The organism is Pigmentiphaga kullae (genome assembly GCF_004216695.1).
In the GTDB taxonomy this organism is placed as follows: Bacteria; Pseudomonadota; Gammaproteobacteria; order Burkholderiales; family Burkholderiaceae_B; genus Pigmentiphaga; species Pigmentiphaga kullae.
In genome coordinates this window covers 778,757-832,899 of record NZ_SGXC01000001.1, presented here as the reverse complement: position 1 = coordinate 832,899, position 54,143 = coordinate 778,757, and the positions used below count along the sequence as shown (strand labels likewise).

The 54,143-nt window shown below is 68.4% G+C and carries 54 protein-coding genes (2 of these 54 running past the window's edge); 18 read left to right on the top strand and 36 right to left on the bottom strand.

Annotated elements, in window-relative coordinates; all coding sequences use genetic code 11:
• The 8 genes from EV675_RS04090 to EV675_RS04055 form a co-directional block, all read right to left on the bottom strand.
• Positions 1–478 carry the 5' portion of a flavin reductase family protein gene (locus EV675_RS04090; protein WP_130356124.1) on the bottom strand. Its footprint begins 173 nt before the window's first position, so only the first 478 of its 651 coding nucleotides appear in the window; its start codon is at positions 476–478; the stop codon falls past the left edge of the window.
• A gap of 35 nt (positions 479–513) precedes the next feature.
• Positions 514–1,224 (bottom strand): ABC transporter ATP-binding protein, encoded by a 711-nt coding sequence (locus EV675_RS04085; protein ID WP_130356123.1) that lies wholly within the window; start codon positions 1,222–1,224, stop codon positions 514–516.
• Between the two features lie 37 nt (positions 1,225–1,261).
• Positions 1,262–2,020: an ABC transporter ATP-binding protein gene (locus EV675_RS04080; protein WP_130356122.1), complete on the bottom strand. Its 759-nt coding sequence runs from the start codon at positions 2,018–2,020 to the stop codon at positions 1,262–1,264.
• A complete protein-coding gene (locus EV675_RS04075) occupies positions 2,013–2,963 on the bottom strand; it encodes a branched-chain amino acid ABC transporter permease (RefSeq protein WP_130356121.1) in 951 nt (316 codons plus the stop codon). The genes EV675_RS04080 and EV675_RS04075 overlap by 8 nt, the downstream gene beginning before the upstream one ends.
• Before the next feature lie 2 nt (positions 2,964–2,965).
• Positions 2,966–3,880, bottom strand: a complete 915-nt coding sequence (locus EV675_RS04070; RefSeq protein WP_130356120.1) for a branched-chain amino acid ABC transporter permease — start codon at positions 3,878–3,880, stop codon at positions 2,966–2,968.
• Positions 3,877–4,455 carry an NADPH-dependent FMN reductase gene (locus tag EV675_RS04065; RefSeq protein ID WP_130356119.1) on the bottom strand — a complete coding sequence of 193 codons (579 nt, stop codon included), beginning with the start codon at positions 4,453–4,455 and terminating at the stop codon, positions 3,877–3,879. The genes EV675_RS04070 and EV675_RS04065 overlap by 4 nt, the downstream gene beginning before the upstream one ends.
• Before the next feature lie 20 nt (positions 4,456–4,475).
• Positions 4,476–5,603: an ABC transporter substrate-binding protein gene (locus EV675_RS04060; RefSeq protein WP_242621329.1), complete on the bottom strand. Its 1,128-nt coding sequence runs from the start codon at positions 5,601–5,603 to the stop codon at positions 4,476–4,478.
• Positions 5,604–5,711: 108 nt separating this feature from the next.
• On the bottom strand, positions 5,712–6,227 hold the full coding sequence (locus tag EV675_RS04055) for a 4-hydroxylaminobenzoate lyase (protein ID WP_242621328.1): 516 nt from the start codon (positions 6,225–6,227) through the stop codon (positions 5,712–5,714).
• 150 nt (positions 6,228–6,377) lie between these two features.
• On the opposite strand from EV675_RS04055, the gene EV675_RS04050 reads away from it, so the two are divergent.
• Positions 6,378–7,358 (top strand): LysR family transcriptional regulator, encoded by a 981-nt coding sequence (locus EV675_RS04050; protein ID WP_130356116.1) that lies wholly within the window; start codon positions 6,378–6,380, stop codon positions 7,356–7,358.
• A 3-nt stretch (positions 7,359–7,361) separates the two neighbouring features.
• Here the strand turns inward: EV675_RS04050 and EV675_RS04045 are convergent, their stop codons facing one another.
• From EV675_RS04045 to EV675_RS04025, 5 genes are all read right to left on the bottom strand, one after another.
• Positions 7,362–7,799: a hypothetical protein gene (locus EV675_RS04045; protein WP_130356115.1), complete on the bottom strand. Its 438-nt coding sequence runs from the start codon at positions 7,797–7,799 to the stop codon at positions 7,362–7,364.
• 70 nt (positions 7,800–7,869) lie between these two features.
• Positions 7,870–8,631, bottom strand: a complete 762-nt coding sequence (locus EV675_RS04040) for an SDR family NAD(P)-dependent oxidoreductase (RefSeq protein ID WP_130356114.1) — start codon at positions 8,629–8,631, stop codon at positions 7,870–7,872.
• Positions 8,632–8,665: 34 nt separating this feature from the next.
• A complete protein-coding gene (locus tag EV675_RS04035; protein WP_165404417.1) occupies positions 8,666–9,676 on the bottom strand; it encodes an acetamidase/formamidase family protein in 1,011 nt (336 codons plus the stop codon).
• Between the two features lie 11 nt (positions 9,677–9,687).
• Positions 9,688–10,899, bottom strand: coding sequence for an amino acid ABC transporter substrate-binding protein (locus tag EV675_RS04030; protein WP_130356112.1), 1,212 nt, complete (start codon positions 10,897–10,899; stop codon positions 9,688–9,690).
• Positions 10,900–10,950: 51 nt separating this feature from the next.
• Positions 10,951–11,484, bottom strand: a complete 534-nt coding sequence (locus EV675_RS04025; protein WP_124691932.1) for a 2,4'-dihydroxyacetophenone dioxygenase family protein — start codon at positions 11,482–11,484, stop codon at positions 10,951–10,953.
• 246 nt (positions 11,485–11,730) lie between these two features.
• Here EV675_RS04025 and EV675_RS04020 point away from each other — a divergent pair, with 246 nt between their 5' ends.
• On the top strand, positions 11,731–12,696 hold the full coding sequence (locus EV675_RS04020; RefSeq protein WP_130356111.1) for a helix-turn-helix domain-containing protein: 966 nt from the start codon (positions 11,731–11,733) through the stop codon (positions 12,694–12,696).
• Between the two features lie 9 nt (positions 12,697–12,705).
• Here EV675_RS04020 and EV675_RS04015 read toward each other — a convergent pair whose 3' ends face one another.
• Positions 12,706–13,614: an AEC family transporter gene (locus EV675_RS04015; RefSeq protein ID WP_423213208.1), complete on the bottom strand. Its 909-nt coding sequence runs from the start codon at positions 13,612–13,614 to the stop codon at positions 12,706–12,708.
• Between the two features lie 331 nt (positions 13,615–13,945).
• Here EV675_RS04015 and EV675_RS04010 point away from each other — a divergent pair, with 331 nt between their 5' ends.
• The 5 genes from EV675_RS04010 to EV675_RS03990 all read left to right on the top strand — a co-directional run bounded on the left by EV675_RS04010 (position 13,946) and on the right by EV675_RS03990 (position 22,304).
• The gene (locus EV675_RS04010) at positions 13,946–15,988 is read left to right on the top strand and encodes a TonB-dependent receptor (protein ID WP_130356109.1); all 2,043 of its coding nucleotides are present in this window, start codon (positions 13,946–13,948) and stop codon (positions 15,986–15,988) included.
• A 27-nt stretch (positions 15,989–16,015) separates the two neighbouring features.
• On the top strand, positions 16,016–16,552 hold the full coding sequence (locus tag EV675_RS04005; protein WP_130356108.1) for a MotA/TolQ/ExbB proton channel family protein: 537 nt from the start codon (positions 16,016–16,018) through the stop codon (positions 16,550–16,552).
• Positions 16,549–16,899 carry a DUF2149 domain-containing protein gene (locus tag EV675_RS04000; RefSeq protein ID WP_130356107.1) on the top strand — a complete coding sequence of 117 codons (351 nt, stop codon included), beginning with the start codon at positions 16,549–16,551 and terminating at the stop codon, positions 16,897–16,899. Before EV675_RS04005 ends, EV675_RS04000 begins: the two co-directional genes overlap by 4 nt.
• Entirely contained in the window at positions 16,896–20,792 is a 3,897-nt protein-coding gene (locus EV675_RS03995; protein WP_130356106.1) for a cobaltochelatase subunit CobN, read from the top strand. The genes EV675_RS04000 and EV675_RS03995 overlap by 4 nt, the downstream gene beginning before the upstream one ends.
• Positions 20,793–20,912: 120 nt before the next feature.
• On the top strand, positions 20,913–22,304 hold the full coding sequence (locus EV675_RS03990; RefSeq protein ID WP_242621327.1) for an APC family permease: 1,392 nt from the start codon (positions 20,913–20,915) through the stop codon (positions 22,302–22,304).
• A 4-nt stretch (positions 22,305–22,308) separates the two neighbouring features.
• Here EV675_RS03990 and kdgD read toward each other — a convergent pair whose 3' ends face one another.
• From kdgD to EV675_RS03955, 7 genes are all read right to left on the bottom strand, one after another.
• Positions 22,309–23,220 (bottom strand): 5-dehydro-4-deoxyglucarate dehydratase, encoded by a 912-nt coding sequence (gene kdgD, locus EV675_RS03985; protein ID WP_130356104.1) that lies wholly within the window; start codon positions 23,218–23,220, stop codon positions 22,309–22,311.
• A 112-nt stretch (positions 23,221–23,332) separates the two neighbouring features.
• On the bottom strand, positions 23,333–24,067 hold the full coding sequence (locus EV675_RS03980) for a FadR/GntR family transcriptional regulator (RefSeq protein WP_130356103.1): 735 nt from the start codon (positions 24,065–24,067) through the stop codon (positions 23,333–23,335).
• 160 nt (positions 24,068–24,227) lie between these two features.
• Positions 24,228–25,355: a GGDEF domain-containing protein gene (locus EV675_RS03975; protein ID WP_130356102.1), complete on the bottom strand. Its 1,128-nt coding sequence runs from the start codon at positions 25,353–25,355 to the stop codon at positions 24,228–24,230.
• Between the two features lie 170 nt (positions 25,356–25,525).
• A complete protein-coding gene (locus EV675_RS03970) occupies positions 25,526–27,061 on the bottom strand; it encodes a YifB family Mg chelatase-like AAA ATPase (RefSeq protein ID WP_130356101.1) in 1,536 nt (511 codons plus the stop codon).
• Positions 27,062–27,170: 109 nt separating this feature from the next.
• Complete coding sequence (gene fdhA, locus EV675_RS03965; RefSeq protein ID WP_130356100.1) at positions 27,171–28,370, bottom strand: formaldehyde dehydrogenase, glutathione-independent; 1,200 nt, start codon at positions 28,368–28,370, stop codon at positions 27,171–27,173.
• 28 nt (positions 28,371–28,398) lie between these two features.
• Positions 28,399–29,448 (bottom strand): aromatic ring-hydroxylating dioxygenase subunit alpha, encoded by a 1,050-nt coding sequence (locus EV675_RS03960; protein WP_130356099.1) that lies wholly within the window; start codon positions 29,446–29,448, stop codon positions 28,399–28,401.
• Positions 29,449–29,458: 10 nt separating this feature from the next.
• Positions 29,459–30,523 (bottom strand): aromatic ring-hydroxylating oxygenase subunit alpha, encoded by a 1,065-nt coding sequence (locus tag EV675_RS03955; protein WP_130356098.1) that lies wholly within the window; start codon positions 30,521–30,523, stop codon positions 29,459–29,461.
• A 200-nt stretch (positions 30,524–30,723) separates the two neighbouring features.
• Here EV675_RS03955 and EV675_RS03950 point away from each other — a divergent pair, with 200 nt between their 5' ends.
• From EV675_RS03950 to EV675_RS03940, 3 genes are read left to right on the top strand one after another with little or no spacing between them, the layout of a single operon-like run.
• Positions 30,724–31,536 (top strand): class II aldolase/adducin family protein, encoded by an 813-nt coding sequence (locus EV675_RS03950; protein ID WP_341273597.1) that lies wholly within the window; start codon positions 30,724–30,726, stop codon positions 31,534–31,536.
• Positions 31,537–31,549: 13 nt separating this feature from the next.
• Positions 31,550–32,473, top strand: coding sequence for a ketopantoate reductase family protein (locus EV675_RS03945; RefSeq protein WP_165404416.1), 924 nt, complete (start codon positions 31,550–31,552; stop codon positions 32,471–32,473).
• Positions 32,474–32,498: 25 nt separating this feature from the next.
• Positions 32,499–33,491, top strand: coding sequence for a Bug family tripartite tricarboxylate transporter substrate binding protein (locus EV675_RS03940; RefSeq protein WP_165404415.1), 993 nt, complete (start codon positions 32,499–32,501; stop codon positions 33,489–33,491).
• A 12-nt stretch (positions 33,492–33,503) separates the two neighbouring features.
• Here the strand turns inward: EV675_RS03940 and EV675_RS03935 are convergent, their stop codons facing one another.
• The gene (locus tag EV675_RS03935) at positions 33,504–34,064 is read right to left on the bottom strand and encodes a MarR family winged helix-turn-helix transcriptional regulator (protein ID WP_130356095.1); all 561 of its coding nucleotides are present in this window, start codon (positions 34,062–34,064) and stop codon (positions 33,504–33,506) included.
• A gap of 114 nt (positions 34,065–34,178) precedes the next feature.
• Between EV675_RS03935 and EV675_RS03930 the strand changes: the two genes are divergently transcribed.
• Together EV675_RS03930 and EV675_RS03925 are read left to right on the top strand one after the other, a co-directional pair.
• Complete coding sequence (locus EV675_RS03930) at positions 34,179–35,117, top strand: dioxygenase family protein (RefSeq protein ID WP_130356094.1); 939 nt, start codon at positions 34,179–34,181, stop codon at positions 35,115–35,117.
• 46 nt (positions 35,118–35,163) lie between these two features.
• Positions 35,164–35,817, top strand: coding sequence for an alpha/beta hydrolase (locus EV675_RS03925; protein ID WP_130356093.1), 654 nt, complete (start codon positions 35,164–35,166; stop codon positions 35,815–35,817).
• 4 nt (positions 35,818–35,821) lie between these two features.
• On the opposite strand, the gene EV675_RS03920 is transcribed toward EV675_RS03925, so the two are convergent.
• The 3 genes from EV675_RS03920 to EV675_RS03910 are packed head-to-tail and all read right to left on the bottom strand — an operon-like array spanning position 35,822 to position 38,457.
• The gene (locus EV675_RS03920) at positions 35,822–36,667 is read right to left on the bottom strand and encodes a DMT family transporter (protein ID WP_130356092.1); all 846 of its coding nucleotides are present in this window, start codon (positions 36,665–36,667) and stop codon (positions 35,822–35,824) included.
• Positions 36,668–36,676: 9 nt separating this feature from the next.
• Positions 36,677–37,447, bottom strand: a complete 771-nt coding sequence (locus tag EV675_RS03915) for an SDR family NAD(P)-dependent oxidoreductase (protein ID WP_242621325.1) — start codon at positions 37,445–37,447, stop codon at positions 36,677–36,679.
• Between the two features lie 32 nt (positions 37,448–37,479).
• Positions 37,480–38,457 (bottom strand): Bug family tripartite tricarboxylate transporter substrate binding protein, encoded by a 978-nt coding sequence (locus EV675_RS03910; protein WP_130356091.1) that lies wholly within the window; start codon positions 38,455–38,457, stop codon positions 37,480–37,482.
• Between the two features lie 98 nt (positions 38,458–38,555).
• Between EV675_RS03910 and EV675_RS03905 the strand changes: the two genes are divergently transcribed.
• Complete coding sequence (locus EV675_RS03905) at positions 38,556–39,509, top strand: LysR family transcriptional regulator (RefSeq protein WP_130356090.1); 954 nt, start codon at positions 38,556–38,558, stop codon at positions 39,507–39,509.
• On the opposite strand, the gene EV675_RS03900 is transcribed toward EV675_RS03905, so the two are convergent.
• Positions 39,506–40,444, bottom strand: coding sequence for a LysR family transcriptional regulator (locus EV675_RS03900; protein WP_130356089.1), 939 nt, complete (start codon positions 40,442–40,444; stop codon positions 39,506–39,508). The two genes, EV675_RS03905 and EV675_RS03900, sit on opposite strands and share 4 nt — an antisense overlap.
• Before the next feature lie 98 nt (positions 40,445–40,542).
• Between EV675_RS03900 and EV675_RS03895 the strand changes: the two genes are divergently transcribed.
• Both EV675_RS03895 and EV675_RS03890 read left to right on the top strand, forming a co-directional pair.
• The gene (locus EV675_RS03895) at positions 40,543–41,505 is read left to right on the top strand and encodes a Bug family tripartite tricarboxylate transporter substrate binding protein (RefSeq protein WP_165404414.1); all 963 of its coding nucleotides are present in this window, start codon (positions 40,543–40,545) and stop codon (positions 41,503–41,505) included.
• A 13-nt stretch (positions 41,506–41,518) separates the two neighbouring features.
• Positions 41,519–42,550, top strand: a complete 1,032-nt coding sequence (locus EV675_RS03890) for an aromatic ring-hydroxylating oxygenase subunit alpha (protein ID WP_130356087.1) — start codon at positions 41,519–41,521, stop codon at positions 42,548–42,550.
• Between the two features lie 37 nt (positions 42,551–42,587).
• Here the strand turns inward: EV675_RS03890 and EV675_RS03885 are convergent, their stop codons facing one another.
• Both EV675_RS03885 and EV675_RS03880 read right to left on the bottom strand, forming a co-directional pair.
• Positions 42,588–44,201, bottom strand: a complete 1,614-nt coding sequence (locus tag EV675_RS03885; RefSeq protein ID WP_130356086.1) for a sulfatase family protein — start codon at positions 44,199–44,201, stop codon at positions 42,588–42,590.
• 2 nt (positions 44,202–44,203) lie between these two features.
• Complete coding sequence (locus EV675_RS03880) at positions 44,204–45,172, bottom strand: Bug family tripartite tricarboxylate transporter substrate binding protein (protein ID WP_130356085.1); 969 nt, start codon at positions 45,170–45,172, stop codon at positions 44,204–44,206.
• A 110-nt stretch (positions 45,173–45,282) separates the two neighbouring features.
• Here EV675_RS03880 and EV675_RS03875 point away from each other — a divergent pair, with 110 nt between their 5' ends.
• Positions 45,283–46,185 carry a LysR family transcriptional regulator gene (locus EV675_RS03875; RefSeq protein ID WP_130356084.1) on the top strand — a complete coding sequence of 301 codons (903 nt, stop codon included), beginning with the start codon at positions 45,283–45,285 and terminating at the stop codon, positions 46,183–46,185.
• Between the two features lie 50 nt (positions 46,186–46,235).
• Positions 46,236–46,667 (top strand): MarR family winged helix-turn-helix transcriptional regulator, encoded by a 432-nt coding sequence (locus tag EV675_RS03870; protein ID WP_130356083.1) that lies wholly within the window; start codon positions 46,236–46,238, stop codon positions 46,665–46,667.
• Positions 46,668–46,701: 34 nt separating this feature from the next.
• Here the strand turns inward: EV675_RS03870 and EV675_RS03865 are convergent, their stop codons facing one another.
• From EV675_RS03865 to EV675_RS03845, 5 genes are all read right to left on the bottom strand, one after another.
• Complete coding sequence (locus EV675_RS03865) at positions 46,702–47,688, bottom strand: Bug family tripartite tricarboxylate transporter substrate binding protein (RefSeq protein WP_130356082.1); 987 nt, start codon at positions 47,686–47,688, stop codon at positions 46,702–46,704.
• Positions 47,689–47,720: 32 nt separating this feature from the next.
• On the bottom strand, positions 47,721–48,857 hold the full coding sequence (locus EV675_RS03860) for an LLM class flavin-dependent oxidoreductase (protein ID WP_130356081.1): 1,137 nt from the start codon (positions 48,855–48,857) through the stop codon (positions 47,721–47,723).
• Entirely contained in the window at positions 48,854–49,645 is a 792-nt protein-coding gene (locus EV675_RS03855; protein WP_207221909.1) for an alpha/beta fold hydrolase, read from the bottom strand. Before EV675_RS03855 ends, EV675_RS03860 begins: the two co-directional genes overlap by 4 nt.
• A 30-nt stretch (positions 49,646–49,675) precedes the next feature.
• Entirely contained in the window at positions 49,676–50,278 is a 603-nt protein-coding gene (locus EV675_RS03850; RefSeq protein WP_130356080.1) for an NADPH-dependent FMN reductase, read from the bottom strand.
• A gap of 68 nt (positions 50,279–50,346) precedes the next feature.
• Positions 50,347–51,267, bottom strand: a complete 921-nt coding sequence (locus EV675_RS03845) for a LysR family transcriptional regulator (RefSeq protein ID WP_130356079.1) — start codon at positions 51,265–51,267, stop codon at positions 50,347–50,349.
• A 131-nt stretch (positions 51,268–51,398) separates the two neighbouring features.
• Between EV675_RS03845 and EV675_RS03840 the strand changes: the two genes are divergently transcribed.
• On the top strand, positions 51,399–52,397 hold the full coding sequence (locus EV675_RS03840; RefSeq protein WP_130356078.1) for a Bug family tripartite tricarboxylate transporter substrate binding protein: 999 nt from the start codon (positions 51,399–51,401) through the stop codon (positions 52,395–52,397).
• Positions 52,398–52,399: 2 nt separating this feature from the next.
• On the opposite strand, the gene EV675_RS03835 is transcribed toward EV675_RS03840, so the two are convergent.
• The 3 genes in view from EV675_RS03835 to EV675_RS03825 are tightly spaced (at most 4 nt apart) and all read right to left on the bottom strand, a layout consistent with a single transcriptional unit that may run on beyond the window.
• Positions 52,400–52,828, bottom strand: a complete 429-nt coding sequence (locus EV675_RS03835) for a nuclear transport factor 2 family protein (RefSeq protein WP_165404413.1) — start codon at positions 52,826–52,828, stop codon at positions 52,400–52,402.
• Positions 52,829–52,832: 4 nt separating this feature from the next.
• Entirely contained in the window at positions 52,833–53,609 is a 777-nt protein-coding gene (locus EV675_RS03830) for a fumarylacetoacetate hydrolase family protein (protein WP_130356076.1), read from the bottom strand.
• Positions 53,597–54,143, bottom strand: the 3' portion of a protein-coding gene (locus EV675_RS03825) for an alpha-hydroxy acid oxidase (RefSeq protein ID WP_130356075.1). 653 nt of this gene lie beyond the right edge of the window; the window shows 547 of its 1,200 coding nt (coding positions 654–1,200); its start codon lies off the right edge, out of view; the stop codon is at positions 53,597–53,599. Before EV675_RS03825 ends, EV675_RS03830 begins: the two co-directional genes overlap by 13 nt.

Here is a 54,143-nt window from a genome sequence, read left to right as displayed (position 1 = left end):
TCTCGCCGAAGACGATGGCCCGCTGGGTCGAGATGTCCAGGATACGGAACAGCCGGCATTCCCACGAGATCGGCGCCTCGGCGATGCGCGGCACCCGCACGGCGGTACAGGGCGCCAGCGTGAAGCCCACCGCCTCGGCCTCCGAGACGTGCGCGGGAAAATCGCTGCCGCACTGCACCGCCTGGTCGACGATGGACTCGTCCACCATGTTCACCACGAACTCCTCGTGCTCGCGGATGTTGCGCAGCGTGTCCTTGGCCTCGCCCGGCCGGTGGCTTTCCTGCCCGTAGGCGACCACGGCGATGGCGAACAGCGGCGGATCCTCGCCCATGTAGTTGAACGCGCTGAACGGCGCGGCGTTGCACAGGCCGTCCGCATCCAGGCTGGTGACCAGCGCGATGGGGCGGGGCCCGACGCTGCCGGTGATCAGCCAGTAGCGCTGCATCTCGCTCAGTCCGGCCATCGATACGTGTTTCATGCGATTGCTCCAGGTGCCATGTGCGAAGCGCGGGGTCAGAGACCCACGTAGCGTTGCCAGATGGCCGGGTCGGCATCGAGTTCCGCCGAACTGCCCTCCCACGCCACGCGTCCGCGTTCGATGATAGTGTGCCGGTCCGCGATGCCGATCAGGCGCTCGACATATTTGTCGATCACCAGCAGCGTCTGCCCGGCGCGCCGCAGCGCGGCCAGGCAGTCCCAGATTTCCTGTCGGATCAGCGGCGCCAGGCCCTCGGTGGCCTCGTCCAGGATCAGCAGGTGCGGGTTGGTCATCAGGGCGCGGCCGATGGCCAGCATCTGCTGCTCGCCGCCCGACAACTGGTTGCCCATGTTCCGCTCGCGTTCCCGCAGGCGGGGGAACAGGGCGTAGATGCGCTCCAGCGTCCAGGGCTCGGCCTGGCGGCTGCGGTTGGCGGCGAAGGCCGTCAGATTCTCGCGCACGCTCAGGTTGGGGAATATCTGCCGGCCCTCGGGAACGACCGCGATGCCCAGGCGGCCGATGCGGTGCGGCGACAGGCGGTCGATGCGCTGGCCCAGAAAGCGCACCTCGCCGCCGCGCGACGGCGTCAGGCCCAGCAGCGTCCGTACCGTGGTGGTCTTGCCCATGCCGTTGCGGCCCAGCAGGGTGCGCATCGCGCCCGCCCCGATGTCCAGCGAGACGTCGAACAGGACCTGGCTGCTGCCGTAGGCGGCCTGCAAGCCCTTCACTTCCAGTACCGGTTCCATGGCGCTTCTCCATTTTCCATGCGGTTCGTCATGCCGCTCATACGATGGCCTCGTCGCCCAGGTAGGCCCGGCACACGTCGGCGTTGCGGCGGATCGCCTCGGGCGATCCGGTGGCGATCACGCGTCCGTAGACCAGGACCGAGAGGCGGTCGGCCAGGCGGAACACGGCGTGCATGTCATGCTCGACCAGCAGCATGGTGACCTCGCCGCGCAGGCCCAGCAGCAGTTCCACCATCGCCTCGGATTCCTCGGGCCCCATCCCCGCCATGGGTTCGTCCAGCAGCAGCAGGCTGGGGGACGTGGCCAGCGCCAGGGCCACCTCCAGCTTGCGCTGCTCGCCATGGGACAGGCTGTGGGTCGGGGCGTCCAAGCGGGCGGCCAGGCCGACCCGGTCCAGCGCGTGCCGGGCCTGCGCATACACGTCCGCCTCGCGCCGCGCCGGGCGCCAGCAGCCGGCGGCCCCGCCCGTGCGGGCCTGCACCGCCAGCGCCACGTTGTCCAGGACGCTGAAGGCCTTGAACACGCTGGTGATCTGGTACGAGCGCGCCAGCCCCAGGCGCACGCGCCGGTGCATGGGCAACTGGGTGATGTCGGCGCCGTCCATCGAGATCCGGCCCGCGTCCGGCCGCAGCGCGCCCGAGATCTGGTGGATCAGCGTGGTCTTGCCCGCGCCGTTGGGGCCGATCAGGGCGTGCATCTCGCCGGTCCTGACCTCGAAACTGGCCTGGTCGGTGGCGGTCAGCCCGCCGAACCGCTTGACCAGTCCGGAGACTTGCAGCTTGCAGGAATCAGCCATGGCGCCACCTCGCGGCCAGGCTCAAGGCGCCGTTGCGGGCGTACAGCACGGCGGCCAGCAGCAGGATGCCCAGCGGCAACTGCCAGTACAGCGTCAGGCCCGACAGGTATTCTTCCGCCACCAGCAGCAGCGCGGCGCCCACGACGCCGCCGTACAGATAGCCCACCCCGCCCAGGATGACCATGATCATCAGCGAGCCCGACTGGGTCCAGTACATCAGGCCGGGGCTGACCATGCCGGCCTGGTTCGCGATCAGCGCGCCCGCCAGGCCGGCCGCGCCGCCGGCGATGACGAAGGCCGCGAGCTTGATGCGGAACACCGGATAGCCGATGGCCTCCATGCGCGTCTCGTTCTCGCGGATGGCCTGCAAGGCGCGGCCGAAGCGGGCGTTGACCAGGCGCTGCATCAGCCACATGGCCAGGGCCAGGATGGCCAGCACGACGTAGTAGAAGGTCAGGTCGGACGAGGCGTCCAGGCCGAAGGGCAGGGCCGAGCGGGCCGCCAGCGGCATGCCGTCGTCGCCGCCGTAGGCGTTCAGCGAGACGAACACGTAGTACAGCATCTGCGCGAAGGCCAGGGTGATCATGATGAAGTACACCCCGCGCGTGCGCAGGCAGATCACGCCGATCAGCCAGGCCGCCAGCGCGGCCACCGCCGTGGCCGCGGGCCAGGCGATCCAGGCCGCGTCCACGCCGGCGTCCATCAGGATGGCCACCGTGTAGGCGCCTATGCCCAGGAATGCCGCGTGGCCGAAACAGACCATGCCGCCGAAGCCCATGACCAGGTTCAGGCTGGATGCCGCCAGCGCGAAGATCATGATGCGCGCGGCCAGGTCGACGTAGAAGCCCTGGCCCAGCCAGTCGGCGCCCAGCGGAAAGGCCACGGCCAGCGCCAGCAGGACGGCGCCGGTACGGCGGCCCAGGATTTGGTCCAGTGGTGCCATGTCTACCCTCGTGCAGGAAACAGGCCCTGCGGCTTCCAGAACAGCACGGCCGCCATCAGGACGTAGATCAGGATCGAGGCCAGCGTCGGCCCCAGGTTCGAGGCCACCGATGGCGAGAACACCGTGCCCAGCGCGTCGGGCACCAGCGTGCGGCCGACGGTATCGACCATGCCCACCATGAGCGAGCCGGCCAGCGCGCCGCGGATCGAGCCGATGCCGCCGATCACGACCACCACGAAGGCCAGGATCAGGATGCTCTCGCCCATGCCCACCTGCACCGACAGCAGCGGCCCCAGCAACGCGCCGGCCACGGCGCACAGCAGCGCGCCCAGGCCGAACACCAGCGTGAACAGGCGCTTGATGTCCACGCCCATGACGGTCGCCATCTCGCGGTTGGAGGCACCCGCCCGCACCCACATGCCGACGCGCGTGCGCGCCACCACCAGGTACAGCAGCAGGGCCACCGCCAGGCCCACGGCTATCACCAGCAGGCGATAGGACGGATACTGGATGCCGGCCCCCAGGTCGACCGGGCCCGAGAACAGTTCGGGCAGCGCCAGCCGGCGCGGCTGCGGGCCCCAGATCATGCGCACGGCTTCGTTGCCGATCAGGATCAGCGCGAACGTCGCCAGCACCTGCGACAGGTGATCGCGCTGGTACAGCGTGCGCAGCACGGTCATCTCCAGCAGCATGCCGATGGCCGCCGTGGCCAGCATCGCCACCAGCATCGCCAGCAGGAACGACCCGGTGGGCTCGACCAGCGCGGCGGTCAGGTAGGCGCCGAACATGTACAGCGAACCGTGGGCCAGGTTGATCATGTCCATGATGCCGAACACCAGCGTCAGGCCGGCGGCCAGCAGGAACAGCATCAGGCCGAACTGGATGCCGTTCAGCGCGGACTCGATGACCGCGCTCATGAGCCGCCTCGCCCCGCCTTCGCGGCCAGCGCCGCCCCCAGTTGACGGGCAAGCTGGCGCGCGGTTTCGTTCAGCAGGTTGCCGCCGGCGTCGAAGGCATGCTGGGCCTGCGGCAGCAGCACTTCGTCGGGCAGCACGATCGCGCCCATCTTGTTGAAGATGCCGCGCGTGTGGGTAACCGCGCGGATGCCGCCGAACGGGCTCATCGAGGCCGCCAGCAGCGCGACCATCTTGCCCCGGTAGGGCAGCAGGCCGTCCTCGCCGTTGATCGGGCGCGAGCACCAGTCCAGCGCGTTCTTGAGCAGGGCGGTGACCGATCCGTTGTACTCGGGCGTGGCGACCAGCAGGGCGTCGTGCTCGGCGATCAGGCCGCGCAGGACCAGCGCGTTGTCGGGCACGCCGGACTGCATCTCGTCGTCGCCGTCGTAGATCGGCATGGGATAGTCGCGCAGGTCGATCTGCGTGACGTCGGCACCGGCCGCGCGGGCGCCGTCGGCCGCCACCGCCAGCAGCAGCTTGTTCAGCGACGCGCCGCGCGAGCTGCCGGCGAAAGCAAGTATCTTGGGAGCTGCCATGATTGATCCTCGTGATTCTGTCAGGGGTTCTTCATCTTGCAGGCGCCGGCATAGCTGTCGGTATGCGCCGTCATGATCTTGCCGATCGTCTTGTTGGTGACGCGGCCGGACTCGTCCTTCTGCACCACGCGCAGATAGAAGTCGTTGATCGGGAACTGGTTGGTGTTGAATTTGAAGGCGCCCCGCACGGACTCGAACCGGGCCGCGGCGATGGCGTCGTGCAGCGCGCGCTTGTCCTCGATCTTTCCCTTCACGTCGGCCACCGCGCGATCCAAGAGGCGCACCACGTCGTAGCCCTGGAAGGCGTACATCGACGGCAGCCGGCCGTAGCGCTGCTGGAAGCGCGCGACGAAGTTGCGGTTGGCGGCGTTGTCCAGGTCCCAGGCCCAGTGCGACGAGTTCTGCAGGCCGACCATCGCCTCGCCCAGCGCCTGGATGGTGTCCTCGTCGGCGGAATAGCCCGGCACGAAGTAAGGCACCTCGCGCGCCAGCCCCGCGGCCTGGAACTGCTTGATGAAGTTGATGCCCATGCCGCCGGGCAGGAAGAAGAACAGCGCATCCGGTTTCTGGGCGCGGATCCTGGCGATCTCGGACGCGAAGTCCAGTTCGCCCAGCTTGACGTAGATCTCGTCGGCCACGCTGCCCTTGAAGGTGCGCTTGAAGCCTTCCAGGTTTTCCTTGCCGCCCGTGTAGTTGGGCGCCATGATGACCACGCGCCGGTAGCCCTTGTCGCTCATGTGGCGGCCCATGGCCTCGCTCTGGCCGTCGTTCTGCCAGGCCAGCCCGAAGAAGTACGGGTTGCACTGCGCGCCGGCCAGCGAGGCGGGCCCCGCCGCGGCGCTGATGTAGAACGTCCGGGCCGCGAAGGTCGGCGCGCCCACCGCCATCATCACGTTCGAATACACCACGCCGGTCATGAAATCGACCTTGTCGCGCTTGATGAACTTGTCGGCCAGTTGCTTGCCGACGCCGGGGTTGGCCTGGTCGTCGCCTTCCACCACCTCGACGGGCAGGCCGCCGATCCGGTTGCCGGTCTCGTCCAGGCCGAGCCGGAACCCGTCGCGGATTTCCGTCCCCAGCGCCGCCAGCGGTCCCGACAACGTGCTGATGAAACCTATCTTCACCTTGTCCGCGGCCTGGGCGGACATTCCCAATAGCATTGCGAGCGGCAATGCGAGCCATTTGACGTGCATGATGGATACCCCTGGATGTAGAAGGTTGAGATGGGAACCGGGGTGCTGCAGGAGAAGCGCCGCTCAGGGCGCCGAAGGCGGGTTCCTGTATTCGATCTGGCCGTCGGGCAGGAAGAACAGCATGGTGACCATGCCGCCCGTAACGGTCGGGAAGTGCGAGCTGTCGGGGGGAAAGACCTTCCAGCCCGCGCCGGCGCCGCAGAAGCGGCCGGTCTCGTCCACCGGGCCGATCATGTTGATCTCGCCCAGCGGGTGCCGGTGGTAGTGGCCCGGCACGTTGCGCAGGCAGCCGCTTTCCACCGTGAATCCATCCGTCTCGGGCGAGGCGTGCGCGATCCGGCCCCGCCGGTAGTCCGGGCCGTCTATCTCCGCGTAACAGGACCAGCCCTCGCCCATGCCGCGGCGCAGCAGCGCCAGCAGGCGGGCATAGCCCTCGGTGTGCGCGCCGTAGCGCTCGTTCAATGCGGCCTCCAGTTCGGGGCCGAGCGGACGGCCGCCGATGAAGTCCAGCAGTTCCCTGACCGCCTGCATCATCTCGGCCTTGCTGGGGCCGGTGGGCAATTCCGATTGCGTGTTCATCGATGCTACCTGTACGTGTGGGTCTACCTGCATGTCGAGCGAATGCTAGGCACTATCGACCCGGGGCACTAGGAGCGCCGACCGTATAATCGTTCGTAGAAAAAGTATGGAAGCGCGGCCTGCCCGCGGGCGTATCCTGGGAAGCTCGCCATGGACCTGATTTCCTCGCTCCTCGCTTTCCTGCGCGTCGCGGAAACCGGCTCGTTCTCGGTGGTCGCCAACGAACGCGGCGTCACCCAGCCCGCCGTTTCCCGGCAGGTTCGCGCGCTGGAAGAACACGTCGGCATGCGGCTGGTCCAGCGCAGCACGACCGGCGTGGTCCTGACCGAGGAAGGACGCAACCTGCTGCCCGCCGCCCGCAGCCTGGTCGAGGCCGCCGAAAGCCTGAGCGTGTCCGCCAGCCCGGAGCAGGCCCGGCCCACCGGCAAGGTCCGCCTCAGCCTGCCCGCGCCGCTGGCCCTGCACATCTGCAACCACGTGCGCGACCTGCTCGACAGCCATCCCGGCCTGAGCCTGGACATGGTGGTGCGCGACAGCACCAGCAACCTGATCGAGGACGGCCTGGACCTGGAAGTGCGCCTGGGGCCCATCGACGACAGTTCGCTGATCTCGCGGCGGGTGGGCATGACTTCGGCCTTCCTGGTGGCCGCGCCGTCCTACCTGGCCGGCCGGACCGCGCCCCGGTCGCCCCAGGACCTGCGCCACCACGAGTGCGTGGTCTACAGCCGCTGGGGCAAGGACGATACCTGGTGGTTCGAGGCCGCCGAGGGGCAGTTCTCGGTGAACGTGCCGTGCCGGCTGCGGGCGAACAATGCATCGGCCGTGCACCAGGCCGTGCTGGGCGGCAACGGCATCGCCATCCTGTCGCACCTGATGGTGGCCGACGACCTGGACGCGGGGCGGCTGGTCTCGCTATTGCCGGAGTTCCCGCCGGCTCGCCTGCCGCTCTACATCGTCTATCCGTCGCGCCGCAACCTGCCGCTGCGCACGCGCGCCGTCATCGAATTCATCGCCGACCTGCTCAAGGCCGATCCGGCCATGCGCGACAAGACGCCCTGGCCTCGCCCGGCCGCTGCGGGCGCGGCCATGGTGTCGGTGGACGCGGCCGGGCAGGGGGCCGACCGCGGATAGCCTTCAGGCCCGCGTATCCACCAGCGATCCGGCGGCGCCCGACCCCGACCGATCGAGTTCCTTGGCCAACTCGGACATCGCCGTTTGCAGCGCGCCGGCCAGGCTGTTGATGCGCGACTGCGCGGACGCCACGGCGCGCGCCTTGGCTTCGGCCGACATCGAACTGGCGCGCACGCGCTCCAGTTCCGCCTGGGCCTGCGCCAGTTGCTTCTGCAGCTCCTTGATGCGCTTCTTCAGCGCTTTCACCGCGAACGAGTCGTTGCTGTCGCCGCTGTCCGCCTCGGCGGCCTTGGCCGTGGACTTTTCGCTGGCCGGAGCGCCCAGCCCCCGCAGAATGGCCGAGGCGTCCGCGGCAGGGGCGTTCGCCTGGCCATCGGTCTCGTTCGACAGCCTCAGGTGCGAGATCGACAACGAAGCGGAAATGGGTGTGACGGGCGGCATGGCATCGGGTCCGGGTGAGGCATGGCGGGATTAACGGCCCCGTTGCCCGGGACTTGAGGCGGACACCGCATCAGACGTGCATGCCGCCGTCGGCCATGAACACGCTGCCGGTCGAGAAGCTGCCCTGTTTCGAGGCCAGGAACAGTATCGTCTGGGCGATTTCCTCGACGCGGGCATGGCGGCCCAGCGGGATGGCCTGGTCCAGCATGCGGGTGGCGTCCAGGCCCAGCGCCTCGCCCAGCCGGCGTTCGATGTCGGCCTGGAAGTCGTTGGCGATGGGGCCGGGGGCGACGACATTGACGCGTATGCCGCGGCCGGCGGCTTCCTTGGCGGCCACGCGCATCAGGCCGATCAGCGCGTGTTTGGAGGTGGCGTAGGCGCACACCCCCGGGTCGGCCGTCACGCCCATGACGCTGGAGACGATGACGATGCTGCCGCCGTCGGCCATGCGCGGCAGGGCGTGTTTGCAGGCCAGGAAGCTACCCTTGACGTTGACGGCCATGACGGCGTCGAACACCTCGTCGGGATAGTCGGCGATGGGCTGGATGGCGCCGTTGATGCCGGCATTGCAGACCAGCACGTCCAGCCGCCCCCAGCGCCGCAGGGCGTCATCGACGTAGGCGCGGGCCTGCCCGGGGTCGGCGACGTCGGCGGCGAAGACCGCCACCCGGTCGCCGTGGCCGGCCGCACGGGCGCGCGCGGCTTCCAGCGCGTCGGCGCGCAGGTCCACCAGCAGGACGCGCGCGCCCTGTTCCAGCATGGCCAGCGCGCTGTGCAGCCCGAGGCTGCCGGCACCGCCGGTAACGATGCAGACCTGGTCTTTCATGTTCATGAGTCGTGTCCTGGAAAGAGTCGGGAAGTCCCGTTCAGGGAAGCGGGCCCCACCGGCGGCCCGCCGCGCGCGGGCAGGCGGCCAGCAGCCGCTTGGGGATGCGGCCATGCACGCCCTTGACGCCGTCGACCATCTGCGTGATCTCGAAATCCACGGCCAGGCTGGACAGCGCGTAGGCATCGGCCTCGGACAGTTCTCCGAAATGCCGCAGCACGGCCACCGCCTGCGAGACGGCCAGTTCGGCGGCGGCATCCAGGTCTTCGTCCAGGCCCATGGCGATGTAGTGCTCGCCGGTCTCGGCCATGGGCCAGCGCAGGCTGCGGGCCTTGTGCAGCGCGAAGCGGAATACGCCGGTCATCGAGGTTTCGAGTCCGGTCAGGTTCACCTCGCCATGGCCCTGGGCCGCGTGCCCGTCGCCGACGAAGAAGTCCGCGCCCGCCACCTGCACCGGCAGGTACAGCACCGCCCCCGGCCGCAGGTCTTTCAGGTCCAGGTTGCCGCCGAAAGGGCCGGGCGGGATCGAGGACACCTTGCGGGTGGGCGCCACGCCCATGGTGCCCATGAACGGCGCCAGCGGGATGGCGATGCGTTCGTCGAAGCGGGCCACGCCGCCCGCCAGGTCATGGCGCATCAGCTTGAGCCGGGGTTCCTTCAGCAGCTCCGGCAGCGCGCCCGCGCCGGGGCGGGCGAAGTTGACGCCGTAGGCCGGCTCGCGCGGCGCCACGGCCAGGATTTCCACCGCCAGCACGTCGCCGGGCTCGGCGCCTTCCACCTGGACCGGGCCGGTCAGGATGTGCGGGCCGACGTCCTTGGGCACGGTACGCATGATTTCCAAAATCTCGGCCACCGGTCCTTCCAGGGGCAGGCCGTGATGCCCGAAGAAGGCCAGCGCCTCGTCGGGCGGCAGCGGTACGCCCACGGCGTTCACCGTGTCGATGCGCACCGTGTCGCCCGGCCGTATGCGCAGCGCGGGCGGCACGTCCGGGCCCAGGAAGCCCCACACCACCGTGCCGGGGCCGCAGCGCAGGACGTGATCCGCCGTCATGTCTCCCGTCGTCATTTCCATGCGGGCTTGGGGAAGAACGCGGGTTTGACGCCGATGGCGGTCTTGGGCGAGATGGGCTGGAACACGCCGTCCTGCCACTGCCCCACGCTGGAGGCTTCGGCCCACAGGCGGTTGGTCAGCTTGACGGGACCCAGCACGGTTTCGAAGCTGCCGGTGCGGATCTGCTCGGACACGGCCTTGCGGTCGATGGAACCCGCGCGCGTGATGGCCTGCTCCAGGATCTGCAGGGTGGCGTAGGTGACGGCGCTGCCGTTGTAGTCCGCCTCCTGCTTGAACATGGCGCGGTGCCGCTCGCGGTAGTCGCGCGTGACGGGCAGCTCGGCGCTGACGCCGCCCAGGCCCATGACGCCGTCGGCATTGGCGCCGAAGCGGTTCTTGAACATGGGAAACACCGTGCCGATCGCGGTGTAGAAGACCTTGGGGTTGAAACCCACGACCTTGGCCTGGTCGTTCAGCGACATGGTGTCGGGCGGATAGCTGAAGGCCAGGAAGGCCTCGGGCTCGCGTCGGCGTACCTCGTTCAGGATGGTCTGCAACTCCTGCGAGCCCAGCGGATAGCTCTGGTCGTAGACGATGTCGAACTTCGCCTTCTTCAGGCCCTCGCGCGCGGCCTTGGACAGCTCCAGTCCGAACTGGTCGGCCACGTTGACGATGGCGACCCTGCCCTTGATCTTGCCTTCCTCGCGCAGCCGCGTCAGCACGTCCACCACGCCGTTGGCATAGTCCGTGGACGTAAGCGTGAAGAAGAACAGATTGGACCAGCGTTCGCGCAGCTGCGGGATGCGGTCCGAGATCATCGTGGTGGCGAGGTGGGGGTAGTCGTGCTTGTGCAGGATGGGCGCCACGGCCAGGTTCATGGCCGTGCCCCAGGGCGGCAGGATGAAGTCCACCTTGTCCTGGTTGATGAGCCGTTCCACCGCGCGCACGGCCTCTTCCGAATTGCTGCGGTCGTCGTACTCGAAGAACTTCACCGGCACGCGCTTGCCGCCGATCTCGATGCCGCCGGCCTTCTGCACGTCGGCCGCCCACATCTGGTAGTTGGGCAGCACCGTGGTGCTGGCTCCGCCGGCGTAGGCGCCGGTCTTGGAAATGGCGTAGCCGATGCGGATCTCGGCCGGGGCGCCGGACTGGCCCAGCGCCGGCGCCGCCATCGCGGTGGCGGCGGCCGCCGCGAGCAAGGTCGCGAATTGCCTGCGTTGCATGATGTCGTCTCCTGGTTTTCGTTATGTCGCATCGGCCACGGAGGGCCTGGTTCAGCGGAACAGCGTGTCAACGTAGGCGGCGCCCATGCCGATCTTCTCGTAGTGCGCGCGGCACATCGCGATGTAGTCGTGCACGTCGAAGTGGCCGGTGGACTGGCCCTTCTCGTCCAGCCAGATCAGCGGCCCCTTCACGATGAAGAACACCTTCATCGGCTGTTCGTGCTCGAAGGCCACCAGCGTATGGCCCTCGCCCGGGGTCTCGTAGACGAAGTCGCCGGCGGTGGCGATCCAGTCGTGCTCCAGATAGCCCCACTTGCCCGAGATCGTGTAGGCGAACACCTCGTGCGGATGGTAGTGGCGGTTGACCAGCCCGGCGGCGTCGGCGCGCAGGATGTCGCACCAGCGGTTCTCGGAAGGCGAGATCCACAGCGGCCGCGAGGCCACCGTATCGGTGAACGGGACATACCATTTCCTGTCGTCGGTGGGCGCGTTGCCGATGTGGACCTCGGGCCTGGCATCGGGCTTGAACACGTCGGCGATGGGAGCGATGTCGCGCCAGAACTCGTTGCCGGCGGTCTTGAGCATGGGGGCCTCCTGATCTTCCATGGATCGTGCCAATGTAGCCAGCGCGCCGTCCGGCCGCTTGTCCCGGCGGGACGGGGAATTTGACTGTGCGCGACATGGCTGCCGGCGGCAGGGGGGAGACCCCCTAGGGTCAACCCGGGCCGGGACCCCGGGTGGGCCGTGCTAGCATCGGCGTAAGCTGCGGCGCCGCCGCCATGTTGGACGCCATCCGCCCCGCTGCCGGGCGGTTCTCCCACGGGCACGACCATGAGCACGACCCTGTCCCCTCGCGCGCAGGCCTCCACCGATCAGGTGCCGTCTTCCCAGCGGCTGGCATTCTGGGAGTCGTACAACGCCTCGCAGCTGATCGGCCTGACCTGTTCGACCTACGATCCGCACGGGCTGCGCGCCCAGGGCCGCGTGTTCGACGCGGACGACGTCGCCTTTACCGAGATCCGCGGCAACCAGCACGTCATCGAGCGGACCCGCTCGCTGCTCAAGACCCACCCCAAGGATTCCGTCTTCGCCTGCATCCTGCTCGAAGGCGACGCCTTCCTGTTCCAGTCGGGCCAGTGCTACACCGTGCGCGCCGGCGACGTCATCGTCTATTCCAATGCGATTCCCTACCTGTACGGTTTCACCGGCGACATGCGCCAGATCATCGTCGAGGTCGAGGCCGAACGGCTGTTCCGGGGCCGGCGCGAGATGCGGCCCGCGGCGCCCATCCAGGTGGACAACCGGCTGCGCACCGGCCGGCTGCTGGCCAACACGCTGCGTACCATGGCGATGGATTTCGTCGAGCGGCCGCGCGCCGACGCCGTGTCCGGCGTGGCCGAGCAGGCCCGCCACCTGCTGCGCGCGGCAGTCGATCCCGGCGCGGCGCGCGAACTGAACGACATGGCCGCGTGGCGGCTGCTGCGCGCCGAGGCCTTCATTGCCGAGCACCTGCACGATCCCGCGCTGGATGCCGAGCAGGTGGCGCGCGCCCTGGGGCTGTCCGTGCGCCAGTTGCACCGCCTGTTCGCCCACCGGGACCGCAGCGTCAGCCAGTGGATCTGGGACAAGCGGCTCGAGCGGGCCCACCAGGAACTCGCGGGCGAAGGCACCCGCAGGCTGTCCATCGGCGACATCGCCTACCGCTGGGGCTTTGCCAGCCAGGCGCATTTCTCGCGCGCCTTCCGCGGCCGCTACGGCATGACGCCCAGGCAGCACCGGCGCGCCGGCCAGGACTGAACGCCGGGCCTAGCCCGCCACCGGCGAGCCCAGCAGCCACAACAGGAAAGGCGCCAGCACCAGGAACACCACGGTCGAGATCAGCACCGCGCCCGCCGCCGTGTCGCCCATGTCGGTATAGCGGCGCGCGTACATGTAGCTGACCACCGCGCAGGGCATGCCCATCTGCAGGGCCACGTTGCCGATCATGTCGGCCGGCAGCCCCACCAGCCACGCCGCCGCCGCGCCCGTGGCCAGTCCCGCCACGAGCCGGATGGCGCCGACGATGCCGCCCAGCCGCAGGCCGGCCGCGGGAATCAGCGCCAGCGCGTGGCCCAGCCCCAGCAGCATCAGCGGCACGGTCATGCTGCCCAGCAACTGGGCCGACTCCATGATCCACTGCGGCGGCGTGTAGCTGAAGACCCGGCAGGCCACGGCCAGTACCGAGGCGATCAGAATGGGGCTTTTCCACGCCGCCGGCATGCCGTTCGCGCTGGGCAGCGTGCGCACGCCCACGGTGTGCTGGATGAACGAGCAGACGGCGAAGAACGCGATCGAGGTCGACAGGCCGGCATCGCCGAAAGCCAGGTGCGTGATCGGCAGCCCCAGGTTGCCGGCGTTGGGGAAGGTCGTGGTCTGGAGCAGCTTGCGCACCGGCAGCTTGCACAGCTTGAGCGCCAGCGCCGAAACGCCCATGCACAGGGCCAGCGCCAGCACCGTGGCGCCGGCCACGGTGGCCATGATCTCGTTGCTGAGCTGGGTCGTGACCAGGGTGTTGAACACCAGCGCCGGGGTGGTGACGGTGGTGGCCAGCACCGTGACGAACTGGGCGGGGAAGGCGTGTCCCAGCTTGCCCCAGGTGGTGCCGACGCCGATGACCACCAGGAGCGGGGCCAGCAGACTGAGGATGGAGAAATAGATGTGGAAGACGCCCATCACGGCTTCCCTTGCGGGCAAGCCGGAGAAGCGGGACGGTGCGTGGGCAGCGTGGGAATGATGGCGGCGGAGCCGGCCGGACCGGACGGGGACATGAAAACGGAATCGAGAGCCAGGGCGGCGACCGCACCGCCCGAGTGGCAAGGATAGCGCGAAACGCGATCGCGCTGGCAGTTCGCCATGGGCACTCCCGTGTCCGGATGGGTTGCCCGCGCTTTCCGTCTCGAGGCGGCCAAGTTCTATGCCTGCACGTCTTTAATGACACTAAGTTGCATAAGATACAGAGTTGCATTAAGGTGCGCGATTCGGGAATCGCATCGTGGGGCAGGGAAGCATGAAAACCGGGGTGGGCGGCTTGGCTGCCTTGATCGCGTCGTCGTTGGCGTACGCGCAGAGTTCCGGGGAGGCATCGCCTTCCCAGGCGCTGGACACGGTGGTCGTAACGGCCACCCGCAGCGAGCAATCGGCCAGCGATGTGGCGTCGTCGATGGAGGTGATCGATGCCGACGCGCTCGATACGACCGTCGGCACGACCTTCCTGGACCTGGTCAAGAAGAACGCCAGCGTCGACGTCATCCAGTATCCCAATGGCCTTGCGGGCATCGGGTTGCGCGGCCTGCGTCCCAATTTCGAGTTCACCATCAACCCGCGCACGCTGGTGCTGGTGGACGGCCGCCCGTCGGGATCGACCAGTTTCACGACGCTCGCGCGGGACAGCATCGAGCGCGTGGAGGTGCTCAAGGGGCCGGCCTCGTCGCTCTACGGCGCGTCGGCCATGGGCGGCGTGGTCAACATCATCACCCGGCACTCGAAGGGACCGCTGCGGGGAAGCGCCAGCGTCGGCTACGGTTCGTTCGAGACGTACCGGGGCGAGGTTGCGATAGGCGGTTCGCTGTCCGAGCGCGCCGATTTCGACCTGGCCGCGGGCTATGTGGAGCAGGCCGGCGATTTCCGTACCGGCGCGGGCGACCGCCGGCCCAATAGCGATTCGCGGCGCACTTCCGGGCGGCTGCGCCTGGGGATGGATCTTCATGAGATCGTGCGCGTCGACGCTTCCGTGGACGCGGCGGATCTGTCCAACAATGCGCCGGGCCCGCTGAGCTACGATCCGCCCAACGCTTCGGGCAACGAGACCCGCCGCGTCAGCGGCGACCTGCGGCTGCGGATCACGCCGGAGCGCCACCAGATCAGCCTTGTCACCTACGCCTCGCGTGAGGACTACAACTACCTGACCGTTCCGGCCGCCGCGCCGCGCTATCGGTCCAGCCGCACGGTGTCCCGCTACAAGGGCTTGCAGGCCCAGGACACCTGGACGCTTAACGAGACGTTCGCGCTGACCTATGGCTTCGATTGGCAACGGGTCGAGGCCGAGCGTTTTTCGTATCTGTCGTCCGGAGCGCAAACGGCGCCGTACAGTCCCAACGAGCGTCGCGACAGCAAGGGCTTGTTCGCCGAGCTGGCCAGCCATCTGCTGGATGATCGCCTGGTGCTGACGCTGGGCGCGCGCAATGACTGGATCGATGCGAGCACGTTGGCCACGCCCTACAAGGCTCGTTTCACGCCGGCCTCGTCGAGCTTCACCAGTTTCAACCCCCGCGGCGGGGTGGTCTACAAGCTGGCGCCGGCATGGCGCGTGCATGCGTCCGCGGGCACGGCCTTCGCGCCGCCGCAGGGCAGCGAGCTGGCGGGCCAGAACGAGGAATTCGCAGGCAGCCAGCGGCGGCTGAGCGTGGGCAATCCCGGCCTGAAGCCGGAACGCAGCACCAGCTACGACCTGGGCGTGGGCTATGCCACGCGCGAGGTCGATGCCGACCTGACATATTTCGACGCGCGCATCCGCGACCGCATACGCTCTGTCATCGTCAGCGAAACGCCGGCCGAGCGTATCAGCAGCTACGAGAACGCCGATACCTCGCGCATGCGCGGCCTGGAGGGACGGCTGGCCTTCGACGCCGGCGTCCTGTTCGGCCTGCCGGCCGGCCGCCTGGGCGTGGCGAGCAGCGTCACCCGGCTGCTGCAGGCCGAGGACTTCGACGTCACCGGCGCCGCGCCGATACGCAACGCCTCCAAGTGGAAGGCCAATGTCTCGCTGACGGTGAGCAACGGCAGCGACCTGTCGGCCACCATGACCGTGCGCCACAACGGCACCCGCTACGACTCCGACAACAGCCAGGGCCGCATCTACACCGGCGGCCGCGGCGGCGTGTTCGCCAATGCATCGTTCACCGTGATCGATCTGAGCGCGCGCTGGAAGCTGACGGCGCGCGACACCTTGCGCGTGGACATCGCCAACCTGTTCGACCGCGACTACTACGAAAAGGCCGACTACATCATGCCGGGCCGCGCCTTCTACCTGCGCTACACGCGCGCGCTGTGACCCGGTCCTGGCGAAAGAGAGACTCTCATGGAATTGAAACTGCTTCTCGAACAGATCTCGAACCTGCTGTTCTATCCGGCGCTCGTGCTGCTGGTGGCCTTGCTGGCGTGGATACTGGTCGCGCTCGGCATGTTCGCGCGCGGGGGATGGCAACGGCTGCGCGGCCGGCGGCCGGCGCAGGCGCGCTACCTGGCCATGATCGAAGCGGTGGCGCGGGAAGGGGGGGAAGCGCCGGACCTGCGGCTCGAAGCGATCCTGATGCAGGCGGAGAACGCGGCCCAGCGCAGCCTCGATACGGTGCGCTTCGCCGTCCGGGCCGGACCGTCGCTGGGGTTGATGGGCACCCTGATACCCATGGCGGCCGCGCTCAACGGATTGGCCCGGGGCGATCTCCCGGACCTGGCAGGCAACATGGTGGTCGCGTTCTCCAGCACGGTGGTGGGAATCGCGGTGGGCGTAGTGGCCTATGTGATCGCCATGGTGCGCGAAGGCTGGAGCCATGAAGACCTCGATGCGATCCGCCTGCGCGCCGAGCAGGTGCTCAGGGACGGGAGCGATCGATGAGGCGTGGTCTGCGCTTTGCCCGTCCACGCCGCGTCCGTACGCGGGCGGACGATCCGCTGGCCGGCGTGGCCAACCTGTTCGATGCCAGCCTGGCGTTCATCGTGGCCATGGCCGTGGCGCTGTTCTCAGTGCTGGGAGCGCAAGACCTGTTCAGCGAGGACGCGTCATGGACGCTCACGCGCACCACGCGCGAGGGGCAGCTCGAAGTCGTGCGCAAGGACAAGAAGCAGATCAAGGTCGAGCGCGTCAGCGACCGCGAGTTGTCGGGAGAGGGGCAGCGCCTGGGCGTGGCGTACCAACTGCCCGATGGACAGGTGGTCTACGTACCGGAGGGTGGCGCGCCGTGAACGCATTCGGCGGTTGGATTGCCTTGTGCCGGCGGCGGCTCGCGTTGGCGCCGCGCGCCCATGGGCCGTCCCGGATCTGGCCATGGCTGATCGCCAACCTCTGCGGCGCCGTGTTGGCCGGGATCGCGGCAACGGCTATCGGCGCGGCGCCTTCGCTGCCCAGGATCGCCGTGGTTTCCATCGAGCTGGCGCAGCAGCCGGCGGCCATGCAAGAGGCGGTGGACCGGCGGCGCGATCGGTTCCGCATCGACCTCTTCGGGCTGGGCGGCGGTTACCTGCCTGGACTGGATGGCGTGGACCTGGGTGGCTATGACCTCGTCCTGGTCGAGGGAGTCGGGCCGCGACTGGCGCAATACCGGAACCGCCTGGCACAAGCCGCGCGGCACACGCGGGTGCTGGTGCTCAACGGCACCGAGTGGGTGGACGGCAACGTGCCGATAGCCGCCGTGCCCGATGCCTCCCGCTACTGGGCCAACGCCACGGCGGAAAACTACGCGCGCCTGTTCGACTATCTGGCCGCCCGGCTGCTGGGCCAGGCCGTGACCCCACAGCCGCCGATCGTCTATCCGGACCAGGCGTTCTACCATCCCCGGCACGCCGGCGTCTTCGACAGCCTCGACGGCTATCTCGCCTGGGCCGCGCTGCGGCTTCGCGACGCGGCCTCGCGGCCCCGGGTCGGATTGATGTTCTATCGCAGTCTTGCTCTGGGCGGCAACACGACGGTCATCGACGCGCTTATCGAAGAGGTGGAGCGGCAGGGAGGTCTGCCCGTGCCCATGTGGCGCAGCAACAGCCAGGTATCGTTGCGGCATTTCGAGGATGCCCGCGGCCGGCCCGCCATCGACGTCCTGATCCTGTGCGCCAGCCAGATCGACTATGCCGATCACGCGGCGGGCGTGGCCCAGGCGCGCCGGCTGGGCGTGGCGGTGCTCAATTGCACGACGGATTACGCCCGCACGCCCGAGCAATGGCGTTCCGATCCGGGCGGGTTTGCGCCCGACCGCAGCGGCCAACTGGCGATGAGCGAGGCCAGCGGCATCGTCGAGCCCATGATGGTCGGGGCGCGCGAGCCGGATGCGCGCGGCATGCCGGTGCACGTGGCGCTGGCCGGACAGGTGGCGTGGCGGGTATCGCGCGCGCTCGCCTGGGCGCGTCTGCACAGGCTGCCGAACGCGGACAAGCGTCTCGTGATCGCCTATCACAGCGAAAGCGGCGATCCGGGCGACGTCGGCAGCGATCCGGATACTTACCTGGATGCCCAGGCCAGCCTGGTGGCCCTGCTGGCGCGGCTGCGCGCCGAAGGCTACGACCTCGGGCCGGGCGAGCTGCCCGACGCCCACGAACTCGCGCGTCGCATGGCCGAGGACGCTTCCAACGCGAGCGGACCGCACGCCGCCGCCGAACTGGCTCGGCGCGCGAGGCAGGGCGGGCTCGTGCTGATTCCGGAATCGCGCTACCTGGCGTGGTACCGCACGCTGCCCGCGGATCTGCGGGCGCAGACCGAAGCCCGCTGGGGACCGCCGCCGGGCCGCATCATGGTGCACACGGACGCCGAAGGCCGGCGCCAGCTCGCCATACCGGTGCTGCGCTTCGGCAAGATCGCCCTGGCTCCGCATCCGGTATGGGGCTATCTGCAGGACGACGGGGCCCTCGCCTCCAAGGAGGCGCTGCCGCCCCATCACCAGTACATCGCGTTCTACCTGTGGATGGCGCGCGATCTTCACGCGGATGCCTATCTGCCGTTCTTCACCCAGCTCTCGCTGATGCCGGGCAAGCAGCAGGGGCCGGCGCGCGACGACTGGATCGGCGCGCTGGCCGGCGACCTTCCCCACATCCAGCCCACGCCGCTGCAAGCCAACGGTGGCGTGGGCAACAAACGCCGGGCGATGGCGGTGACCACCGGCTTCATGCCGCCGCTGGTCCAGGGCGGCCTGCCGCCCGGGCTCGAAGCGATGCGCGACGCGCTCGACGCCGCCGCGGATGCGCGGGCCGGGCACGCGCAAGCCAGGCGGCTCGCGCAGCCGCTGGCCCGCGACCTCGGGCTGGATCCGGCGCGGGCGCAATGGCCCGAACTGGAGCGCGCGCTGCGCCGCTACCTGGACGAGGTGGCGCGCGCCGTGATGCCCGCCGGCGGCCACGTGCTGGGCCAGGTCCCGGACGCCGAGACCAAGGCGCGCATGGTCCACGCCATGGTCGCTGGCGATGCGGAGCATCCACCGGCGCTCGCCGTGGTGCGCGCGGCGCTGGATGGACAAGCGTCCGGCCCGGCGCTTGCCGACGGGATGCGGGCCCGCATCGATGACTATGCCCGGCGCATCGAGCAGGCGCCACGCGAGATGGATGCCATCGTCGACGCCTTGCAGGGCCGGTACATCGAGCCGGGTCCGATGGCCGACGCCGTGCGCAATCCCGATGCGCTGCCGCCCGGCCGCAACCCCTATACGCTGGCCACTCGTCGCCTGCCTACGCGGGATGCATGGGAGACGGGCGTTCGCCTGGCCGACGACCTGGTGGCCACGTATCGGCTCGAACATGGCCAGCCGCCGCGCAAGGTGGCTTTCGTGCTGTGGTCCGGCGAGTCGGCGCAGAACCAGGGCGCGATCGAGGCGCAGATCCTGCGGCTGCTTGGCGTGCGCCCGGTCTGGAATCCGCGCGGCGAGGTAGTGGACGTGGAGCTCGAGAGCCGTGCCGCGCTGGGCCGGCCACGCGTGGACGTTCTGGTGACGACCTCGGGAACCTACCGCGATCACTTCCGCGACAAGATCGAGCTGATCGCCAGGGCGGTCGCGCTGGCGGCGGGTGCGGACGAACCGGACAACGCCGTGCGGGCCGCCAGCACGAGTGCGATCGCGCTGCTCGCGAGCCAGGGCCTGCCTGAAGAAGAGGCACGCCGCCGGGCGCTGCGGCGAGTCTACTCGACCGCCCCCGGCGCGTATTCCCCATCGACCCAGTTCGCCATCAAGGCGGGCGCCGAATGGACCGACGCCCGTCTTGCCGGGCTCTACGCCGACCGGATGTCGCACGCCTACGGCGGCGGCGCCCAGGGCGAGTCCGACGGCGCCGGCTTCGGCGTACAGCTCGACGGCGTCGATGCCGCGGTGTTCAGCCGCAGCTCCAACGTCTATGGCCTGCTCGATACGCCCATGGCCGCCGCTTATCTGGGGGGGATTGGCATGGCGGTACGCGAACGCACGGGGCGCGCCGTCGCCAACTATATCGCGGACCTGAAGGACCCCCGTCCCGGGCAGGCACGCATCGACGACCTGGCCCGCAGCTATGGCGCGGAATTGCAGAGCCGCTACTTCAATCCCGCCTGGATCCGCGCCATGCAGGCCAGCGGCTACAACGGCGCCCGCTACATGGCGCAGCTCCCCGAGCATCTTCTGCTGTGGGACGTGACCACGCCCGAACTGGTGACCGACGGCGACTGGCAGGCGGTCAAGGAAATCTATGTGGACGACACGTACCGGCTTGGCCTGCGGGACTACTTCGCGCGGCACAACCCGCATGCGCGCCAGCAACTGATCGGCGCGCTGCTCGACGCCATCGAGCGCGGCAAGTGGGCGGCCGGTGATCAGGTCCGTGCGCAGCTGGAGCAACTGCTGGCGCAGGAAACCGCGGCGCATGGCGCCCATTGCGCACAGGCGGCCTGCCATGCGCGTCAGGAAAGGCTCGCGGTCGGCGCCGCGCCTTCGCCGGCCGGCGCTGCGTCTCCCGGGCCCGCCGGTCAGGCGCAAGCGTCCGGCCGGCGGCAAGTGCGTGGCTTCGCCCTGCAGGAGAAGCGCCCCGCGTCGGCCTCGCCGGATGCGGCATTCCCCCTGACCGCCTGGCTGGCCGCCGGCTGCGCCTTGCTGCTCCTGGGGGCCGGCGCCGCTCGCAAGCCTCGCTGGTAGCCGGGAGATCCCGTTCCCGGATTCGCCGCGAGAGAGACATTCGGTTGCATCGCCGCCGCTTCCACCCCTGGCGCCGCCATTTAGAATCGGATGACCAGCACAGACGCGAAGAGGCCGGCGATGACCGAAAAGCAAGGCTCGGGCGATACCCCCTTGAAACGGGTGATGGGGCCGAAGTTGTTGTTGCTGTTCATAGTTGGGGACATCCTGGGTACCGGCGTCTATGCCCTGACCGGCCAGGTGGCCGGAGAAGTGGGCGGGGCGGCCTGGGCGCCTTTCCTGGCCGCCTTCCTGATCGCCCTGCTTACCGCCTTCTCGTATCTCGAACTCGTCACGAAGTATCCCCGTGCGGCGGGCGCGGCGCTGTACGTGCACAAGGCCTTCGGGCTGCACTTCCTGACCTTCATCATCTGCTTCACCGTCATGTGCTCGGGCCTGACCTCGGCCTCGACCGCCTCGCAGGCCTTCGCCGCCAACCTGTTCGTGTCCCTGGGCATGCAAGCCAGTCCGGCCCTGGTCACGCTGGGCGCGGTGGGCTTCATGGTGCTGGTCATGCTGGTGAACCTGCGCGGCGTGTCCGAAAGCGTGAAGACCAACGTGGTGCTGACCCTGGTCGAGCTGAGCGGCCTGCTGCTGGTGATACTGCTGGGCTTCTACGCGATCGCGGGGGGGCAGGCCGACTTCTCGCGCGTGGTGGCCTTCGACACGCCCGAGGACAAGAGTGTCTTCCTGGCCATCACCTCGGCCACCGCGCTGGCCTTCTACGCCATGGTGGGCTTCGAGGACTCGGTCAACATGGCCGAGGAAACCCACGATCCCAACCGGATCTTCCCCAAGGTGCTGCTGACCGGGTTGGGGCTCACGGCCACCATCTACGTGCTGGTTTCCATCTGCGCCGTGGCGCTGATCCCCGTGGGCGAACTGGCCGCCAGTTCCACGCCGCTGGTGCTGGTGGTCAAGCGCGCCGCGCCCGATCTGCCCATGGAAGTGATCATGCCGGTCATCTCCATGTTCGCGGTCGCCAATTCGGCGCTGATCAACATGATGATGGCCAGCCGCCTGTTGTACGGCATGTCGCGCCAGGGCGTGCTGCCGGCCTTCCTGTCGCACGTGCACGCGCGCACGCAGACGCCCTGGTCCGCCATCCTGTTCACCACCGCGCTGGCGGTGGGCCTGATCGTGCTGGTGTCCGCCGCCAGCGACTCCGAGGCGATCCGCGCGCTGGGCGGCACCACGGCCCTGCTGCTGCTGGGCGTGTTCGCGTTCGTCAATGTCGCGGTGTTGGTGCTCAGGCGCGACGGCGTCGGCCATCCGCATTTCCGTACCTGGGCGCCGCTGGCCGTACTGGGGGCGATCGTGTGCCTGTTCATGGTCACGCCGTTCACCGGCCGCGATCCCATCCAGTACGAAGTGGCCGGCTGGCTGCTGGCGCTGGGGGTGGTGATGTGGGGCGTCACCTTCCTGGCGCGGCGCCGGGAAGCGGCGCGCCTGGATCCCGAAAGCCTGGGCTGACCGCCTACTGCCCGCCCACCTTCTCGATCAGCGCCGCCAGGCGCTGCATCTCGTCCTGGTCCAGGTCCGTCAGCGGCGCGCGCACCGGGCCCGCGTCGTGGCCGACCAGGCGGGCGCCGGCCTTGACGATGCTGACCGCGTAGCCGGCACGGCGGTTGCGGATCTCCAGGTAGGGCAGGAAGAAATCGTCCAGCAGCCGGCCGATGGTCTGCGCGTCGTCCTGCGCAACGGCGTGGTAGAACGCCATCGCGGTCTTGGGAATGAAGTTGAACACGGCCGACGAATACACGGGTACGCCCAGCGCCTTGTAGGCCGCCGCGTAGACCTCCGCCGTCGGCAGTCCGCCCAGGTAGGCGAAGCGGTCGCCCAGGCCGCGGCGCACGCGCACCATGGCCTCGATGTCGCCCATCCCGTCCTTGAAGCCGATCAGGTTGGGGCAGCGGTCCGCCAGGCGCGACAGCGCCGCCGGCCCGAGCCGCGAGTTGGCGCGGTTGTAGAAGATCACCCCGATGTCCAGCGACTTGCAGACCTCTTCCACGTGGGCCTCGATGCCGGCTTCGCTGGCCTCGGTCAGGTAGTGGGGCATGAGCAGGACGCCTTTGGCGCCCAGCCGCTGCGCCTCTTGCGCATAGGCGATGGCCGTGCGCGTGGGGCCGCCGGCGCCCGCCAGGATGGGAACGCGCTTCTCGCACACGTCCACCGCCGTTTTCACCACGGTCGAATAGTCGGCCGGCGTCAGCGAAAAGAACTCGCCCGTGCCGCCCGCCGCGAACAGCGCGCTGGCCCCGTAGGGAGCCAGCCATTCCAGCCGGGCGGCGTAGCCCTTGGGCGCGAAATCGCCGTTCTGGTCGAAATCGGTGACGGGGAACGAGAGCAATCCCTGGGAAATCGTGGCCTTCAGTTCTTGAGGGGTCATGGCGGCATCCGGTGATGAAAGGGGGCAGCAAGTGATATGTCGTCAGTCATCGTACAACTTAAATGGAGGGAAGGCAATGGTCGCCTGACATCGTTGGACGCTCGCGGAGACGCTAGGTGGCCGGGTTCTCGTCGCCCTGGCCGGCGGCATAGGCCTGCCGCAGCTTTTCCTGGCTTCGGGCCAGATGGGCACGCATCGCGGCATGCGCGGCGTCCGGGTCCTGGCGGGCGATGGCCTCGTAGATGGCCTGGTGCTCGCGATGTACCCGCGCCAGGTAGGCCCGCCGGTCATCGCGCGCCAGTTCCGCGGTGTCGACCCGTGTCCGGGGAATGATGGTGGCCCCCATCTGCGCCAGGATCTCGTGGAAATAGCGGTTGCCGGTGGCGATGGCCACCTGCTGGTGGAAGGCCAGGTCCGCCGCGACGGTGTCGCCGCCCGGCTCGATTTGCGCCTCGAAGTCCGCCAGCGCGCCGCGCAGCTCAGCCAAGTCCTGCTCGGTGCGCCGCTCGGCGGCCAGCCGGGCGGCTTCGGTCTCGACCGTGATGCGCAGCTCCAGCACCGCCATCACGTCCAGCATCGTGACCGCATCCCTGGCATCGAGCCGCAGCGGCGTCACCGGCGGCTCCAGCAGGAAGGTGCCGATGCCGTGCCGGGTCTCGACCATGCGCGCGGCCTGCAGGCGCGAGATCGCCTCGCGCACCACCGTGCGGCTGACGCCGTACTCCTGCATGATCTCGGCTTCCGTCGGCAGCTTGTCGCCCGGCTTCCACACCTTGCCGTGGATTTTTTCGGACATGAGCTGCACGAGTTCTTCGGACAGACTTCGTGTGCGGCCTATGGAGCGCATGCGCTGTGGATCTTCCCTTGCATGTATCGACGGCCGGACGCGGCGGGCGGCCGGCAAGCGTGCATGGTACTACCGGTTTGATCCACCCCCGGGCAGATAAGCCACAGATCGGTTTCCGGCGGCCTGGCGCTGTCATCGAAGCGCATCCGCAGGGTCAGTCTTACCGGACGCAGTCCCGTCCTTCGTTCTTCGCCCGGTACAGCGCGCGATCGGCTCGCTCCATCAGGGCCAGCAGGCTGTCGCCCGTGCGGGCGACAGCGATCCCGAAGCTCGCGGTCGGGTGGCAGGCGTGGGCGAAGATCCCTGGCGCAGTCGCCTTGAACGCGGTCCGGGCGGTATCGGCCATGGCGTGGGCAGCGGCGCCCAGTCCGGCCGGCAGCAGAATCGCGAATTCCTCGCCGCCTATGCGTCCGACGATGGCATCTCGCGGCGCCTTGTCCTTCAGGATGTCGGAAAAGGCCCGGATGACCTTGTCGCCATCCAGGTGCCCGAAGCGGTCGTTGATCGATTTGAAGTGATCGAGGTCGGTCAGGATGAGGGCGGCGGGTTCGCCGCCGGGCTGTCGTGCCAGCAAGGGCTGGGCGCGCGATTCGAAGCCGCGGCGGTTGAACAGGCCGGACAGCATGTCGATCTGGGCTTCCGCCTTGAACCGGTCCATTACGTCGACGGCGATGACCGCGAAGATGGCTGCCGCCAGCGTCGAGCAGATCAGCGTGTCCGAGATCGACACCACGATCCAGTAGACGGCTTCGGACTGCGCGGGCTCGATCCAGGGAATCAGGAAGGTCAGTGGACGCGAGACGAAGCTCAGGAACGCGATGACGATCTGGGCGAACAGCAGTTGCTCGACCGGCGTGCGTTGATGGCGTCGGGTCAGGTCGGTCAGCATCACGAAACAGATCGCGGCGAGTCCGAGATTGATGACCGCGGCCCGGATGGGCAGGTTGTCCTGGGCGAACACGAAGAAGCATCCGGCTGCCAGCGAGATCGTCATTATGGCCGCCAGGCTACCGTAATGGGGCCGCAGCCGGAGCCGCCTGGAAATCGCGACGGACAGCAGAGCGGTGGCTGCCAGGATCAACCCGTTGGCGACCATCCGCAGCTCCAGCTGGTCCAGCGCGAAGGCGGCGTACAGGCTGCCGAAGGAAAGGATTCTGACCGCGTACGAACCAACGAGGATGGCGATGTAGCCCAGTTCGCGCTGGTAGTACCAAAGGGCGAGCAGGCTTGCGCCGAAGATCGCCGACATGGACGTGTTCAGCACTCCGATGACGAACTCAACACTCATGTCGCACCGGCTGGAGGGTGGGAATCGGATCTCGTCGAACAGGAGGACAGGCGATCATAGGAGGGATGAGCAACCCGGGGCGTGTTTGAGCGTCCGCGATTGTAGGACTACATCGAAGCGGTGGTCGAGAGGAGCGCGCCGATTGTTGATGGACTTTGGCGGAGGCTTGTTCACCGCTCCCGCAGCGGCCGCCTGAACTGCACCGCCTCGGCCATGTGCGGGCTGCCGATTTCTTCCGCGCCGGCCAGGTCCGCCACCGTCCGCGCCACCTTCAAGACCCGGTGCGCCGTGCGCGCCGACCACGCGAATTGCTTCATGGCCTGCTTCCACAAGGCCCGCGCGGCGGTATCGGGATGGCAGTGGTCGTCGACCTGCCCGGGCGCGAGCGCGGCATTGGCGCAGCCCTGGCGGCGATGCTGCCTATCCAGGGCGGCTTCGACGCGCGGGCGCACGGCGTCGGTCGGTTCGCCGGGCGGCAGGTCGGCCCAGTCGTCGCCGGCGGCGGGGACCTCGACCTGGAGATCGATGCGATCGAGCAGCGGACCGGACAGGCGGGCGCGGTATGCGGCCACCTGGTCGGGCGTGCAGGCGCAGGCCTTCACGTTGCTGCCGTGCCAGCCGCATCGGCAGGGGTTCATCGCGGCCACGAGCTGGAAGCGCGCGGGATACTCGGTGCGGTGCTGGGCTCGCGCGATGGAGACGCGGCCGGTTTCCAGCGGTTCGCGCAGGGTGTCGAGCACGTGCCGGCCGAACTCGGGCAACTCGTCCAGGAACAGCACGCCCAGGTGGGCGTAGGTGATTTCTCCTGGCCGGGGGCGAGTGCCGCCGCCGACCAGGGCGGCGCCGGATACGGAGTGGTGCGGCGCGCGAAAGGGGCGCAAGCCGAAAGTTGGAGCAGGACCGGGGGCAAGGCTGGCGATGGCGGCGGCTTCCAGCGCATCGTCATGGCGCAGGGGTGGCAGCAGCCCGGCCAGGCGCTGCGCGAGCATGCTTTTGCCTGAACCGGGCGGACCCAGCATCAGCAGGTTGTGGCCGCCGGCCGCCGCGACCTCCAGCGCGCGCCGCGCGCCGTACTGGCCCTTGACGTCGGACAGGCAGGGCGGCGGGCCGGACGTGGCATCGACGCGGCGGGCCGTGGCGGCCAGCACCTGCTTTTCCTCCAGGTGTGCCACGACGTCGCGCAGCGTGGCGGCGCCGTAGACCCGCAGCCCGGGCACCCGCGCCGCCTGTCCGGCGCTGCCGGCGGGCAGCAGCAGTTCGGCGCCCGGCTGGCGCCGCGACAACGACAGGGCAATGGCCAGGGCGCCCGAAATGGGCACCAGCGCGCCGGTCAGCGACAGTTCGCCGGCCAGCACCAGCCGGGCCAGCGGCGGGACCGCGTCCCGCGCGCGGGCGCGGCCGGCCAGCGAGGGCATGGCGATCTGTCCGGACGCCAGCAGCACGCCCACCGCGATGGGCAGGTCGAAGCGACCGGATTCCTTGGGCAGGTCGGCGGGCGCGAGATTGACGGTCAGCCGGCCCGCGGGAAAGTCGAAGCCGGAACTGAGCAGCGCGGCCCGCACGCGCTCGCGGCTTTCGCGCACTTCGGTATCGGCCAGGCCGACCATGGTGAAGGACGGCAGGCCGGGTGCCAGGTGGACCTCGACGCGCACCGGCGGTGCATCGATGCCGGTCAGGGCGCAACTGGCGAGGACGGCGAGGGTCATGGCGGCAGGGGGAACGGAAAGTTGCAGTATCCGTCCAAACGTGGCAAGTCCGGCGGCCGGGCGGGACAAAGCTATCCCAGCCCCGGTCCGGCCCTTCACCGCGCTTCGCTCAATGCTTCTTCGTCATGCCGTGGGGATCGATGACGAATTTCTTCGGCGCGCCCGCGTCGAATTCGGCGTAGCCCCCCGGTGCCTCGTCGAGCGAGATGACCTGCACGCCGACGATGTCCGCGATCCTGATGCGGTCCCACAGAATGGCCTGCATCAGTGCGCGGTTGTATTTCATGACGGGTGTCTGGCCGGTGAAGAAGCTGTGCGATTTCGCCCAGCCCAGCCCGAACCGGACGTTCAATGCGCCCTTGCGCGCCGCCGGGTCGGCCGAGCCCGGGTCGTCGGTCACGTACAGGCCGGGGATGCCTATCTTCCCGGCCGCGCGGGTGACCTCCATCAGCGAGTTCAGCACGGTGGCGGGCGCCTCGTGCCGCGCGCCCTCGTGGCCATGGCCCCGCGCCTCGAAGCCTACCGCGTCCACGGCGCTGTCGACTTCCGGCACGCCCAGTATCTGCGCGATCTGGTCGCCCAGCGAAGCGTCGCGCGACAGGTCGACGGTCTCGAACCCCACCTTGCGCGCATGGTCCAGGCGCGCGGGATTGACGTCGCCGACGATGACCACCGCGGCGCCCAGCAGGCGGGCCGAGGCGGCGGCCGCGAGCCCGACCGGACCCGCGCCGGCGACGTAGACGGTGCTGCCCGGTCCGACCCCCGCGGTCACCGCGCCGTGGTAGCCGGTGGGCAGGATGTCGGAAAGGCAGGTCAGATCGCGAATCTTCTCCAGGGTGCGGTCGCGCCCGGGCAGCTTCAGCAGGTTGAAGTCGGCGTAGGGAATCATCACGTATTCCGCCTGGCCGCCTATCCAGCCGCCCATGTCGACGTAGCCGTACGCCCCGCCGGCGCGCTCCGGGTTGACGGTCAGGCAGACGCCGGTCTGCTGTTCCTTGCAGGTCTGGCAGCGGCCGCAGGCGACGTTGAACGGCACCGAGACGATGTCGCCCTTGCGGAGGAACTCGACGTCCTGGCCGGCCTCGATGACCTCGCCCGTGATCTCGTGTCCGAGGATGAGCCCCGCCGGCGCCGTCGTCCGCCCCCGGACCATGTGCTGGTCCGAGCCGCAGATGTTCGTCGTCAGGACCTTGAGGATGACGCCGTGGCGGATCGCCCGGCCCTGTGGACTCTCGAGTTTCGGGAAGGGGATCTCCCGGACTTCGACGACGCCTTGCCCGACGTAGGCAACGCCACGGTTTCCTGTCATGTCTGTCTCTCCTCAGTGTGGGAAAACGCTAACCCGCCAGGTGGGCGGGTACGGGTTCGGGGGCGGGCGCCGATTGCTCCTGTTGGATCCGTTCCTCCAGCAGGCGGCGGCCGCGCAGGGGACCGCTGTCCACGACGATGGCGAGGTTGACGGGATTCTCCCGTTGCGGCGCGGTCAGCGAAGCGTGCTGCAGCTCGACCACGACCTTGTCTTCGGTGTGGGTCGCATCGATGGCCTGCCGGATGTATTCGGTCAGCGCCGGCTCGTCCTGGCGGAACCGGCGGATGAAGGCCCAGAAGTAGTGGGAGCTGTCCTCGGTTTCCGGTGTGATCAGATGCATGACGACGCCCTCTATCCTGCCCAGCCCGTCGCCCGGCTGCGTCGCCTCGCAGCCGACCTCGATGATGCAGGTGGAAGGAGCGTGGTAGTTCACGGTGTGCCAGCGGTGGATGGGCTGCCGGAAGCCGCCCAGGTGGGCATAGAACGGCGGTGCGTGCGCGCCCACGACGTCGCGATGGACGCTGACGACGTTGCCCTGCTGGCTGACCTTGATGGGCGATTGCGCGACGGCGGTGTTGCCGATGGTCCGCCCGTGCACGAAGGCGACGTGCGACAGGTCCAGCAGGTTGTCGTTGAGCAGCCGGTAGTCCGCTTCCAGGTGGCAATAGCCCGCGCTGGGCACCCAGTCCGGGTGCTTCATGCGGCCTGCGTCCGGGGGCGAGGATTGTCCGGCCAGGGCCGGATCGCCCAGCCAGATCCATATCAGGTCATGTCGTTCCTGGATGGGAAAGGCGCGTACGCGCGCGGCCGGCGGTATGCGCTCCTGGCCCGGTATCCCGGTGCATTTCCCGTCGGCGCCGAAGGCCATGCCGTGGTAGCCGCAGACGAGTCGATCGTTCTCGACATGGCCGAAGGAAAGCGGCAGGCGGCGATGCGCGCAGCTGTCCTCCAGGGCCGCGACCTGGCCGTCCTCCTGGCGGTACAGGACGACACGGGTTCCCAGAAAGGTACGCGCCAGGAGGTTCGTATGAACCTCTTTCGAAAAGGCCGCCACGTACCAGGCGTTCTTCATCCACATGAGTTGCTCCTTACGTTTGATGGGCGTTGACCGTCCGTGACGCTGCCTCGGCCTGCAGCCGGCGCGCGCGATTGGGGCCGACGTCCACGCGGATGTCGACCGCCGGGGCGCCGGCGAATCGCCGCATGTTGCGGTGCTGGGCTTCGATGACCGCCTTGTCTTCGTTGAATGTCAGTTCGACCTGCTCGCGGATGGCATCCGTCATGTCCGGCATGCCGGGATGGGGATTGGTGGCGACCGTCCAGAAGTAATGGCAGGTCGTTTCCGTTTCCGGCGTCACGCCATGGAAGCCGCGGATGTGCAGGCCGCCCCGGTCCGGATCGTCCAGCGCGCCCGACCCGGCATCCATGGCGCCGGCCCATATCAGCAGGTGACTGCCGTGGAATTCGATTTCCTGCCAGCGGTCCACCTTGCCTGCGAACGGCCAGGCCAGCCCGTAGGTGGGGGGCGGATCGGAATCGGGCATCAGACGGACGATCCGCAAGGTGTCGCCGGATTGCTCGACCTGGATGGGCGCGTGCATGTGCAGGCCCGGATCGCCGCCTATGGTCTTGAGGTGCACATAAGCGAGATGGCTGAGATCCAGCAGGTTGTCGTGCACCAACTGGCTGGGAGCGTCGTAGTGAACGACGCCGCCGCGGAAGCGATAGCGGTCGTCGTCGTGCACGCCATAGTCCGGTGGCGGCGCGGTGGCCTCGTCGTCGCCCAGCCAGATCCAGAGGATCTGGTTCTGCTCGCGCAGGGGATGGCTTCGGACCCTGGCGCGGGGGGGAACGGTGGCTTGTCCCGGGACTTCGATACAGGCTCCCCGCGCGTCGTAGAGCAGGCCGTGATAGCCGCAGCGCAGTCCGCGGTCTTCGACCGTTCCCAGCGAAAGCGGCAGGTGGCGGTGGCAGCACCGGTCTTCCAGCGCAGCGACCCCGTCCGCGGCCCTGAAGAGGACGACCGGATGCCCGAGCAGGGTTCTTGCGATGGGCTGCCTCTGGAGTTCCCAGGAAAAACCGGCGACATGCCAGCGGTTTTTCGGGAGCGCGGGCGATGAAGTTCGCGCGGTCGCTTCGCCGTCATGTTTCATTGCGGTCTCCTTCGCATTCCTGATATTGCAATTCAGTACACTGAATCAGTTTATGCAAAGCCATTTTGGAAAGCAAGATACGGCTGAAAAAGCCCATGTATTAAGGGTAAACGTGAACTGATAATGCTCTTGTTGCAGCCTCTCGCTGTCGCTATGCTAGCTTCAATTCAGTAAGCTGAATTGCTTCCGGAGAAGAAAGCATGAATGACATGGATGAGACAGGTAGCCGTCCGCGGCGAGGGAGCGAGCCGCCATCCGGCATGACGTCCGAGCGGCTTGCCCGCGTCGACCTTGCGGCCTGCTATCGCCTGGTCGCCCACTTCGGCTGGACCGACCTGATCTATACGCACATTTCCATGCGGGTTCCGGGTTCGCACGATCAGTTCCTGCTCAATCCATTCGGCTTGGCGTTCGACGAGATCACGGCGTCGAATCTCCTGAAGGTCGATCTGGAGGGAACGCTGGTCGAGCCTTCCGAACACGAGGTCCACAAGGCGGGCTTCGTCATCCACAGCGCCATCCATGCCATGCGCGAGGATGCCAACTGCGTGCTGCACCTCCATACCCGTGCGGGCATGGCGGTATCCGCGCTGGAAGAAGGGCTGCTGCCGCTGACGCAACATGCCATGCTCTTCCACGGACGGATCGGCTATCACGAATCCGAGGGACTTGCGCTCAGCCTGGACGAGCGGGCCCGGCTGGCGCGCGACCTGGGCGACAACATCGTCCTGATGCTGCGCAACCATGGAACGCTGGTGGTCGGAAAGACCGTGGCCGAGGCCTTCAGCATCATGTGGCACCTGGAGAAGGCCTGCCAGGCGCAGCTCGACATCCTGGCCTGTGGACACCCGCCCCGGTTGCCGCCGGGCGGCATCGCGCAGGAGATCGCCCGGCTGGGATTCAGCGATGCCAGGCTGGACGAATATTCCACCGGCAAGAGCCCGCTCGGCCACAAGGAGTGGCCGGCCATGCTCAGGCTGGCGGGCAGGGTGGCTCCCGGCTTCAGGGATTGAACGGGAGCATGCGATGAAGATAGTGGTATTTGGCGCGGGCGGGATAGGCGGGTACTTCGGGGCGTTGATGGCCCGGGCCTCCCATGACGTGACCCTGGTCTGCCGGGGGGCGCATCTGGAGGCGATCAGGAAGCACGGATTGAAGATCCGCCATGGCGGGGACGAATTCACGGTGTCGAACCTGCTGGCCACGGACACGCCCGGGGCGGAGTCGGCAGACGTCGTGATCTGCGGCGTCAAGCTCTACGACCTGCAGAATGCCGCCCAGCCCATCCGGCCCATGGTGGGGCCAGGGACGCTGGTAGTGACAACCCAGAACGGCATCGTGGCCCACCGGATCCTGGCCGAACACTTTGCGCGCGGCAGCGTCTGTCCGGGCACCGTGCTGCTGTCGTCCCACATCGTCGCGCCGGGCGTGATCGAGCGCAAGACACCCACGGCCACGCTGACGCTGGGCGACCCGGACGGAAATGTGTCGCCCGCGATGCTGGCGTTCCAGCGGGCGGGCCGGGAGGCCGGTTTCTCCGTCGAGCTTTCGGCGGACATCGTGTCGGAACTCTGGCAGAAATTCATCATGCTGGCGGCCACCGCCGCGCTGTGCTGCCTGTCGCGCCAGCCGGTCGGGCCGATCACCGGCGACGCGCGGCTGCGGGAACAGCTCGAACGCGCCATGCTCGAGGCGACGGCGGTGGCGAGCGCATTGGATGTACCCCTCCCGCCGGACTTGATCGAGAAGGCCATGCGTTTTACCGATCGGGCCAATCCCGATGCCAAGGTCTCGATGCTGGAAGACCTGGAGGCCGGCCGGCGGCTGGAAGTCGAATGGATCATCGGGGAACTGTGCAGTCAGGGGCGGCGTGCCGGCGTGCCCACGCCCATCGCCGACCTGGCGCTGGCCTGCCTGGGCCCCTACAGGAATGGAAATCGTCGTGGATAAACCGGACATTGCCGGAGGAGACAACATGAAAAGCAGCAAGACCGCAGGACGGATACGGATGATGAAGGCCTCGATCGCGCTGGGCTGTGCGCTGGCCGTACCCGCCCACGCGCAGGCGCAATTCCCGTCCAAGCCCATCACATTGATCGTGTCGTATCCGACCGGCGGTGTGGCCGATCTGGCCGCGCGGACCGTGGCCCAGCAACTGACCACGGCGCTCGGCCAGACGGTGGTCGTCGAGAATCGCCCGGGGGGCAACCAGATCATCGCGACCAGCGCCGCGCTGCGCGCGCCGGCCGACGGGTACACCCTGCTGGTGGCCGACGACGGGATCGTGACGCTCAATCCCCATCTGTTCAAGAAGCTGCCCTACAAGGCCGCCGACCTGCGGCCGGTGGTGGACCTGGCCGAGTCCCGCATCGTTTTGTCCGCTTCCAAGGGACTGCCGGCGGATACCTTGCGGGGCATGGTGGACTACGCCCGGGCCCATCCCGGAAAGCTGAACTACGGGACGCTGGGCATCGGCAATACGCACCATCTGCTGCTGGAGTCGATCAAGCAGCAGGCGCGGGTCGACATCGTGAACGTGCCCTACCAGGGCTATGCGGCCGCCATCAACGATCTCGTGGCCAACCAGGTCCAGCTCGTGTCCGGCGGGGTCGGGTCGCCGGCGCTCGGCCATATCAAGACCGGCGCGATCAAGGCCCTGGCCGTTACCGGCGCGACCCGCAGTCCGCTGCTGCCCGACACGCCGACGTTCGCCGAAGCGGGCTTCGCCGAACTCCAGCCGCGGGTCAGCTTCATCGTGTTCGCCTCGTCGTCGGTGCCCGACCGGGTCGTCGACACCCTGAACGAGGCCTTTGCCAAGGCGCTGGCCCACCCCCAGGCCGCGTCCGTCTTCACCCAGAACGGCCTGGATCCCCAGGGCAGGAAGGCGGACACGGTGAAAGCCGATCTGTCGGCGACCTCGCGCAAGAACGAGGCGCTGGTGCGTACCGTGGGCCTGACTCTGGACTAGCGCGGCATGGCGTCAGGCGGAGTTTCGCTTGCCCTTGGGGAGCCGGCTGACTTCTCCCAGCGGCGCCCGGCTGAACTCGTTGTTCACCTCGACGAACTTGCGCAGCAGGCGCATCAGGGTTTCCTGTTCCCACGGGCTCAGCCGGGAAAGCAATTGCGTGCGCATGTCGGTCAGGCCCCGGGCCATGCTTTCCATGGTCCGGACTCCCTGGCCCGTCAGGTACAGCTTGCGCTGTCGGCGCAGGACGACTTCCAGACGCCGCTCGATCAGGCCTTTTTCCTCCAGCCGCGTGGCGGTGGCCGCGGTGGTCGAGGTGTCCAGGCCGACCAGGCTGGCCAGCGTGACCTGGTCGACGCCCGGGTGATGCTGGATGGCGTTCAGCAGCGCGAACTGTATGGGCGTGATGTGTTCCCCGAGATTCGCGTAGAAGACCGAGGTGGAGATCTGCTGCGCGCGGCGGAAGAGGTGGCCGGGATGCTCGTTCAGGTCGTCGATCAGGGAAGGCGAATCATCGGCCGGTCGATCGGCGCCGGGTTTCTCGGCGGCGGGGCCGGATTTCGGGGTACGAGTCATCGTTCGCGAAGCGCTTTGAAAAAACATGGGAACGGAGGGCACGCATCGCGGCCCTTCGGCCTCGCATTGAAAAGCAATGTCCATCGGTAGTCAATGCAGCAGCAGGAGAAAGTGATGATCATAGGAAACCAGGCCGATGTAACGGCCGCCGTGCTCGATGAGCTGGAGCGGGCGCCCGATGCGCGCTTCAGGCAGATCATGGGCGCCGCCGTGCGCCATCTGCATGAGTTCGCCCGCGAAGTCAGGCTGACCGAGGCCGAGTTCCAGCAGGCCTGCGCGGTGATCGCGCAACTGGGACAGCGCACGACGGCATCCCACAACGAGGTGGTGCTGGCTGCCGGTTCGCTGGGGCTGTCGTCGCTGGTGTGCCTGCTGAACAACGGGCAGGGAGGCGAGACGACCGCCAACCTGCTCGGCCCGTTCTGGCGTGAAAATTCGCCGCCGATGGCCAGTGGCGACAGCATCGTCCGCGACGAGACCGCCGGCGTGCCGCTGCTCGTCCGCGTGCGTGTCGTCGATCCGGCTGGACTACCCGTGGCGGACGCCGAGGTCGATGTCTGGCACTGCTCGCCCGAAGGGTTCTACGAAAACCAGGACCCCGCGCAGGCGGAAATGAACCTGAGGGGGAAGTTCCGCACGGACGCGGCCGGGATGGTGGAGTTCGTCTCGGTCAAGCCGGTGGGCTATCCGATACCGGTGGACGGTCCGGTGGGCGCGCTGCTGCGCAAGCAGGGCCGGCACAACATGCGCCCCGCCCACATTCATTTCCTGGTCCACAAGCCAGGCTACAAGACGCAGTTCGCCCAGGTCTATTCGAACGATGACCCGAACCTGGACAGCGACGTGCAGTTCGGCGTGACGCGGGCACTGGTGGGGAACTATGTGCGCCATGCCGGGCGCAATCCTCGCTTCGGGGAAAATGCGGGGGAAGTCTGGTACAGCCTGGAGCACACCCTGGCCATCGAGCCGGGAGCCCCGCGGCTGCCGGTCCCGCCCATACGGGAGAAGGCCACCGGTGGGCGCCCCATGCTGACGGTGCTCGAGCGGTCGTGACGGTTCCGGCGGGAGGGGCTGCTGTCCAGGGCGTATGATTCCCGCCATGAAAACACTCGATCTGACCCAGGGCGGCACCGCGTTGCTGGACGGCCCGGCGGGAGACCTGGAGGTCGTGTTCGACCTGCCCCGCGGTCCCGTGGCCGGGCTGGCGGTCGTCACACATCCTCATCCGCTGCAGGGCGGGAGCGCCCGGCACAAGATTCCCCAGTTCCTGGCGCGGGCGCTGTGCGACGCGGGCTGGCTGGTCGCCCGGCCGAACTTTCGCGGCGTGGGGCGCAGCGCGGGTCCGCACGGCGAAGGCGAGGGCGAGACCGATGACGTACTGGCTCTCTGCCAGGCGCTGCGCGACGCCCACCCAGGCACGCGATTGGCGCTGGTGGGCTTTTCCTTCGGCGCTTTCGTGCAGGCCAGGGTGGCGCGCATCCTGGCCGACCGCGGCGATGCGGCCTGGCGCGTGTGCCTGGCCGGGATGCCCGCTGGCGATATACCGGGGCGCCGCCGCTACGATCCGCCCGAAGACATTCCGGACGCGATGGTCATCCACGGCGAGCAGGACGAGCGTGTGCCCCTGCCTCTGGTGTTCGACTGGGCGCGTCCCCGGACGCAGCCGGTGGTCGTGGTCCCGGGCGCGGACCATTTCTTCTCGGGTCGGCTGCCGGTGCTGCGTTCGCTGGTGATGGCGCACCTGGCCGGCTGACGGCTCAGGTCCGCCGCTGCGTGATGGCGACCCCGGCAATGCACAGGAACATGCCGCCCACCAGCGTGACGGTCAGCGGCTCGTCCAGGAAGAGGGTGGCGGTGATGACGGCGAACGCCGTCTGCAGCAGGCCATACGGCGCGACGCGCGCCATCGAGTAGCGGCCGATCAGCCAGAACCAGAGCCCGAAGCCGGCGATGCCTCCCAGCAACACGGTATAGGCCAGCGCCAGCCAGGCCGAGCCGGGGGCGGACCGCAGCGCGTCGATCTGGCCGGTTTCCATCGCCAGCGACATGACGAAGATCTGCGGCAGCGCCAGCGTGGACATCCAGGCGACCAGCATGAACGGGTCGAAGGGGCCGTAGCGCTTGGTCAGCACGCCGCCCATGGCCAGGCCGAAGGCCGCGCCGACGAACATGAGCGTGGGCAGCAGCGCGACCTGCGCGCCAGGGTCGACGGTCGCCAGGGCCACGCCGCCGAACGCGATGACCACCCCCAGCAGGACGCGCAGCGGCGGCCGCTCGCCCAGCAGCGGCCAGGCCAGCAGCACGGTGAACGGCGTTGCCAGCTGGATGGCCACGCCGGCCAGGCTGGCCTGGCCTTGCCCCAGCCCCATGAAGATCAGCGAGAAGTTCAGGCCGCCCATGAAGATGGAGATCAGGACGACGGGCCACACCTGGTCGCGCCGCGGCCTGGGCACGAAGGGCAGCAGGATGGCCGAGAGGATGGCGAAGCGCAGCGACACGAAGAACAGCGGCGGGAACGCCGCGAGGCCTACCTTGATGACGACGAGTTGCGCGCCCCAGATCAGCGGGGCGAGGATGGCGCAGGCAATGGCAACGGGAGGCATGGACGGAATCTACTGGGCGAGGTAGCCGCCGTCCACCGGAAGGATGTGTCCCGTGATCATCGAGGCGGCGGGGCTGGCCAGGAACAGCATGGCCTCGGCTACGTCCTCGGGTTCGGCCAGCCTTCCCAGCGGAGTCAGGGCATCGATGCGCGCACGGACGTCGGCCGAGAGTTCGCCGATGAACGAGGTGCGGGTCCAGGTCGGCGCCACGGCGTTGACCCGGATCCGGCGCGGCGCCCACTCGATCGCCAGCGACCGCGTCATGTTGACCACCGCGCCCTTGGCCGTATGGTAGGCCGCGTTGGGATACAGGCTTCCGCCGGACAGTCCCATGATGGACGCGGTATTGACGATGCAGCCGCCCGCCGCGTCCATGTTGCGCACCGCTTCCCGCGCGCACAGGAAGGCGCCGGTCACGTTGACGTCCAGGACCTGCCTCCACATCTCCAGTTCCAGTTCCAGGGCGCCCTTGCGGATCGAGATGCCGGCGTTGTTGATCAGGATGCCGATGGGGCCGTGCTGCGCGCGAATGGCGGCGAACACGGGGCCGATCGCGCCGGCGTCTCGCACGTCCAGTTCCCGGGCATCGCCGTCGCCCAGCGCCTGCGCGGCGGCCCGGGCGGCGGGGCCGTCGCGGTCGACGATCACGACCCGGGCTCCCGCTTCGCGCAGCAGTCCGGCGCATGCGAGGCCGATGCCGTGGGCGCCGCCGGTCACGACGGCAAGCTGGCCTTGTACCCGGTATTGATCCATCGTTCCCGGCCTTGACTTCGATTGCATGAAAAGCTTCCTCTTCTGGTTGCGCGTGGAGGTCAGTCGTCCAGCCGCAGGCCGGCCTGCTTGATGACGGCGCCCCAGGCGTCCGTATCGCGCTGGATGCGGGCGGCGAACTGCCCGGGATCGAGATCCGGGTTCTCGTAGCCCAGCAGCCGGTAGCGTTCGACGATCTGCGGCGACTTCAGGACGGCGGCGACGTCGTCGCTGATGCGCTGCTTGACCGCTTCGGGCGTGCCGGACGGCGCGAACAGGCCGACCCAGGCCTGCACGTCGTACCCCTTCGTGTCCGGGCTTTCGCCCACGGAAGGCACCTGCGGATGGATGGGCGATCGGGTGGGCGCGGCGATCGCGAGATAGCGCAGCTTGCCCGCTTTCTCCAGCGGCCCCGCGCTGGCGTCGCTGCCCAGCGTCCACCCGACTTCCCCGGCGGCGACGGCGGCCATCAACTGGCCCATGTCCTTGAACGGCACGTGCAGCATCTCGATGCCTTTGAGCGATTGCAGCCGCAGTCCGCCCAGGTGTCCGGGACTGCCCACGAACCACGATCCATAGGTCACCCTGCCGGGCTGCTCCTTCGCGGCCCGGATGATGTCCCCCAGCGTCTTGTAGGGGCTGTTCGCGCCGACCACGACGAAGAACGCGGTATTCAGGATCGGCCGTATCGGCTCGAAGTCCTTGCGCGGGTCGTAGGGCAGCTTGCGGAAGGTGTGCGGATGCGTCGCGATGTGGCTGCTGTCCGGCGCGATCAGTTCGTAGCCGTCGGGCTTGGCCTGCTTGAACAGGCCGGTGGCGACGAAGCCGTTGCCGCCCGGGCGGTTGTCGACGATCACGGGCTGCCCCCATTTCCTGCCTAGCTGTTCGGCAATGGCCCGCAGCGCGACGTCGGGGCCGCTGCCCACGGAAGAGGGGGTGAGGATGCGGACGGGTTTCGTGGGGAAAGACTGCGCGTTCGCCGCCGTGGCGGCCATGGAAAGAATGCCGGCCAGGACGGCCAGTCGTATGTGCAGGTTCATGGTATTGCCTCCCTTGGCGCTGCTACTCTAGGGGACGGGTACTCATTTGAGAAATTAAAAGATAAGATTTGTGATATCGAATCCACTGATATCTGACCATGCGCCCGACGGCCCGGCCCCTAACCCGGCAGATCGACCTCAACCTGCTTGAGCTGTTCGACACCATCTACCAGACGCGCAACCTGACCGCCTGCGGACAACGGCTGGGCCTGTCGCAGCCGGCGGTCAGCTACGGCCTGGCCAAGCTGCGCGAAACCTACGGCGATCCGTTATTCGTGCGCATGCAGCGCGGCGTCGTGCCGACGCCCTTCGCCGAACAACTATCGATACCCGTCGCGTCCGCGCTGCAAACCGTGCGGACCACCATAGAACGAACGGAGTTCAAGCCCCAGGATGCCAACCGCTCGTTCCGCATCGCCATGAGCGATGCCGGCGAGCGCTATTTCCTGCCCAAGCTGCTGGCCTACCTGGGCGAGCACGCGCCCGGCATCACGGTGGAAAGCCTCTCGGCGGACTTGCGGGAACTGGGCGAGGGCCTGGCCTCGGGCGACATCGACATGGCCATGGGTTTCATTCCCGGCTTGGGTAAGCAGATACACCAGCAGACGCTGTTTCCCGAGCACTTCGTCTACGTGCGGCGCAAAGACCGCGCCACGCAGGGAAAGCCCCTGACGCTGGGCCAGCTGCGCAACTCGCGCCACATCCTTGCCGCTCCGCCGGCGACGCATCACCTGGCGGCGGTCGAGGGCGTGCTGCTCAGCCGCGCGGTGCGCGCCGAAATCGCGCTGCGCGTGCGCAGCTTCCTGTCGGTGCTTCCCATCGTGGCCGACACCAATCTGATCGCGCCCGTGCCCAGCAACTTCGGCCGGTTGGCCGTGCGGGAATCCAACCTCGAAATCTGCGAATCTCCGGTGAAGTTTCCGGTGTTCGACCTGAACATGTACTGGCACCACCGCTATCACGCGGATCCCGCGCTGACCTGGCTGCGCGAGAGCCTGGTCGAACTGTTCGGCAGCCAGCAAGGCAAGCGCGGCCGGAAAGGCACGAGTTAGCGCCGCGCCGCCCTGCCGAACAGCGACACGATGCCGCTCCTCAGCCAGCGGTGGCCCGGATCGTTGTTCCAGCGCTTGTGCCAGAACTGCCGGATTGCCAGGGGCTCCAGCTTGAAGGGCAGCGGCAGGGCCGCCAGCCGGTTGGGTCCGGCAAGTTCCGCCGCCACCGAGGTCGACACCACCGCCAGGAAGGGGCTGTCGCGCAGGATCATGGGCACCGACAGATAGTGCTGGACCTCGGCCACGATCTTGCGCCGGCCGGCTCGCTCGCCCAGCGCCTTGACCACGAACCGGTCGCCCATCGCGGGCGCGCGGATCACCACGTGCGGCAGCGACAGGAAAGCGTCCATCGTCAGGCGCTTGCGCGCGACCGGGTTGCCGGCGCAGGCCAGGCAGACCAGGGTTTCGTCCTTGAGCCGCTGCTGCACGAAGTCCCGTTCGCCCAGCGGCAGCATGCCCAGGGCCAGGTCGGCGCCGCCGGTCTCCAGCTCGGCGCCGTACTGGTCGCGCGGCACCTGCCGGCAGCTCAGGCGCACGCCGGGCGCATGTTCGTGCACCCAGGCCGTCAACCGCGGCAGGAACATCAGTTCGCCGACGTCCGTCATCAACAGCCGGAACTCCCGCGCCGTCGTCCGCGCGTCGAAGCCGCGCGATTCCTCCAGCGCATCGCGGATCAACCCCAGCGCGTTGCCCACCGGCGTGGCCAGCGCGATGGCTAGGCTGGTCGGCTCCATGCCCTGGCGCGTGCGCACGAACAACTGGTCGTTCAACTGCTGGCGCAGGCGATTGACGGCCGCACTGGTGGCGGACTGGGTCAGGCCCAGCCGCGATCCAGCCAGGGTGATGCTGCGTTCCTGCATCACGGCCATGAAGACCCGCAGCAGGTTCAAGTCCAGCCGGCCCGCCAGCACATCTACATCATCAATAGTGGACATGATGAAAATTTGTTTGAGCAATTATGCCCGTACCAATAGCATGTTTCCTCACCCGACAGAAGCAGACAAGAGGGGTTGGAGACATGTGGAGACGAAGCATGGTGTATGCGGCGTGCGCGGCCGCCTGTTCGGGCGCGCTGGCCGGACCGGCGCGCGCCGATGAATTTCCGTCGCGGCCGGTATCGATTTACGTGGCCAATGCGCCAGGCAGCCAGGCCGACCTGCTGGGCCGGATCCTGGCGCAGGGCATGGCCACGCGCCTGGGGCAAAGCGTCATCGTCGAGAACCGCGTGGGCGCCAGCGGCTTCATCGCCGCCCGCGCCACGGCGCAGGCGGCGGCCGACGGCTATACGGTCATGCTGGGCAGCTCGGGTGTGATGGCCATCAACCCGCACGTGTACGCCAGCGTGCCCTACGATGCCAGGAAGGATTTCGCGGCCGTGGCCTACGTGGCATCGTCGCCCAGCGTCTTCCTGGTGTCGGCCGAGACCCCGGCCGGCAACCTGCGCGACTTTACCGCGTCGGCCGCGAAGGCCGGGCGGCCGATCAACTTCGGGTCGCTGGGAACGGGGGCGACGACCAACATCGTGTCGCAGCTCTTCGGGCACGCGGCGTCGCTGCCGGTTACCGAGATCGCCTACAAGAGCGAGCCCGCCATCATCAACGACCTGGTCGCCGGCAGGCTCGATTTCTCGGTCCTGCCCATCGCCTCCACCATCACCTATATCCGCTCGGGCAAGCTCAAGGCCCTGGCGGTGACCGCGAAGAAGCGGACGGACTTCCTGGCCGAGCTGCCCACCACTATCGAGGCGGGCTATGCGCCGGTGCAGATGACGCAGTGGTTCGGCCTGTTCGCCCCGGCCGCCACGCCCCGGCAAGCCGTGGACAAGCTGGCCGCCGCCGCCGAGGCCACGCTGGCGGATCCCGACACGCGGCGGCGCATCGCCCAGCTGGGTGTCGAGCCCGGCGGGCTGGACCGGACGGCTTTCCTGCGTTTCTTCGCTTCGCAATACGAGGAGTACGGAACGATCGTCAAGCAACTGGGCATCAAGGTCGATTGAATGGGAGCGGTACATGTTTTTGCGCAATACCTGGTACATGGCGGGATGGTCGGGCGAGATCGACGGCCGCATGCTGGCCCGGCGGATCGCCGATACGCCGCTGGTTTTCTACAGGCGGGAGGACGGCCGCCCGGTCGCCCTGCACGATAGATGTCCTCATCGCTTCGCGCCGCTGAGCCGGGGCAGGGTAGAGGGCGACGTCGTCGAATGCGGCTATCACGGGCTGCGGTTCGATGGCAGCGGCAAATGCGTGGGCAATCCGCACGGCGACGGCAGGATTCCGCAGGCGGCCCAGGTGCGCGCTTTTCCCGCCATCGAGAAATACACGCTGCTGTGGGTTTGGCTGGGAGAGCCGGCGCTGGCCGATGCGTCCGCCATCCCGGACTTCTCCTTCCTGGACGACCCGGCGCGGCGCCGGGTGGACGGCTACCTGCACGTGCGGGCCAACTACCTGCTGGAGACCGACAACCTGCTCGACCTGAGCCACACCCAGTTCGTGCACACCAACTTCCATTCCAGCGAAGCCATCCTGAAGGGCCGGCACGAGGTCAGGCAGGACGGGCGCACTGTGCACAGCAACCTGTGGTGTCCGGACGGCGAGGCCTCGCCCATGTTCGCCAAGCGCCTGCCCGGCTACGACGGCCGCTCGCCGGTGGACCAATGGCTGGACATGCGCTGGGACCCGCCCTGCCTGCTGCGCCTGGACACGGGCGTCACGCCCGCCGGGCGGCCCAGGGAAGAAGGGGGGCAGAGCTTCACCGCCCACATCGTGACGCCGGAAACGGAAACGTCCACGCACTACTTCTTCGCCCACAGCCGCAACTTCCGCGTGGCCGACGAAGAGATGGACCGGGCCATCGCGCACTGGCAGCAGGTGGGGTTCGGCCAGCAGGACAAGCCCATGCTGGAGGCGGTCCAGCAGGCCATGGGCACGGCCGACCTGATGAGCCTGAAGCCCGTCCTGCTGCCGATCGATACGGCGGCGGTGCGGGCCAGGCGGGTGGTCGGGCAGTTGCTGGAAGAGGAGGCGGGCAGGGGCGGTTGAGCCCCCACCCACGTACCGTCTAGAACCGGTGGGCCGCTCAGGCTACGGCGGCGGGCAGCGGCGATTCATCAGACAGATCCAGCATCTCCTGGACCAGTTGCACCAGGAGGTCTTCCCGCCGGGCGCGGGCATCCGCCGAAGCCCAGAGGTTGTGCGTCTCCAGGGGGTCCTCGCGCAGGTCGTACAGTTCGCCCGCCTGCGGGTGATTGGAAAGCGTGATCCGCCACCGGTCGGTCACCAGGCTGCGTACCCGCAGCCGGGGAAGATCGGGATCGGTCTGGCGCGGCTGCTCGCTTTCGATGACCATGCCGCGCCGGCGAGGCGGGCCTCCGTGGCGGCCTTCCAGCCAGGGCAGGAGGCTGAGCCCCTGGAGGCCGTTGTACGGGGCGACACCCGCCTTCTCCAGGATGGTCCGCGCGATGTCCAGGGTGCCGGCGGGCATATCCAGCGTCGTACCTGCGTGCCTTCCTTGTCCTTCGCGCCAGATGAAGGGCACGCGTATGACGCCCTGCGCATGGATGGGGCCCTTGAGCATCGTGCCGTAGTCCCCCATCAGGTCGCCATGGTCGCTGGTGAAGATCACCACGGTGTCGTCCCGCAGGCCCAGCCGGTCGAGGGTGGCGTCGATGCGTCCGACCTGTTCGTCGATCATCGAGATCATGCCGTAGGTCAGCGCGATGATTTCCCGGCATTCGGCCGGGGATACGGAAAACGCGGCCGTGCCTTCGCGGCTCTGGCCATTGCGTGTGCGGCCATGGATGCGCTCGATCGCATCCGGCCGCGGTTGCTGGAAGAATGTCGGCGGCAACGGGATGTCCTGCGGCCGGTACATGTCCCAGAAGCGCCCGGGCGGGGTATAGGGATGGTGGGGATCGGGGAACGAGCACTGCAGGAAGAAGGGCTGGGTGGCGCGTTGGCGCGCATGTTCTTCCAGCCAGGCGCATGTGCGCTCGCCGATGTAGGCGGAGGGATAGAGATGTTCGGGCATGCGCGTCCGCCAGGCCTGGGGAGCGCCATGGCGCGGGCCGGAAATGGCGTTGGCGGCGCCGCGCAGGCTGGCTGGATCGGCATGGTGGCGGGCCAGCCACGCATCGTAGTCGCCGCCGACCTGATCGCCGTGCAGGGTGCAGAGCTCGACGTGATCGAAGCCATAGTAAGGGGTGTCCACCCCCGAACGGCCGCCCTCTCGCCAGAGCGGTGTCCACTCGTTCAGGTATTGCGGGCCTGAGCGGGTGGCGCGCACGGCGTCCCGCAGCACGGGATTCGGCGGTGTTCCCGTTCCCGTGTTCGTCCAGGCGCGCCGGCCCGGGCCGTCGTAGCCGAAGGCCTGGAGATGGGACTTGCCTATCAGCGCGGTGGCATAGCCCGCGTCTTTCAGAAGGTCGACGAACGTGACGTGGCCACGATCGAGATTGATCCCGTTGTGGACCACGCCGTGCCGCGAGGGCATGCGGCCCGTCATCAGCGTGGCGCGGTTCGACATACAGGTGGTATTGGCCACATAGAAGTGTTCGGCGCGGACGCCGCGCCCGGCGATGGCGTCGATGTGAGGCGTGCGCAGCACGCCGTTGCCGTAGCAGCCGAGATGGTCGGCGCGGTGCTGATCCGTCATGATCAGCAGGATGTTCGGGGCGGAGCGGGGGCGCGGCATGATCATTCCGGCTGGATGTGCGCGTCGCGGATGATGCGGCCATAGCGGTCGTAATCGGCTTTCACCTTGGCGGCGAAGGCCGAGGGACTCATGGGCTCGGGCGCCTGGCTCATCTCGGCCAGCTGTTTCGCGACGGCGGGGTCTTTCAGGACGGCGTTGACGTCTTCGTTGATCCGCGCGACAAGGCCGGGCGGCAGGTCCCTGGGGCCGTACATGCCGAACCAGGCGTCCATCAGCGTGCCTGGGAAGCCTTGCTCCTCGGCCGTGGGCACCTCGGGAAGCAGGGGCGTCCGCCTGTTTTCGAGCGTGGCCAGCGGGACGAGTTTGCCCGAATCGATCTGCGCCTTGCCGCCGGCCAGGCCCACGAAGATGACTTTCACGTGCCCGCCCAGGACGTCGTTCATGGCCAGTCCGATGCCCCGGTAGGGCGAATAGGTCATCGACACGCCGGCCGCCTTCTTGAACAGTTCGCCGGCCATGTGCATGGGCGATCCGTTGCCGGACCCGGCGAACAGCAGTCCCGGCTCCTTGCGCGCGAGCGCCGCCAGGTCCGCCAGGTTTCTGGCCGGCACCGAGGGGTGGACCAGGGCGACGAGCGGCGTGGTCGACAGCATCGCCACGGGCTTGAAGTCGGCCACGGCGTCCGCCTTGGCCTTGTTCGCCGGGCTCAGCACGTGGGGGTTGATCAGGAAGCTGTTGGTCGTGACCAGCAGCGTATGGCCATCGGGGGCCGCCCGCGCCACCAGATCGCTGCCGATGTTGCCGCTGGCGCCCGGACGGTTGCTGACGATGACGGGTTGGCCCCATTTCTCGGCCAGCTTCGTTCCGACCAGCCGCGCGACGGGATCGACGCCCCCGCCGGGCGGAAAAGGGACGACGAAGGTGACCGGGTGCGAGGGAAACGTGCCGGCCGCGTGGGCGGACAGGGATAACGCCGCGAGACAGGCGGCAATGGCGTGCGTGCGTTTCATGGCGGCGGAAAGCGCGTCGGCGTTGGGATGCGAGGCACTTTACCGACCGCACCTGCTCTGGCATAGTGCCGCCGACCGGAAACACTTGCAGGGAGCCGATGTAAATCGCCATGGATCGACTACGGCTCATTTCCACTTTCCTGCAAGCCGCGCAGGCGAAGAATTTCAGCGAGGCTGCAAGCAAGCTGAAGATCGCCCCGCAGGCCGTCAGTTCGCAAATCGCGCAACTGGAGGCCTGGCTGGACATCAGGCTGTTCCAGCGAACGACCCGCCAGGTATGGTTGACCGAAGAGGGGCGCATCTTCTACGAAAAGTGCCGTCAGGGCGTGGCGCTTATCGAAGAAGGGGAAGCGGCCCTGCGGGAAAGGCACAACGATGCGGTGGGCACGGTCAGGCTGGCCGTGGGACACAGCCTGGGAGCCTCCACCATCGCGCCGCTGTTGCTGGAGTTCGGGGCCAGGCATCCGGCGATCCACGTCGAGCTGCTGGTGCTGAATCAGTTGGCCGACATGGTGCAGATGAAGGCCGACATCGGCGTCATCGGCGGCGGCCTGCCGGACAGCTCGCTGACGGCGCGCCGCATCGGCGTAGTCGGACACTATCTGTGTGCTGCGCCCGGGTATCTGGCCGCGCAAGGGGTGCCCAGGAAGCCGGAAGATCTTCATGCTCACCGCTGCATCGCCTTGAGGCACCCGCGCAACGATGCCATCCGGCCGTGGTCCTTCAAGATCGGCAACGAGATGCGGACGCTGGAGCTGCCGCATGCGATCACGGTCTCGGATGTCGGTACGCAGCGCTGGCTGGTGCTCAACGGCGCGGGAGTGGGGCAGATCACCGATTACTATGCCGAGCCGTTGGTCCGCCAGGGCCAGCTTGCGCGGATCGAGGTTGGGTACGTGTCGCGGCCGGTGGAACTGTTCATCTACATGCCTCGGCGCGAACTCGTGCCTCGGCGCTGCCGGCTGCTGAACGATTTTCTGTTCGAAGAACTCCGCTCCCGGCTCAGCCAGTGATCCCGGTATCCTGTGCTACCTTTCCCGCTCCGCCGCCCCTTTCCCCGCTCATGAACATACGCACGCAAAGCCTCGGTTTCGTCGTCGGCACGCTGAACCGGCGCGTGGTCTGGCGCCTGGCGCAACTGACCGGCCCGCACGGCGTGATGCCCGGGCAGTTCCCGGTGCTGCGCTGCCTGCGCGACGTGCAGGTATCGACCCAGATGGAACTGGCGCGCATGGTCGGCGTCGAGCAGCCGTCCATGGCCGCCACGCTGACCCGCATGGAAAAGAACGGCCTGATCGCGCGTGTGTCGGACGAGCAGGACGCGCGCCGTCGGCTGGTATCGCTGACCGAGCGCGGCAGGCAGATGTTGGCCTTGATGACCGATTCGGCGATGGAGGTCTACAAGGACGCGTGCGAGGGCCTGACGCCGGACGAGGTGGCCGAGTTCCTGCGCATAGGGGCGAAGATGATCGAGAACCTGGAAGAGGAAAAGTAGGGCGGCGCGGGCCGCCCCACGGCAGCGGTTCGCGCTATTGCAGCTTGATCCCCGCCTCGTTCACCACCCGTTTCCACTTCGCCGATTCTTCCTGCAGGAAGCGCTGCAGTTCCGCCGGCGTGCTGCCTGCCACTTCCAGGCCTTGCGTCTGCGCGCGGGCGCGCAGTTCGGGCAGCGCCAGCGCGGTCTTCATTTCCGCGCTGAGCTTTTCCACGATGGGTTGGGGCGTGCCCTTGGGCGCGAAGATGCCCACCCAGGTGTCGGCCGCGAAGCCGGGCACGCCGGCCTCGGCCACGGTGGGCACGTCGGGCAGCGCGGGCGTGCGTTTGATGCCCGTGGTGGCCAGCGCCTTCAGTTTGCCCGAGGCGATCAGCGGAATGGAAGCGGTCAGGTCCATGAAACCCAGCGGCACGCGTCCGCCGATGATGTCCTGCAAGGCTTCGGGCGTGCCCTTGTACGGCACGTTGCGCATGTCCAGGCCGGCGGCCTGGCGGAACAGTTCGGCCGCCAGGTGGTGGCTGGTGCCCACGCCATTGGTGGCGTAGGTCAGCATGCCGGGCCTGGCCTTGGCCTGTTCGATCAGTTGTTTGATGCTGCCTATGCCGGCCTGCGGGTCGGCCACGACGACGACCGGCGCGCGCGCCACCATCGAGACCGCCACGAAGTCACGGGCGGGGTCGTAGTCCAGCGTGTAGAGGTTGGGGTTGATGGCCATGGCGCCGGTCACGCCCACCAGCAGGTTGTAGCCGTCCGCCGGCGCCTTGGCGATGTAGCGGGTGGCGACGTTGCCCGCCGCCCCGGGCCGGTTCTCGATCAGGAAGGGCTGGTGCAGCTGGGCCTGGAGCCGTTCGGCCATGCTGCGCGTGATGGTGTCGGCCGAGCCGCCGGGCGGGAAGGGCAGCGCCAGCTTGACCGGCCGCTCGGGGTAGCCGGCCGTGGTGTCGGCCACGGCGGCGGGGGCCAGCAGGATGCCCGCCAGCGCCAGCCAGGGCGCGAAGGCGCGCGATAGCGTGTAAGCCATGTGTCTGTCTCCTCCTTGATGTCGTTCGCCGTTCAGGCGGCGTCCTTGAAGTGCGGAATGATTTCCTGCGCGATGGCCTGCATGTTGGCGCGGACCATGCCGTCGGGCATGGTGCCGAACTGGGTTTTGGTCAGCGTGGTGCCGAAGCCGGCCAGGTCCTCGTACTCGGCCAGTTTCTCGCGCACGGTGGCGGGGCTGCCGATGATGACCAGGCCCGACTTCACCAGGTCTTCCACCGACTGCGGCTTGGCGCCGACCGCGCGCGTGGACTTGATGCGCTTCATGGCTTCGATGTTGGTGTAACCCGGCGGCAGCAGCATTTCCATGGGCATCTTCAAGAGGCGGGTCATCAGGGCCTCCATGTGCGGCTTGGCCTCGGCCATGGCGCGCTCGTCGGTCTCGGCCACGTAGATGCAGTTGGACCAGGCGAGCTGGTCGCGGCCCGCTTCGTAGCCGGCTTTGCGCGCTTCCTCGCGGTACATGTCGAAGAATTTCTTCACCGTGGCGATGGGGCTCAGGGTCTGGCAGTAGGTGTAGCGCAGTCCGGCGGCCCAGCGGATGGTGCTGCTGGAGCCCTGCGACGGCACCCAGATCGGCGGATGCGGGTCCTGGTAGGGCCGGGGCCAGGGGTTCACGTAGTTGAACTGGTAGTGCTTGCCGGTGTACGAGAAGGGGCCGGGCTGGGTCCACGCGCGCACGATCAGGTCGTGGGCCTCGGCGAAGCGCGCCTGCGACTCGGCCGGGTTGATGCCCATGGCGTGATATTCGGCGCCGATGCCGCGCACGAAGCCGGCGATGAAGCGGCCGCGCGTCAGGTTGTCCAGCATGGCGAATTCCTCGGCCACCATCAGCGGGTTGTTCAAGAGCGGCAGCGCGCGGCCCAGCACGGCGATGCGCGCGCGCTTGACGCTGCGCGCCAGCGCGCCGGCCAGCACGCCGGGAATGGGCATCAGTCCGTACGCCGTCTGGTGGTGCTCGTTCAGGCAGACGCCGTCGAAGCCCAGCTGGTCGGCGTATTCCATCTGGTCCAGGTACTCGTGGTAGAGCTCGGCGCCCAGCTGGGGATCGTAGTGGCGGTTGGAGAAAGTCACCCAGGCCGAGCCGTTCTTCTGGATCGCTTCCAGGTCCGCATGGCGATAGGGCATCAGGTGGAAATTGAAGAACTTCATGCGGGGCTCCCGGTCGAGGCGGTGAATCGTGTCAGCGCGGCCACGGTCTCGGCCGTGCGTTCCAGGTGGGGCGCATGGCCGCAATCGCCCATCTCGGCCAGCGTGGCGCGGGCGATGCGGTCGCGCCAGGCGCGGCCGTACTCGGCGGGCAGGATGCGGTCGCTGGCGCCCCACACGACCAGCGTGGGCACGGCGATGCGATGCAGCCACTTGGCCAGGTCGGGGTCGTGGCCGCGCGGCTGCCAGGTCAGACGGGCGGTGATCTCCTTGTTGCGCACGGCCACGTCCAGTTCTTCCTCGGTCGGCGCGCGTTCGAGCACACGCGCGGCCAGCGCGGGGTCGTGGTAGGTGTCGCGCACGAGATCGTCGTCGGTGCGCAGGAAAACGTCGGTGGTGGGCACGTCCGGCACGTGGATGCCCTGGGCCGAGATCAGGGTGAGCGAGGCAAGCGCGTGGCTGTTGCGCACCGCCAGCTCGGCCGCGATCCAGCCGCCCAGGTCGTAGCCCACCAGATGCACGCCGCGCAGCTTCTGTTGGTCCAGGTAGTCCAGGTAGAAATTGGCCAGGTCGCGGACGTTGTCCAGCCAGGCCGGGACGGCGCCGCCGCCGTAGCCGGGATGTTCGGGGGCGTGGCAGTCGTAGTGCTCGGCCAGCGCCGGCAGCCAGGCCTGCGACTCGGCCAGCCCGCCGGGGCCGTGCAGGAACAAGAGCGGCTGGCCTCGGCCGGCGCGCGCGACGCGCAGCGTGGTATCGCGTATGCGCAGGGTGGACGCATCCATGGCGGTCATGATGTCTCCTAGGGGGAAAGGGGCGCCGCTTCAGGCGGCGGCGCGCATGGCGGCGCCGGATTGCGGCGCGCGCATGCGGTGGGCGAAGTCGGACACCTCGCGGCCCAGCGTGCGCAACTGTTCGTCCACGCGCGCATCGATACAGCGGCCGTCGGGCGCGAAGGCGGGATCGGTGCCGCCTATGCACACGCCCAGCGGCGTAGGCCAGCCGCGCAGCGCGTGCACGATGTCGCGCAGCGCGCCCAGCGTGGTGACGGCCGCCTGCCAGCCGGCGGCGTTGGCGATGCAGCCCACCGCCCGGCCGCTCAGGTAGGGCCGCGCGTCGGTGCGCAAGTCCTCGGTGTAGTCCAGCGCGTTCTTGACCAGGCCGGACAGGCTGCCGTGGTAGCCGGGCGAGGCGATGATGACGCCGTCGGCCCGGCGCAGCTCGGCCACCAGGCGCAGCGCCGCCGGGGTGCGGCCGGGTTCGTGCGGGGCGTACATGGGCAGGACCAGGTCATCGCCGGCCAGCAGGACGACCTGCGCGCCGGTGGCGGCCACGGCATCCAGCGCGTGCCGCAGCGCGCGCTCGGTGGACGAGTCGGGGCGGGTGGTGCCGCCCAGTGCCACCACGCGGGGCGGGGAGGTGTTCATGCCTGTCTCCGTTAATACATAGCTAGCTATGTATTACGCGCGCATGCGGCGGGAATGTCAAGAGGGCGTCATTCCATGCCCTTGCTCCAGGACTTGGGCGTACGGGCCCATTCCTTCAGGAATTCCAGGAAAACCTGCACCCGCATGGGCAGGTTCTTGCGCGACGAGTAGATGGCGTAGACGTCCAGTCCCGAGGGCACGTAGTCGGGCAGCACGACCCGTAGCTCGCCGCGCGCGATCTCGTCGGCGATCATGTAGTAGGGGTGCATGGAGATGCCCATGCCGGCCAGCGCGGCTTCCTTGAGCGCATCGCCGAAGTCCGAGCGCAGCGGCCCCTGGACCCGGACGGATACCGGCCCCTCGGGACCGGTGAAGTTCCAGGTGGCGGTGGGCGACTTGTTCCAGTTGACCAGGCACTTGCAGTGCTGGAGGTCGCGGGGATGGACGATGGGCGGCACCTTCGCGAGATAGGCGGGCGCGGCGACCAGCGCCTGGCGCGCCTCGGCCAGCGGAATGGCGATGAAGCTGGCGTCTTTCAGCACCGGGACGATGATGATGCCCACGTCCAGGCCCTGTTCGACGAAGGTTTCCTGCTTGCGGACCGTCAGCAGGCTGAGCGCGATCTGCACGTCGGGATAGCGCTCGTGGAATTCGCCGATCACCGGCAACAGGCGCTGCGTACCGAAGGCCGGCGGCACGCCCACCCGCACCACGCCCGCGACGTCGCGCGACAGGTCGTGCACGGATTCGCGCAGGTCGTCGTAGCGTTGCAGGAGCTCGGTGCCGTTCTCCAGCACCTGCAGGCCGGCCGGCGTCAGCCCCAGCTGCTTGGTCGTGCGGTTGAGCAGCTTGACGCCCAGCGAACGCTCCAGCCAGGCCACCTGCTTGGTGCAGGTGGCGCGCGATACGCCGAAATGCTGCGCGGCGCCGGCGAAACTGTTGCGTCGGGCCACCTCCAGAAACATGCGCAGGCAACTGAGCTGGTCCACGTGCTTGTCCTTGCCGGTTTCTCTTTAGGAAATTTCAAATTTAGCACTGCCGCCTTGTTGAGCCGGCGGGTCGAACGAATAATGCCCCCACTCATTGTTTCGCATTCGACATCAGAATCCGGAGACTCCGCATGCACAAGCCCTCTTCGTCCTTCCCTCGCCGCCGGCTGGCCGTGCTGGCGCTCGCGCTTGCCGCCACCGGCCCCTGGGCCGCCGCGCCGGCCGCCGCCCAGGGCTTTCCCTCGCATCCGCTGCGCCTGGTCGTAGCCTACGCGCCGGGCGGCGCGACCGACATCGTCGGGCGGATGTTCGCCCAGGAGATGTCCGAAAGCCTGGGGCAGACCGTGGTGCTGGAGAACCGCGCGGGCGGCGGCACCCTGGTGGGGACCGAGTCGGTCAGGCGTTCGCCGGCCGACGGCTACACGCTGCTGTTCGGCACCAATGCTTTCGTCATCACGCCGCTGCTGCATGACGCCAAGACCTACGATCCCGTGGCCGACTTCCAGCCCGTCGGCCAGGCCACCGTGCAGTCGCTGGGCATCCTGGTCACGCCCGGGCTGAAGATCCGCACGGTCAAGGATTTCATCGCCTACGCCAAGGCCAACCCGAGCAAGGTGAACTTCGCCTCGTCGGGCAACGGCTCGGCGCAGCACCTGGCGGGCGAAGCCTTCGCCAAGGCGGCCGGCGTCAAGATGGTGCACGTCCCCTACAAGGGAACGGGGCCGGCCATGGCCGACCTGCTGGCCGGACGCGTGGACGTCATGTTCAGCTCGCTGGTGGGGAACATGGAACACGTGGCCGACGGCCGCCTGGTGCTGGTCGCGACCACCGGCGCCAAGCGTTCGCCCGCCACGCCCGACGTGCCCACGGTCGACGAGAGCGGCGTCAAGGGCTTCCAGGCCGAGACCTGGCAGGCCGTGCTGGCGCCCGCCGGCACGCCCGCGCCCGTGGTCGACCGGCTGAATGCCGCGCTGCTCAAGGCCGGCAAGTCGCCGAAGATCGTCGAGACGCTGGCGGCGCAGGGCATGGAGGTGCGGACCACGTCGCCGGCCGAGCTGCGCGATCTGCTGGTGCGCGACACCACCCAGTACAAGGCCCTGCTGCAGCAGGCCAAGAACACGCTGCAATAGCCTCAGTCGCCGAACCGGCGCTGGCCGCGCTTCTCCTCCACCAGCCAGCGCCCGTCCGGCGTCCGGGACAGGCGCTCGTGGTGCAGGGAAATGGACAGGGGCGGCGGCATTGGGAGCGGCCCGGCCTGCGGGGCCGCCGCGTCGACGCGGTAGACCAGCGTCATGTACCGCGCCGCGGCCCGGTCCGGGCCATCAGGGTCGATCACGAGGTTCTGCACCAGATGGGCGGTGGTGCGTCCGGCGGGCCGGTCGGCCAGCGCCGCGCGCACGTCGGCCGGACCTTGCAGCGCCCGGCCCTGGCGATGCCAGACGCCCTGTGGGGCCATGCAGGCCGCCACCGCGTCGAAGTCGCCGCCGTCCAGCGCCAGGTAGAAGCCGTGGATGGCCTGCTGGCAGCCGGTCACGGCCGCCCAATGTTCCAGATCGGTCATGGCCTCATCCCTGTACGAAGGTGTTGCGCAGCGTGCCCAGCCCGGTGATCTCGATCTCCACCACGTCGCCGGCATGCAGGTCGGGCGACTGGCCGTCGGTGCCCATCCACACCACGTCGCCGGGATACAGGGTCAGGTATTGCGTCATGGCGCACAGGAAGGTGGGCACGTCGAAGATCATCGCCGCGGTGGCGAAGTCGATGGTGGTCCGGCCGTTCACGCGTACCTGGGTGCGGGCGCGGGACGGATCGAAATCGGTGTCTATCCACGGACCCATGGGCTTGAAGGTGTCCGAGTTCTTGGCGCGCCAGAAAGTACGGTCCGACCGCTGCCAGTTGCGTTCGCTGACGTCGTTGCCGATGGTGTAGCCCAGCACGCAGTCCAGCGCGTTCTCGGGCGTCAGGTGGCGCGCCTGCTTGCCGATGACCACCACCAGTTCGCCCTCGTAGTGGATGGTGCGGGCATCGGGCGGCATCACCACGTCGTGGCCGTGCGGCACCAGGGCGTTGTTGGCCCGGTAGCCGATGTCCGCCTGCTTGGGCAGTTGCGGCTCCTGGCCCCGCTTGCGGGCCGCCTCGATGGCGTGCTCGGCGTAGTTCAGGCCGGCGCAATAGAAGGTGCGCGGGATCACCGGCACTTCCAGCCGCACCTGGTCCTGGCTGGTCCAGTCGTCCGTCGGCACATGGCCGTCGAAGGGCGAGCCCTCGACCCGGCGTATGCGTTCGCCCTCGGCCAGTCCGTAGTGGGTGCCCGTCGAATCCGTGTATCTCAGCCAGCGCATGTCCGTCCTTCGTGGGTTGCCCGGCGCGGTGGCCGCGCCAGGAGGGTTTCGTCGATGTCCTCGATGCCGGGCGCGCCGCACAGTTTCATCGCGCGCACCAGTTCCTCGGTCAGGATCTGTAGTGCCCGGTGCGCGCCGGGCTCGCCGCCCGCCACCGCGCCGTAAAGCGTCGCGCGTCCGACCAGCACGCCTTCGGCGCCCAGCGCCCGGGCCTTCAGGATGTCCACGCCGCGCCGCACGCCGCCGTCCAGCCAGACCGGGATGCGGCCGGCCACCGCGTCGACCACGCCGGGCAGCGCGTCCAGCGTCGCGCAGGCGCCGTCGAGCTGGCGCCCGCCATGATTGGACACCACCACGGCGTCGGCGCCCAGCCGGACCAGCCGGTCGGCGTCGTCCGGGCGCAGGACGCCCTTGACGATCAGCTTGCGGGGCCAGCGGTCGCGCACCTGCGCCAGGCGGTCCCAATCGAACGAGGGGTCGTAGTTGCGTCCCACCGCCGAGGCCAGCCCCGCCACCGAGGTCACGTCGCGCTGC

What these genes read in the sequence shown, in the direction of transcription:
- EV675_RS03920 (WP_130356092.1), bottom strand. Translation starts at nt 36,667, where the DNA reads ATGCCTCCCGTTGCCATTGCCTGCGCCATCCTCGCCCCGCTGATCTGG.
- EV675_RS03885 (WP_130356086.1), bottom strand. Translation starts at nt 44,201, where the DNA reads ATGCCGCGCCCCCGCTCCGCCCCGAACATCCTGCTGATCATGACGGAT.
- EV675_RS04040 (WP_130356114.1), bottom strand. Translation starts at nt 8,631, where the DNA reads ATGAACATGAAAGACCAGGTCTGCATCGTTACCGGCGGTGCCGGCAGC.
- EV675_RS04075 (WP_130356121.1), bottom strand. Translation starts at nt 2,963, where the DNA reads ATGGCACCACTGGACCAAATCCTGGGCCGCCGTACCGGCGCCGTCCTG.
- EV675_RS04065 (WP_130356119.1), bottom strand. Translation starts at nt 4,455, where the DNA reads ATGGCAGCTCCCAAGATACTTGCTTTCGCCGGCAGCTCGCGCGGCGCG.
- EV675_RS03955 (WP_130356098.1), bottom strand. Translation starts at nt 30,523, where the DNA reads ATGAAACATGACGGCGAAGCGACCGCGCGAACTTCATCGCCCGCGCTC.
- EV675_RS04055 (WP_242621328.1), bottom strand. Translation starts at nt 6,227, where the DNA reads ATGAACACGCAATCGGAATTGCCCACCGGCCCCAGCAAGGCCGAGATG.
- EV675_RS04005 (WP_130356108.1), top strand. Translation starts at nt 16,016, where the DNA reads ATGGAATTGAAACTGCTTCTCGAACAGATCTCGAACCTGCTGTTCTAT.
- EV675_RS03975 (WP_130356102.1), bottom strand. Translation starts at nt 25,355, where the DNA reads ATGAGTGTTGAGTTCGTCATCGGAGTGCTGAACACGTCCATGTCGGCG.
- fdhA (WP_130356100.1), bottom strand. Translation starts at nt 28,370, where the DNA reads ATGACAGGAAACCGTGGCGTTGCCTACGTCGGGCAAGGCGTCGTCGAA.
- EV675_RS03980 (WP_130356103.1), bottom strand. Translation starts at nt 24,067, where the DNA reads ATGCGCTCCATAGGCCGCACACGAAGTCTGTCCGAAGAACTCGTGCAG.
- EV675_RS04035 (WP_165404417.1), bottom strand. Translation starts at nt 9,676, where the DNA reads ATGACGGCGGATCACGTCCTGCGCTGCGGCCCCGGCACGGTGGTGTGG.
- EV675_RS04045 (WP_130356115.1), bottom strand. Translation starts at nt 7,799, where the DNA reads ATGCCGCCCGTCACACCCATTTCCGCTTCGTTGTCGATCTCGCACCTG.
- EV675_RS03855 (WP_207221909.1), bottom strand. Translation starts at nt 49,645, where the DNA reads ATGACCGCCATGGATGCGTCCACCCTGCGCATACGCGATACCACGCTG.
- EV675_RS03930 (WP_130356094.1), top strand. Translation starts at nt 34,179, where the DNA reads ATGATCATAGGAAACCAGGCCGATGTAACGGCCGCCGTGCTCGATGAG.
- EV675_RS03945 (WP_165404416.1), top strand. Translation starts at nt 31,550, where the DNA reads ATGAAGATAGTGGTATTTGGCGCGGGCGGGATAGGCGGGTACTTCGGG.
- EV675_RS03960 (WP_130356099.1), bottom strand. Translation starts at nt 29,448, where the DNA reads ATGTGGATGAAGAACGCCTGGTACGTGGCGGCCTTTTCGAAAGAGGTT.
- EV675_RS03880 (WP_130356085.1), bottom strand. Translation starts at nt 45,172, where the DNA reads ATGAAACGCACGCACGCCATTGCCGCCTGTCTCGCGGCGTTATCCCTG.
- kdgD (WP_130356104.1), bottom strand. Translation starts at nt 23,220, where the DNA reads ATGACCCCTCAAGAACTGAAGGCCACGATTTCCCAGGGATTGCTCTCG.
- EV675_RS03915 (WP_242621325.1), bottom strand. Translation starts at nt 37,447, where the DNA reads ATGCAATCGAAGTCAAGGCCGGGAACGATGGATCAATACCGGGTACAA.
- EV675_RS03835 (WP_165404413.1), bottom strand. Translation starts at nt 52,828, where the DNA reads ATGACCGATCTGGAACATTGGGCGGCCGTGACCGGCTGCCAGCAGGCC.
- EV675_RS03940 (WP_165404415.1), top strand. Translation starts at nt 32,499, where the DNA reads ATGAAAAGCAGCAAGACCGCAGGACGGATACGGATGATGAAGGCCTCG.
- EV675_RS03830 (WP_130356076.1), bottom strand. Translation starts at nt 53,609, where the DNA reads ATGCGCTGGCTGAGATACACGGATTCGACGGGCACCCACTACGGACTG.
- EV675_RS03890 (WP_130356087.1), top strand. Translation starts at nt 41,519, where the DNA reads ATGTTTTTGCGCAATACCTGGTACATGGCGGGATGGTCGGGCGAGATC.
- EV675_RS03950 (WP_341273597.1), top strand. Translation starts at nt 30,724, where the DNA reads ATGAATGACATGGATGAGACAGGTAGCCGTCCGCGGCGAGGGAGCGAG.
- EV675_RS03910 (WP_130356091.1), bottom strand. Translation starts at nt 38,457, where the DNA reads ATGAACCTGCACATACGACTGGCCGTCCTGGCCGGCATTCTTTCCATG.
- EV675_RS04080 (WP_130356122.1), bottom strand. Translation starts at nt 2,020, where the DNA reads ATGGCTGATTCCTGCAAGCTGCAAGTCTCCGGACTGGTCAAGCGGTTC.
- EV675_RS03895 (WP_165404414.1), top strand. Translation starts at nt 40,543, where the DNA reads ATGGTGTATGCGGCGTGCGCGGCCGCCTGTTCGGGCGCGCTGGCCGGA.
- EV675_RS03860 (WP_130356081.1), bottom strand. Translation starts at nt 48,857, where the DNA reads ATGAAGTTCTTCAATTTCCACCTGATGCCCTATCGCCATGCGGACCTG.
- EV675_RS03865 (WP_130356082.1), bottom strand. Translation starts at nt 47,688, where the DNA reads ATGGCTTACACGCTATCGCGCGCCTTCGCGCCCTGGCTGGCGCTGGCG.
- EV675_RS04000 (WP_130356107.1), top strand. Translation starts at nt 16,549, where the DNA reads ATGAGGCGTGGTCTGCGCTTTGCCCGTCCACGCCGCGTCCGTACGCGG.
- EV675_RS04025 (WP_124691932.1), bottom strand. Translation starts at nt 11,484, where the DNA reads ATGCTCAAGACCGCCGGCAACGAGTTCTGGCGCGACATCGCTCCCATC.
- EV675_RS03870 (WP_130356083.1), top strand. Translation starts at nt 46,236, where the DNA reads ATGAACATACGCACGCAAAGCCTCGGTTTCGTCGTCGGCACGCTGAAC.
- EV675_RS03935 (WP_130356095.1), bottom strand. Translation starts at nt 34,064, where the DNA reads ATGACTCGTACCCCGAAATCCGGCCCCGCCGCCGAGAAACCCGGCGCC.
- EV675_RS04010 (WP_130356109.1), top strand. Translation starts at nt 13,946, where the DNA reads ATGAAAACCGGGGTGGGCGGCTTGGCTGCCTTGATCGCGTCGTCGTTG.
- EV675_RS03850 (WP_130356080.1), bottom strand. Translation starts at nt 50,278, where the DNA reads ATGAACACCTCCCCGCCCCGCGTGGTGGCACTGGGCGGCACCACCCGC.
- EV675_RS03990 (WP_242621327.1), top strand. Translation starts at nt 20,913, where the DNA reads ATGACCGAAAAGCAAGGCTCGGGCGATACCCCCTTGAAACGGGTGATG.
- EV675_RS03875 (WP_130356084.1), top strand. Translation starts at nt 45,283, where the DNA reads ATGGATCGACTACGGCTCATTTCCACTTTCCTGCAAGCCGCGCAGGCG.
- EV675_RS03840 (WP_130356078.1), top strand. Translation starts at nt 51,399, where the DNA reads ATGCACAAGCCCTCTTCGTCCTTCCCTCGCCGCCGGCTGGCCGTGCTG.
- EV675_RS04070 (WP_130356120.1), bottom strand. Translation starts at nt 3,880, where the DNA reads ATGAGCGCGGTCATCGAGTCCGCGCTGAACGGCATCCAGTTCGGCCTG.
- EV675_RS03905 (WP_130356090.1), top strand. Translation starts at nt 38,556, where the DNA reads ATGCGCCCGACGGCCCGGCCCCTAACCCGGCAGATCGACCTCAACCTG.
- EV675_RS04060 (WP_242621329.1), bottom strand. Translation starts at nt 5,603, where the DNA reads ATGTCCGCCCAGGCCGCGGACAAGGTGAAGATAGGTTTCATCAGCACG.
- EV675_RS04050 (WP_130356116.1), top strand. Translation starts at nt 6,378, where the DNA reads ATGGACCTGATTTCCTCGCTCCTCGCTTTCCTGCGCGTCGCGGAAACC.
- EV675_RS04030 (WP_130356112.1), bottom strand. Translation starts at nt 10,899, where the DNA reads ATGCAACGCAGGCAATTCGCGACCTTGCTCGCGGCGGCCGCCGCCACC.
- EV675_RS04020 (WP_130356111.1), top strand. Translation starts at nt 11,731, where the DNA reads ATGAGCACGACCCTGTCCCCTCGCGCGCAGGCCTCCACCGATCAGGTG.
- EV675_RS03925 (WP_130356093.1), top strand. Translation starts at nt 35,164, where the DNA reads ATGAAAACACTCGATCTGACCCAGGGCGGCACCGCGTTGCTGGACGGC.
- EV675_RS03970 (WP_130356101.1), bottom strand. Translation starts at nt 27,061, where the DNA reads ATGACCCTCGCCGTCCTCGCCAGTTGCGCCCTGACCGGCATCGATGCA.
- EV675_RS04085 (WP_130356123.1), bottom strand. Translation starts at nt 1,224, where the DNA reads ATGGAACCGGTACTGGAAGTGAAGGGCTTGCAGGCCGCCTACGGCAGC.
- EV675_RS03900 (WP_130356089.1), bottom strand. Translation starts at nt 40,444, where the DNA reads ATGTCCACTATTGATGATGTAGATGTGCTGGCGGGCCGGCTGGACTTG.